The sequence below is a fragment of the Anaerobium acetethylicum genome (assembly GCF_900096945.1).
GTDB classification, from domain to species: Bacteria; Bacillota; Clostridia; order Lachnospirales; family Lachnospiraceae; genus Anaerobium; species Anaerobium acetethylicum.
In genome coordinates, this window is record NZ_FMKA01000004.1 from 115,343 (window position 1) to 173,013 (window position 57,671).

The following is a 57,671-nucleotide window of genomic DNA, read 5'->3' on the forward strand; positions in this document are numbered from 1 at the left end:
TCCCGAGCCCGCCTCCGCTCCTGAGCCTTCCGCTTCAGCCGCTTTTGCAACGGTGCCCAGTACCTTTTTATGTCCCGCCACGATATAATCCTCCCCATCCGGGAAAACGATTCTGATGTCCACGTAGTCATCCTTCTCAAGTCCCTCAGGCAGGCTTATATGGGTGAAATCCTGCAGCCTCAGATCCGGAAGGATCTCTTCTCCCTCATACAGGACTGCACTGCTTATGACCGCGCCCTTCTTCATGCTGAGGCTGCATCTTTTTCCGATTACCTGATCTTCCGAAAGCGCTTCATAGATGCTGCCTTCTTCTCCCACTATGGAGATACGCACAAGGTCTTCTTCCATAATGACATGGCTCTCCTGCAGATCGTGCTTCAGGATGTAGCCCTGTGCCCTTTCCGCCGTCTCGGCTTCCGCTTTCACCTGGGCCAGCTCGGTTCTGCAGCCGCCCAGGCTGACGCCCATGTAGGCGGCAGTTGCGGCCAGGGGGATGCCCGCTATGCAGGCTCCTGCAGCACAGGCAATGGCCGCGTTCTTTCTTCTTAATCTAATGAATGACATCCACACCTCCTACACCAGCTGACGGAAAAATCCGAAATTCTCGCTCCTGACCACAAAGGGATCAGGCTCAAACGGGATGCTGCGAAGGCGCACTCCGCTGGCTGATTTCATGTCCCGGATTTCACCGGGAAGAGCAGGCATCGAAAGATATTCCCATCTGTCTCCCTCTCCTTTATGCTCCTCAAAAAACCCGACATATCCGGCCTTTTTCCATTCACAAAGGCTTCCAACTATGATTTTTTTTGAACTCCTCAGGAATTCAGTTTCATTCTTTCTGTAATCGCATCCAAGGTCCAATATAATGCACTCGAACCCTTCGTTCAGGATCTCCGTCAGTTCCTGCGGCGAGCTGTCCCTGTAGTATACGGTATCCAGTATTCTGAACTTTCTGGCTTCTTCCTCCCGGCCTTCATAGGCCTTCTGGATTTCCCGGAAATGTCCGCTCTGGTTGAGCTCTACAAGCGCCACTTTTTTTCGGAGCTTGGCACCTTCATAACCGGCCAGCATGATCGAAAAATGGGTCACCCCGACGCCGTGGTCCACTCCCATCACGCCGATCGTAGCCGGGCTCTCCCGGCAGGCTGTTCTTCTTCTCATTATTTTCCGGTCCGCTCCCTTCTTTTCACTCCCCGGAACCTGCTCCTTCCTTCCGGTATCCACTCCAATTCTGCTGCCAGTCCCGTCAGCATCCGTTCGGCAACCCTGTCCTTCTGGAACGGATCCGGGTAAAACGGCATCCTGATGACCCGTCTGAGCCCCAGGCTTCCGGCAATATCCTTCACCGTCTCCCGGCTTCCAAAACTAAAGAAGAACCTGGTCTTTTCACCATCCAGTCCGGCTGCCATCCGCTCCGCATCTGCGAGTTCCCATTCTTTCGTCCCAAGCAGCGCCAGTATCACGTCTGACCTGTTTATTTCTTCCTCGCGGTCTTCGCTAAAAGCTCCGAAGTCCCTGACGATCATCCGGTATTCCCCGCTTCTGCACACGACAGCTTCCCCATACTCCGGAATGCCTGTAAAATCCGCCAGTTCGCAGACTCCTCCCCGCTCTTTTACGGAAGGATTCCTTTCGAGAAGCGCCCTGAGCATTCCAGAACTGTTCTGTTCCTCATATATGCACCTGTTCCCATTCCGGTTCAGGCACGACACAAGCGACACTGCCAGATGTGTGGTTCCTATCCGGGGCTGGCTCCCCGTGACAGCGATTATAAGAGATGAGTTTTGTTCCTCCAAATCCATTCCTGTTCTGACAGACGACAGGCTCTTTTTTAGCTCCGCCACACTGGAATAGCGGTTTTCCGGCTCTGTTTCCATTGCCTTCCTGATGATTTTCTTCAGCTGTACCGAAAAAGAGCCTGCTTTTCCCGTTGCAGAAGCCCTGTCATCCTGTTCCCCGCCGGCCTCTGCTCCTGCCATATGCATGAGCACAGCCCCGATTGCATAGATATCAGCTTTTTCGTTGACGCCATCGGCCTCATACTGTTCCGGAGCCGCGTATCCCGGGGTTCCCATTGAAAATTCCGCCTGCCCGCTCTCTTCGAGCGATATGGCTGTGCCGAAATCAATCAGTTTTACGGTATTCCCGCAGATCAACACATGCTGGGGTTTGAGGTCCAGGTAAAGGACAGGGTAGGGCCTTGTCGTATGCAGATATTCAATAATACTGCAGATTTGGATTCCATAATTGACTATTTTTCTTTTTGAAATGGTTTTTTGTCCAAGCAGAATTGCCTGTAAAGATTCACCCTCCACATACTCTTCAATGATATATAAGCTCTCTTCGTCTTCTTCCATATCATAAATAATTGGTATTCCGGGGTGTTTCAGATTTTTCAGAAGCTTTGCTTCCTTTAGAAACTGTTGATACATGATGTGTGTCTTGCTGATTTTCTTTATTGCCCTAAGCGAGTTTAATCGGATATGTTCTGCAAGATATACGGTTCCGCTGTAACCGGATCCGATGATCCCCTTCACTTCATATCTGCCAAAAAGCCGCCGGTCTTTTTCTTCTAAAAATACCTCCTCCTTTTTGTACGATATTGATTTGTCAGAACAATTGTCATCTCTTGGTTCTATATTATAAACAATTTCCTTTTACTTTTCAAGATATTTTTTATTATTTTTACAATTGTGTTTTTTTGTTCCATTTTGTTCCTTCCGTCCATTCCTGAAACCCATCCACAGAATGGACTTACCTCCTTTTCATGCACCCCACGGACTTTCAGGTCATGAAAATTTAATAAAAACTAAATACCCTGACTCTTGACTTCAATTAAGGAATTGTTTATACTTTCTATACTTATAGATAACTGTTACTGTTCACTCCGTGACCAGTAACACGCTTCGCGATGCACAGAAATGGTTGAAATGCACCATTTCGCGCTGCAATACCCGGGTTTTATGTGACTTTCGCTTCGCTACACTCACAAAAAACACCTTGCGCCAGATGAAGTGTGAACAGTAACAGATAACTACCGTTCACAGAGCGAACAGCTACGAACCGCTTTACTTATTTACCATTTTTGTTTATACTTAACTTATCAATAAACAAAACCAATTTTTACCCCTAGTTAGGATGTGATTTTATGAAAATCGAAAAAATTAATGAGAATCAGATACGCTGCACTTTAACCAAATCCGATCTGGCTGACCGCCAGATCAAGATCAGCGAGTTAGCCTATGGAACAGAAAAAGCAAAGTCTCTTTTCCGTGATATGATGCAGCAGGCAGCTTATGAATTTGGTTTTGAAGCTGAAGATATCCCATTGATGATAGAAGCAATTCCTCTATCAGCGGATTGCATCATTTTAGTCATTACGAAAGTAGTGGATCCAGAAGAGCTCGACACAAGATTTGCAAAATTCAGTCCGACACTTAACGAATCGGATGAGATTGACACAGACGGACCGGCTTCAAAACCGGAAGGTGCTGATGAAGTACTGGGGCTGTTCAAACGAATCTATGACGAGAAGCTGAAGGCTGAAGCGAAGAAGAAGGAACATCAGGAATCTGCAAAACAGAATGCAGAGGCTCCGGTCAAAAAAGGGGATCCGATTGCGGCACACGCTGCCGGCATGAACCTGACCAAGCTCTATACATTCCTGAATCTGGACTCCATCTCAAGAGTAGCCTCCGTTCTCGGAAGCTATTATACAGGTGAAAATTCCCTGTACAAGGATGCTTCCACAGGAAGATATGCGCTGATCATCAGCAAGACGGATCATACTCCTGAGGAATTCAACAAGATCTGCAACATTCTTTCCGAGTATGGCGTTAACCAGAAATATACCTCCGCAGCGGCAGCGTATTATGAAGAACATCAGGAATTGATAATCAGGTCCAAAGCCCTTCAGGTGCTTTCACAGATTTAATTGATTTTTGAACCGAAGACCGTGGAATGGCAACGTTCCACGGTCTTTTTTTCATAAGAAACTACTTTCAAAATTCAGTATTCTGTATACTGTATTCAAAAAAATACACTAAGCCACTTGACGTGTATACAGTATTTCTATTATAATCATGATATGAATTAAAGAAACTTATGTAAACGCAACCTTTACAAAAGTAAAGGCATGCACATTCATTTATACAGGAGGTATTTGTATATGAGATCAGAATGGAATGGCTTTGTAGGCGGACAATGGGAAAAAGAAGTAAACGTAAGGGACTTCATCCAGAAGAACTTTACTCCATATGAAGGAGATGACTCTTTCTTAGCAGGACCTACTCAGAATACAAACGATTTATGGGCACAGGTCATGGACCTTACAGCTAAAGAAAACGAAGCAGGCGGCGTACTTGATATGGACACGAAAGTCGTATCAACGATCACTTCTCACGCAGCAGGCTATCTTGATAAAGAAAAAGAAACAATCGTTGGTTTCCAGACTGACAAACCTTTCAAACGTTCCATGCAGCCTTACGGCGGAATCCGTATGGCGAAGAAAGCCTGTGCAGACAACGGATACACTCTTGATCCTGAAGTTGAAGCGTTCTTCACCGCACACAGAAAGACACATAATGCCGGCGTCTTCGATGCATACAATGAAGACATGAGAAGAGCTAGATCCTACCACATCATCACAGGTCTTCCTGATGCGTATGGACGTGGACGTATCATCGGCGATTACAGACGTGTTGCTCTGTACGGAATCGATTTCCTGATCGAAGACAAGAAGGTACAGAAGGATTCCACTCCTTACACCATGACGGCTGACGTGATCCGCGACCGCGAAGAATTATCAGAACAGATCCGTGCGTTAGGCGAGTTGAAGAAATTGGCTGCAATCTATGGCTGCGATATTTCAAAACCTGCAACGAACGTTCAGGAAGCGATTCAGGCCGTATACTTCGGATACCTGGCTTCCGTAAAAGACCAGAACGGTGCTGCGATGTCATTAGGACGTACTTCAACATTCCTTGATATCTACGCAGAAAAAGATCTGGCGGCAGGAACCTTTACAGAAGAACAGATTCAGGAATTCATCGATCATTTCATCATGAAATTAAGGCTTGTAAAATTCGCCCGTACGCCTGAATACAATCAGCTGTTCTCAGGCGATCCTACCTGGGTAACCGAATCAATCGGCGGTGTAGGCATCGACGGACGTCCATTGGTAACTAAGACTTCATTCAGATATCTGCATACCCTTGACAACTTAGGAACTGCTCCGGAACCAAACATGACAGTTCTCTGGTCAACAAAGCTTCCTCAGAACTTCAAAGCATACTGCGCTAAGATGTCAATCAAAACATCTTCCATCCAGTATGAAAACGATGACCTTATGAGAGTTTCCCACGGCGACGACTATGCAATCGCATGCTGCGTATCCTCAATGGTAGTCGGCAAAGAAATGCAGTTCTTCGGCGCACGTGCAAACCTTGCAAAATGCCTTTTATACGCAATCAACGGCGGTGTAGACGAAATCCAGAAAGTACAGGTCGGACCAAAATACCGTCCTATCACTTCTGAATACCTGGACTACGATGATGTAATGGAAAAATACAAAGACATGATGGAATGGTTGGCTGGATTATACGTGAACACGCTGAATGTAATCCACTATATGCATGACAAATACTCTTATGAAAAAATACAGATGGCTTTACACGACAAAGAAGTAAAACGCTACTTTGCAACAGGTATCGCAGGATTATCCGTAGTCGCAGATTCATTAAGCGCCATCAAATATGCAAAAGTAAAAACTGTCCGTGATGACAACGGCATCGTTACAGACTATATCGTTGAAGGCGACTTCCCGAAATACGGAAACGATGACGACCGCGTAGACTCAATTGCATCTGATCTTGTTACAACTTTCATGAACATGATCAGAAAGCACCACACATACAGAAACGGTGTGCCTACCATGTCAATCCTGACGATTACTTCAAATGTAGTTTACGGAAAGAATACAGGAGCTACTCCTGACGGAAGACCTGCCGGAATTCCACTCGCACCTGGCGCTAACCCGATGCACGGACGTGACTCCCACGGAGCTATTGCTTCCCTGTCTTCCGTATCAAAGCTTCCGTTCAGCGATGCGCAGGATGGTATCTCGAATACCTTCTCTATCATCCCTGGAGCCCTGGGCAAGGAAGATCAGGTATTCGTTGGTGATATAGAAGTAGATATCGATAATTTTTAAGATAAGGCAACTGTGCAGGGCTGCAGGAACGTGGTCCTGGAGAGTTCCAGATAAGGACTGATTATGATGGATAAAGATATGATGATCGATGACATCATTGCAATGCTCGACTCTTCTGTCAAACAAGGTGTCGGTCATATGAATGTAACAGTAAACGAAGAAGGCAGCATCAATATTGAGAAGACAGTAGAAAACATGACCAACGGGGACTGCGGAACAGGAAATGTGGCCTGCCGGATCCCGAACCTTATGGACGGCGTTGAAAAATAGATGACTCGGGTTTTATGCAAAACCAGCACTACCCCGGAACAACCATAACTGCGGCGGAACCTGGTTCCGCCCGCATTCACAGAAACAGGAGGAATCAATATGGCAAATGTAAGTCAATCACAGATAGATAACCTTGTAACAATGTTAGACGGATATGTTGAAAAAGGCGGACACCACCTTAACGTAAACGTATTCACAAGAGAAACCCTGCTGGATGCACAGGCACATCCTGAAAAATATCCTCAGCTGACAGTACGTATTTCCGGCTATGCCGTAAACTTCGTCAAGCTTACAAAAGAACAGCAGGATGAAGTCATCTCACGTACTTTCCACGACGCAATGTAAAAACACCTAATTCAATATAGATCATTTGCAGTCCTGAATAGTTGCGATGATTTTCATTTTTCTGCTATACAGATTGTATTTTTTAATATACAATCTGTATAGCAGATATATTTTACGGCAGAAATATGCCAATTTAACAGACAAAGGACGTGGAGCTTGTGAAAGGATACATTCATTCAATTGAGAGTTTTGGAACCGTAGACGGACCCGGAGTGCGTTATGTAGTGTTTACACAGGGATGCCCCATGCGCTGCCTGTACTGCCACAATCCGGACACCTGGGCAACGAACATCGGTAAACAGATGACTGTGGAAGAAATTCTGGACGGCTATCGCAAGAACAGGGAATTCTATTCAAAGACCGGCGGGATCACGGTTACAGGCGGCGAGCCCCTCATGCAGACAGACTTTCTGATCGAGCTTTTCGAAGCAGCAAAAAAAGAAGGAATCCATACCTGCATCGATACTTCCGGTATCACATATAACGAAAAAAATGCGGAATATATCAAAAAGCTGGACCGGCTCCTGGATTCCACCGATCTCATAATGCTCGACATCAAGCACATAGACAACGAAGAACATATGAAGCTTACTGGCCAGCCTAATGAACAGATCCTGGCTTTTGCAAAGTATCTGGAGGCGAAAAACAAGCCTGTCTGGATCAGACATGTTGTCGTCCCCACTCTTACCTACAACAGGAAGTATCTGAACGCCCTTGGCTATTTCATTGGCGGCCTCAAGAACATAAAAGCGCTTGATGTCCTCCCATACCATTCCATGGGCAAGGTCAAATATGAAGCCATGGGTATGGACTATCAGCTTAAAGACGTTCCGGATATGGATAAGAACGAGCTGCTTACGGCAAAGGCCATGATTCTTGCAGGAATCAGAAAGCGCAGGAAAGAAATGGCTGAGAATTTTGCTGATAGTGAAAAGAGCGAATAGACAGTCAGCAGCACCTGTTTTCCCCCTGACTTCCAGAGACACAGAAAAGTCCGATAAATAAAGGATTTCTCAGGATATTGCACTTCTTTTCGGACAAAGATAATGCTTGTATAATTCAATTGTTTGTATTAAAATGGTTTTATGACCGGACCTGATGGAATGGTTATCAACTTACTATTTTATATTTTAATAAGGAGGATGAATCCATGGCATATGTAATTTCTGACAGTTGTGTTAGTTGCGGAGCTTGTGAAGGTGAATGTCCAGTAAGCGCTATCAGCGCTGGCGATACTCAGTACGTAATCGATGCTGACGCTTGTATCGATTGTGGAGCTTGTGCAGCAGTTTGCCCAACAGACTCTATTTCAGCTGAATAATAGTTTTGTATAAAAAAAGCTTGCCGCGGCAAGCTTTTTTTAATGCTGTTATTTTTCCATATTTGCAAACTTCGTGTAGTTCGGAAGCCATACAAGGTTGACGGTTCCGATCGGGCCGTTTCTCTGCTTGGCTATAATAATCTCTGCGATGTTCTTATTTTCGGAATCCTTGTTGTAATAATCATCACGGTAGATGAACATAACAACATCGGCATCCTGCTCGATTGCACCGGATTCCCTCAAATCGGAAAGCATCGGCCTGTGATCCGGACGCTGCTCAACAGCACGGCTAAGCTGCGAAAGGGCGATGACAGGCACGCTCAGCTCCCTTGCAAGGCTTTTTAGGGATCTCGAAATATCCGAAATCTCCTGCTGCCTTGAATCAGAGGATTTACCCCTTCCTGACATCAGCTGCAGGTAGTCGATGATAATCATTCCAAGATTGTGTTCCAGTTTGTATTTACGGCACTTTGAACGCATTTCCGCTATGGAGATACCAGGCGTATCATCAATGATCAGGTTTGACCTTCCTATGATTCCCGCGCCCTCTATCAGCTTTTCCCAATCCGAATCAGCCAGATTTCCTGTCCTGATCGCCTGGGAATCCACTTTTGATTCAAGGGAGAACAGACGGTTTACCAGCTGTTCCTTTGACATTTCCAGACTGAATATGGCAGTTGTCGTATTTGCCCTGAAAGCCACGTGCTGGGCTATATTCAGGACGAATGCCGTCTTACCCATTGAAGGTCTGGCCGCGACCAGTACAAGGTCTGACGGCTGCATTCCGGAGGTCTTGTAATCAAGATCAGCAAATCCTGTCGGGATTCCGGTAACCGTCCCTTTTGTCTTGGACGCCTTCTCAATCTTCTCCAGGGCATTGATTACGACATCCTTGATCGGAACATAATCGCTTGAGCTTCGTTTCTGCACAAGATCGAATATCTTCTTTTCTGTATCTTCGAGTACGTCTTCCAGCTTGTCTTTTCCAAGATAGCAGGTATTTGCTATTTCTTCGCTTGCCTTGATCAGCCTGCGCAGCATAGCCTTTTCACTTACAATAGTGGCATAGTACTTCACATTTGCCGATGTGGGCACCGCAGTCAGGATATCCCTTACAAATTCCATGCTGCTGAGTTCCGGCGGAACATCCTTTTCCTTCAGACGGTTCTGAAGAGTGATCAGATCTACCGGCTTCTCTTCATTGTTTAGCTCTACCATGGATTCAAACAGTATCCCATACTGGTGCTGGTAAAAATCTTCTGCGGTGACTATTTCCGATGCCACTACAATCGCATCCCTGTCCATAATCATCGACCCGACAACGGACTGTTCAGCCTCTATGCTGTGGGGCAGTACCCGTTTTATGAGTGCCTCATCCATGATGGATTCCTCCTGTATTTTTCTTATTACATTTCATATTGTTTCCCATATTGCTTTCTATATTGCTTTCTGAGTTGCTTTCTATATTGCCTTTTATATTACCTTTTTATTGCTTTTCCTAATCAGAGTGTCAAAGCTCTCCTGTAACGTTCAGCTTCGTCAATTCGCCCATTCGCCAACTGCAGCATGTCCTCATCTCCAAGCGCCAGCCCGCACGTCCTCATCTCCAGGCGCCAGCCCGCACGCAGTGATGTAAAACATGTCTCAATGAGCAGCTTTATGAAGACGTCGGTACTTAGGACGCGTACTTTGCGTCCTTAGGTACCGCTACGTCTTCATCTACGCGAGAGCGCGCTGCGAATGAACATGTTTTGCATCACGTCCTGATCTCCAGGCGCCAGCCAACACGCAGTGATGCAAAACATGATTCAATGAGCAGCTTTATGAAGACGTCGGTACTTAGGACGCGTACTTTGCGGCCTTACGTACCGCTACGTCTTCATCTAAGCGAGAGCGCGCTGCGAATGAACATGTTTTGCATCGCGTCCTGATCTCCAGGCGCCAGCCAACACGCAGTGATGCAAAACATGATTCAATGAGCAGCTTTATGAAGACGTCGGTACTTAGGACGCGTACTTTGCGGCCTTACGTACCGCTACGTCTTCATCTAAGCGAGAGCGCACTGCGAATGAACATGTTTTGCATCGCGTCCTGATCTCCAGGCGCCAGCCAACACACAGTGATGCAAAACATGTCTCAATGAGCAGCTTTATGAAGACGTCGGTACTTAGGACGCATACTTTGCGGCCTTACGTACCGCTACGTCTTCATCTAAGCGAGAGCGCGCTGCGAATGAACATGTTTTGCATCACGTCCTGTTTCTCAAAAACCATGCAAATCGACGAATCCCGTCAGGACTAAGCTCCGGTAACTGTTACCGTTACCTTGAGCTTTGCAGTCACTTTCGGATGCACCTTAACCGGAATCTCAAATTCTCCCTGTGTCTTGATCGGATCTGGAAGAACCATCTTCTTCTTGTCTATTTCAATGCCTAGCTGGTCCGCCGCTGCTTTTGCGATTTCCTTTGTTGAGATTGAGCCGAATGCTTTTCCGCTCTCTCCTGCCTTGATCTGGAGCTTCACTTCTTTTGTTGCGAGGTCTGCTGCAAAAGCCCTTGCCTCATCAAGGATTTCCTGTGCGATCTTTTCTTCGTTTGCCTTCTGAAGCTTCAGGTCGTTGATGTTCTTATTGGTAGCCTCCATGCCTAATTTCTTAGGCAGAATGTAGTTCCTTGCATACCCGTCGTTTACATTTACGATCTGTCCCTTTTTTCCTAATGTTTTTACGTCTTCTAATAATATTACCTGCATTTATAAGTCTCCTTCTTCTATCATCTTATCTATCGTCACCTTGACTATCACTTTTGCTTCCTCAATCGTGCAGTTCTCAAGCTGGGCACCGGCAACGGTCATATGGCCGCCTCCCCCGATTCTTTCCATGATGAGCTGTACGTTGATTTCGTCAATCGAGCGTGCGCTGATATAAATTTTCTGGTTATAGGCTGTCAGTACGACTGATGCCTTGATTCCTATGATGTTCAGCAGCTCGTTGGCCGCCTGGGCGCCTACTACCGTAGGGCTTTCAATATCCCATGCCGGGCATACGGAGATTGCGAAATCGTTCCTGTATACTTCCGCCTGCCTTACCGCTTCGGCTCTCGCCTTATAGGATTCCATGTCGTTTCTGAACATCTTGCGGACCCTTGTAACGTCTGCACCGCACCGTCTCAGGTATGCTGCCGCCTCGAACGTCCTTACGCCTGTCTTGCTCATGAAGTTGTTCGTATCGATCATGATGCCGGCATAAATCCTGTCTGCCTCCATGCCCCTGATTTTCAGGCCGTCGTCGAAATACTGAAGTATCTCTGCAACCATTTCACAGGTGGAAGAGGCATAGGTCTCAATATATGACAATACTGCATTCTCTATGGTTTCTCCACTGTGCCTGTGGTGATCCAGCACGACGATGGTTTTTGTCATGTTTAAAAGATCCCTGCACTCCGTAAAGCTTGGCCTGTTTACATCCACAACGACAACCACGGTATTTGCATCCACAATCTCCTTGGCCTCGTCGCTGTTTATGAACATGTCAGACTCATATTCCTCTTTATTCTCAAATCCCTCCATCATGGAGCGTACCGATGAGGTAATATCGTTTATGACGATATATGCTCTCTTGTTGAGTGTCTTTGCAGCCCTGTAGATGCCGATGGACGCACCGAAAGAATCGACGTCGCCTATCTTGTGGCCCATGACGACGACCTTGTCCTTGCTTTCCATGAGCTCCCTCAGTGCATGGGCTTTTACCCTTGCCTTGACTCTTGTATTCTTTTCGACCTGCTTGCCTTTGCCGCCGTAATAGTATAATTTTTCGGCATCCTTAATGATGGCCTGATCGCCACCCCTTGCAAGTGCCAGGTCTATTGCAGTCCTTGCATAGTCATAATTCTGCCCATAGGTGGCACCGTTTGTTCCGAGTCCTATACTCAGGGTTATGGCCATTTCATTTCCAATGTTGACTGTCTTCACTTCATCAAGAATCGCAAACTTGCTGGTCTGGAGCTGGCTTAGATACTTCTGCTTCAGAATAATGAAATATTTGTCTTTTTCGATCTTTTTTACGATGCCTTCCATATTGGTGGTGAACTTATTGATTTTTCTGTCCACAAGCGCAATTAGAAGCGAGCGCCTTACTTCCTCGACGCTCTCCAAGGCTTCATCATAATTGTCTATGTAGAAGAGGCCTGCCATAAGCTTCTCTTCCCTGTTTTCCCGGATATACCTGTTGATTTCCGTATTGTCGAACAGATAGATTGCAACCAGATAGTTTTCCTCTTCGGCAATATCGATTATGGAGTTTGCTCCTGTCATGTTTTCCATGGGGATCTTCTTAAGATCAGCTCTGTAATCCCTTGCATTGTACTGTATCAGGACACTGCACTCGTCCTTGTCGGCCGGAATGCTGCTTTTTGTAATTTCTGGAAAGATGGCCGTTATCGTCTTGTTGCAGTTCTTTTCCTTGTTCACGACCGCACAGAACTCTTTGTTCATCCAGATCAGTTTTCCTGTCTGATCCATTAGGGCATACGGAATCGCCAGCTCATTCAGAAGCTTTTTCTGCACCTGCCCATACTGGGTCGCAAATGAAATCAGTTCAGTCAGCAGGAGGGGCCTGTCATAGATATAAAGCATGAGCGCAATCAGCGCATAGATAATCGTGAATACCGACATGATCATGCCCGCCTTCACATCAGCGATGTAAATCCCTGCGTTCATTATCACAAGCAGTCCCGTTAACATGATCGGCCACTGCATGTATGTTTTTAACTGGCCCTTTAGCTTAATATTCCTGTTCATGGCTTAACTCCTATCGGATATCTCAATTTTTAAGTTTGTTGCCTGGAAGCCTTTTGTCCACTTTGATATTTACGCAAAATAACGCTTCTGGACTACGTCCTTCCTGGTTATAGATGATGCACACAAATTGCAAAATATCAGTCTATATTATAGCATTTATGCAAACTATAGTCAAAGCAGATGTACGCTCGACATAATGCAGTCTCCCATGACCTGAAAAACGTGCCCCACGATAGCCGTAAAGGCTATTATGTGACACGTCCGTATAGTCTTCCGGCCGTTCGCGGCAAATTTCCGTTCGACTAGAAAAGTCCGAGTATGCTGGTTACATTGAGGACTACGATAAGGCCGAGGAGCCATAATGCTATCCTGATCATGGTCTTTATCGATTTGATTCCTTTTTCCTGTATGGTATTCTGCTCGTCTATCATCTGTTCGATATTGTTGTAGGATTTCATGAATTCTTTATGGATATTATCGGATAATACGCTCTTCAGCTCTTCCACTTTGTTGACGAACATTGTGGTTTCGCCTCCCTGGTCTTCCAGTTTTTCCATAAGCTGATCGAATCTTGCAAGAATACGTTCGTTATCCCCGGAGTTCTGTTCGATTTTCGCAAGGAGTTCATCAAATCTTGCAAGGAAAAGGGCACTGTCTCCACCGCGCTCTTCAAGGTTTGAAAGGATCGTATCCAGTTTTGCCAGAAATGCTGCGCTGTCTCCACCTTTTTCATCCACCTTGGAAAGGACATCTTCGAGTTTTGCAAGGAAAACTGAATGGTCTCCACCGCGCTCTTCGACACGCGAGATAATCTCTTCCAGTTTGGCAAGGGAAAGGGCATTATCTCCCGCATTGTCTCCCATTTTCATAAGAATTTCTTCAAGCTTCGCAAGGGAAAGGGCATTGTCTCCCGCATTTTCGTCCATTTTCGAAAGAAGCTCTTCGATTTTTCCGCTTTCTTCTGCGGCTGTTTCTTCTGTTTCTTCCGCTTCTCCAGCTACTTCTGTTTCTTCTTCTGCTTCTTCTGCTTCCTGGATTCCCATGGCAGGAGAAACCGAAGCTTCCCTGATTTCCTCGATTTTAGCAAGGATGGCTTCCAGTTTTGCCGAGAACAGGTCGTTGTCCATTCCCCTGTCTTCGACCTTTGCAAGGATCTCTTCTAATTTTGCAGAAAACAGGTCATTGTCCATTCCTTTGTCATCAAGCTTTGCAAGAATATCTTCCAGTTTTGCTGAAAAAAAGACGGCATCGCTGTCCTTGTCTTCCATCCTTCTTAAGATTTCTTCAAGCCTTGCTGAAAAAAGATCCGTATCCGTACTTTTATCTTCCAGTTTTCCAACAATGTCTTCAAGGCGTATAATAAACTGGCTGGTGTCTTCTCCCTTTTCTTCCAGCTTTGCATAGATTTCTTCGAGCCTTGTTTTAATAAAATCGGAGTCTGGATTCTTCTCTTCAATCCTGCTGATCAGTTCTTCATATTTTTCATCATTCATTCCTGTTATTCCGCCTTCCTGTCCTATTCCAGCATACACTGCCCTTTCAATATTTGCCGATTCCCTCTTTATATAATCATATAGCACACTTTTAAGCTCTTCTATTTCCTTCATGAATTTTGAATTTTCTTCATCCTGCTCTTCGAGCCTGGAAAAAAGTTCTTTTGTACTGTCTTCTTTTTCTCTTTGTGTATAATCGACAAGCATATTCTTCAGTTCATCTATTTCTTTTTTTAGATCGCTGATATCATCCTGCTGATTCTGATATTTGGCATTGTAGGTCCTGCTTTCAAGAGACCTTTTTGTCTCCGCCGTTCTGATAATCCCCATCATCAGATCCAGTTTTGTTTCCAGATCCTTTGTCTGCTTTTTCAATTCCACCAGATATCTGTAATCCGGATGGCTGGCATTATGCTTTCTGATTTCACGTGAACACTGGTTGATCGCTTCAACAAGGTTTCGTTTTGAAATGCCGTTATTTCTCGGCACTCCGCCATCGGCATTATCCGTCATCTGTCTTATTTTTTCGACAAAATTTGCCAAAACAAACTCCTCCTTCCTATATTTTCGAGGCCCTTCTCTCCAGATCTGATATCAATGGCCTTAATTTCCGCAATATGTCTTTTTATATTACCATTTTTAAAGTGTTTTTACAATGCTTTCGGAAACAATGGCTCCGAATCATTTTCCTCTTCCAAAAGGGCCCCGGCAAATACTTTTGCCGAGGCCCGATTCATTTCCTGTTTTCTTATTTATTTCGGGATCTTATTCAAATCCCATATAGCTTTCTACATCTTCCCTGCATCCATCCGCAGGCTCTTCATAAGTATCTCCCGCCGCTTTATAGCTGTTTACAGCCGCGGCGCTCTTCTGCTCAAATCCGTTCTCTGCACCGTCCACCGGAAGCTTTTTGATGGCTTCGTTCAGGGAAAGCATCTTGGCATCAAGCATGGAAACGATTTTCGAGCATTCTTTCAGATCCGTCCTGATATACTCAGGGGCTTTTCCCTCAAACTTATAGTAGATCTTATGTTCAAGGCTTGCCCAGAAATCCATGGCTATTGTCCTGATCTGAATCTCAACCTTGGTATCTACCATGCTGTCAGAAAGAAAAATCGGAATCGATACGAGCATATGAAAGCTCCTGTATCCGTTTCCTTTCGGATTCTGGATATAGTCTTTCACGGACAATACCTTTATGTCGTTCTGTTTTCCTATCATGTCGGCAATCGTATATATGTCGGAAACAAACGAACATATTACCCTTATTCCTGCTATGTCGTTTACATGGGTGACCATATTCTCTATGGATATTTCATATCCGCTTTTCCTTAATTTCTTCACTATGCTTTCAGGCGTCTTGAGCCTGGACTTTATATGCTCGATCGGATTGTACTGATGCACATGCTGGAACTCGTCATTCAGTATTTCGAGCTTCGTATTCACTTCCTTTAAAGCGGAAGAATACAAAAAATTCACTGTTTTCCAGCTGTCTACGTCTTCATATAATTTCACTGGTAATTTCATTTCTTTCCCCGTCTTTCTTAACCCTTAAATATTCCCCTTAAGAACAAAATAAATTCGCTGCTTCAACTCCCATAAGGAGCAGTTTTATCTCGTTGGACGAATTTCCTTTGAGATAAAAATGCGGTTCCCACTAACCGCAACAACGGTATTATAACATATTTGTATACTTATGTCTTAAAGTTAAGACTTTTTTTATAAACTTTTCACATAAGTTTTCACATGAGCTGCTGTTCACTCTGTGACCAGTAACACGCTGCACGTTTGATATGGACAATTTTTTTTCGGACTGCTATAATCATTAACGTAAATCTTAATTGTTCAGGACTGTGCACTTCATTGCCTGATCAGTTTCCATCAGTCAAACCTTTCATGTACACTTTTCAGACAGGAGTTTTTCATGTTCAGATTATGGGGAAAAATAATAAAAGACAACAGGCTTATAAAAGATATGGTTGTATGCAATAAAGAAGATGCTTCCAGGACCAGCAAGGTATTCCATGCGCTTGATGAGATCTGCTATACTTTCGACCTGAGCAAGCCGATCTGGCTTGACTCGACAGTTGCAGATTTCAAAAGACATGACAAGACGCGGTTCACGAAGGACAGCTTCATCGACTCGATTGATTTCGACTATCTTGAGATTCATGTAATTGAAGAAGACTAAAAAAAGGCAGCGCACCGTGAGTTTCATTCACAGTGTGCTGCCTTTTTGACCCAGGTATCATACCTTATAGTCTTTTGAGGAGTTCTTCTCTTTCTGCTTCGAATCCAGGTTTTCCAAGAAGGGCAAACATGTTCTTCTTGTAGCTTTCAACGCCTGGCTGATCGAATGGGTTTACGCCCAGAACGTATCCGCTTACGCCGCATGCGAATTCGAAGAAGTAGAACAGCTGTCCTAAATAGAATTCGTTCTGTTCAGGGATATTGACAATCAGGTTCGGTACATTGCCATCCGTATGAGCGAGGATTGTTCCGTTCATTGCGCTCTTATTGATGAAATCAACGCTTTTTCCTGCAAGATAGTTGAGGCCGTCAAGATCGACTGCTTCTTCCTCGATGATGATTTCGCATCTGGAAGCCTCTACGTTAAGTACAGTTTCGAAAAGGTTTCTTGAACCATCCTGGATAAACTGTCCCATTGAGTGCAGGTCAGTTGTAAGGTCTACAGCTGCCGGGAAGATGCCTCTCTGGTCTTTTCCTTCGCTTTCGCCGAAAAGCTGTTTCCACCATTCTGATACAAAGTGGAGGCTTGGTTCATAGTTTGCAACGATTTCGATTCCTTTTCCTTTTCTTAAAAGGATATTTCTTGCTGCCGCATATTTAAGGGCATCATTTGATTCGAATTCATTTTCAAGGGCAGCTTTTCGTCCTGCTGCTGCACCTTCCATAAGCTTGTCGATGTCTGCACCGCTTACAGCAATTGGAAGAAGACCTACTGCTGTGAGCACGGAGAAACGTCCGCCTACATCATCAGGTACTACGAAGCTTTCGTATCCCTCTTCTGTTGCAAGGTTCTTAAGGGCTCCCCTTGCTTTATCAGTTGTTGCATAAATCCTCTTTGCAGCTTCTTCTTTTCCGTATTTTTCTTCAAGCATCTTCTTGAATACGCGGAATGCGATAGCCGGTTCAGTAGTTGTTCCTGATTTGGAAATCATATTGATCGAGAAATCTTTTCCCTCTAAAACATCAATCAGGTGCTTGATGTAAGTGCTGCTTATGCTGTTTCCAACATAATAGATTTCTGGTGTTTTTCTGGTTTCTTTTGATACGTTGTTGTAGAAGCTGTGTCCTAAAAATTCATTTGCAGCTCTTGCTCCGAGATAGGATCCGCCGATACCGATAACCAGAAGCACGTCTGAATCTGCTTTGATCTTTTCTGCTGCAGCTTTGATCCTGCCGAATTCTTCTTTATCGTAATCTACAGGAAGATCGATCCATCCAAGAAAATCATTTCCTGCTCCCGTCTTAGCCAGAAGTTCCTTCTTTGCATTTTCAACTATTTTACCCATTTCCTTCACTTCGTTCTCATTGATGAAAACTGAAGCTTTTGAATAATCAAATGTCACCTTATTTCCCATTCTTATACACTCCTTTTTCATAATTGCAACAGTCCGGCAAAACATCCGGACAGTTATCAAGATATTCTGTAACCATTACGACATTTTGATTGTAGCAAATGACGGAATTTTAATCAAGCTCAACTATTTCTGATCAGAGCCTGGAAACCAGATTCTCAACAAGCCTTACAGAATGGATGATTGCCTGCTTTTCAAAAGCCGGATAATCCATTGTGGCGCTGTCGTCGGCTTTGTCGGATATTGCCCTTATGATTACGAAAGGCACGTTGTTCAGATATGCGGCCTGTGCAATTGCAGCGCCTTCCATTTCCGTGCAGTATCCCTGGAAATTCTCCACAAGCTTTTCCTTCACTGCCTTATCCGAGACGAACTGGTCTCCGCTCACGATCCTTCCCACGAAGGTGCTGATGTCCGGATTCGCCTCTTCACAGGCTGCTTTTGCCGCCTCGACCAGGACAGGATCAGCCTTGAAATCCAGGGTTTCCATCCTTGGGATTTCACCCAGGGGATAACCAAATCCCGTTGCATCCACGTCGTGCTGAAGCGCATCGCTTGATATAACGATATCCCCGATGTTGATCCTGTTCTGGAGAGAGCCTGCAATTCCTGTATTGATGACTGCGTCAACGTCAAACAGATCAACCAGGATCTGGGTACATACCGCAGCATTTACCTTGCCGATTCCGCTCCTTACAACAACAGCCTCCCTGCCTTTCAGGGTTCCTCTGTAGAATTCCATAGAGGCCTTTTTTACGACTTCTTTCACGTCCATCAGTTCCTTGAGTTTTTCCACTTCTTCTTCCATCGCTCCGATGATTCCCAGTCTGTTCATGCTTTTTCTCCTTTTTATACCTGAATCGTTTTCTGTTATTTTGTATTTTCAACCCGTCCATAAGCTGGATTTTTAGTGATTTCCGCTTCGCGATGCGCAGAAATGGTTAAAACACACCATTTCGCCCTACAAGCCCCGGGTTTTTCGTGATTTCCGCTTCGCTGCACTCACGAAAAACACCTTGCGCAAACAACGTGTGAACAGTAACTTAACGGGTTCCATTATACCAAATATTTTTCATTTAACCTAGTATGTCATGTTTTTTTTTGCTATAATCTATTTGCCTGTGGCAAACACAGGCACCAATTTTATCGTGGAGGCAGGAAAATGAAATACAGGACAAAAGGAGTCTGCGCCCAGAGCATCGACTTTGAGGTTGAAGACCATATCATAAAATCAGTTGACTTTGAGGGGGGCTGCAGCGGCAACACCCAGGGCGTTTCCCGCCTTGTGGAAGGCATGACCGTTGAGGAGGCAGTTTCAAGGCTTGCAGGCATAAGATGCGGATTCCGCAGCACGTCCTGCCCTGACCAGCTTGCACAGGCACTGAAATCCATGGTTATGGATGCCGAAGCGGCAAATCTTTAATCGTATGAAAAAATTCAAACGGATTTACGTCGAAATAACCAACATATGCAACCTGGCCTGTACCTTCTGCCCCCGGACAAAAAGAAAGCCGCGCACCATGTCTGCGGCTGAATTCCTGCATGTCCTCGAAGAGACAGGCCCTTATACGGATTATATCTATCTGCATATAAAGGGCGAACCGCTTCTGCACCCTGAGCTTGAAGAAATCTTAAAGCTCTGCGGAGAAAAAGGCGTCTCAGCCAATATAACCACAAACGGAACGCTGATTCCGCAGGCATTCGATGCCCTGAAAAATGCGAAAAGCCTGCGTCAGATCAACATTTCCCTTCACAGCTTCGATGCCAATACCGGCATTGATTTTGAGGGCTATCTGAAAAGTGTTACGGATGCCGCAAAATACTTCAGTGCAAATACTAAGACCATAACCGCCCTGAGGCTCTGGAACCTGGACAGGGACAATACGACTCTTGAAAACCGCGCACGCAACCTGCATATCCTGGAATATCTGGAGCATTCCTTCGGGCTTGACAGTCCCATCGTGGCTGCGGATATCAAAGACAAGGGCGTTAAGCTGGCCGAGCGCGTTTACCTAAACAGCGATTATGAATTTGAATGGCCCTCACTCGAAAACAGCCACTACAGCACTGAGGGATTCTGCTATGGAATGAAGACCCAGATTGGCATTCTTGCCGACGGAACCGTTGTTCCCTGCTGCCTTGACGGCGAGGGCGTCATAAACCTTGGAAACATATTCACGGAAAGCTTTTCTGATATCCTGCGCTCTGAGCGTGCAGCCGCCATTGCCGAGGGATTCAGGAACCGCACTGCTGCCGAGGAGCTCTGCAGGCACTGCAGCTTCAAAGACAGGTTTTGATTGGAGGAATAGAAATGAAGAACATAATTCTTACCGGCGGCGGAACCGCCGGACATGTAACACCGAACATCGCTCTGCTTCCGGGCCTGAAAGAACGTGACTACGAGGTCAGCTATATAGGCTCCTATGACGGGATCGAGAAAAAGCTGATTGAAGAGTTCGGCATCCCTTATTACGGCATCTCTTCCGGAAAATTAAGGCGTTATTTTGATCTCAAGAATTTCACGGATCCCCTTAAGGTCATCAAAGGCTACAGTGAAGCTGTGAAACTCATGAAGCAGCTCAAGCCAGATGTATTATTTTCTAAAGGCGGATTCGTAACAGTACCGGTAGTCCTTGCTGCGAAAAAGTGCAAGGTTCCCATAATCATACATGAATCAGACATGACGCCCGGCCTCGCAAACAGGATCTGCACCCCGGCAGCCACAAAGGTATGCTGCAACTTCCCAGAAACCCTCGGCCATCTGCCTCATGGAAAAGCCGTGCTTACAGGCTCTCCCATCAGAAAAGAGCTCCTTCAGGGAAACAGGCAGGATGCCATTGATTTCTGCGAATTCCCGGAAGACCGGCAGACTATTATGATCATCGGCGGCAGCATGGGTGCCGCGGCAATCAACAAGGCTGTCAGGGATATCCTTCCCGAACTTTTAAAGGACTTTAATGTCGTACATATCTGCGGAAAAGGCAAGACTGAACCTGATCTTAACGGGCTGCCCGGTTATGCACAGTTCGAGTATATCAAAAAAGAGCTCAGCGATATTTTCGCACTCTCGGATCTTGTGATATCAAGAGCCGGAGCCAACTCCATATGCGAGCTCCTTTCATTGAAAAAGCCAAATATCCTGATTCCGCTTTCCAGAGCAGCCAGCAGGGGCGATCAGATATTAAATGCCCATTCCTTTGAAAGGCAGGGCTTCAGCGCTGTGCTTGAAGAGGAGTCCCTTACTTCTGAAACTCTGCTTTCCAAAATACAGGAAGTCTATGCTTCCCGTGATTCCTATATCGCGAAAATGAGCACTGGAAGCCAGGCAGATCCGATACATAAAATCCTCGATCTTATTGAGGAATGTGCAGGCAAATAGGAGACGGGCTGCCCCGGCAGCCTTTCATACCTATACGATTATAAAGAAACAGGAAAGGAGCGCATTTGTTGGCGTTCCTTTCCTGTTTCTTTTCTACTGTTATAATTTCCCATATTCCTCGCCATATCTGATCCGTAGCCAGTTCCTTGCCCGGTTCAACTTTGACCGAAGGGCATTCCTGCTGATTCCCATGAATTCGGCAACTTCCTCCTGGCTTCGTTCACAGCATCCCGTCAACGTGATCAGATCATACCAGTTGCGGTTTGCCTCCTGAACCTCCTCCATTATCCGTTGTATAAATTCCCTCTGGTGAAGCTCTTCGGTGAAATCCCCATTCTTCTGGGAATCCCCAAAGAAACTATTTGAATCAGTATTCCGATCCAAACGTTCCATCTCCCGCGGCGACAACATGATTTCTCTTTTTCTCTTTCTCTCGTAATCCTTTGTCGCATTGCATGCGGTGACGATCAGCCACCCTCTGATTACTTCTGTACAAAGCTCATCCATATTCATATATAGCTTGAAAAAAGTATCCTGGCTTATATCCTGCGCAATATGGTGGTCTCTTACCCTCTTCACGATCAGCGCATAAATAAGTACATTATACTCCGCATAAACACCCCGAAATTCTGCTTCCTTCTCCCTTTCCATAACTCCCCCGAAATTTACCCTCTTCTTTGATTTTTCTGCCTGCTATTTCCAGCTTTTTAAATTACACCCTTTGGTTAATGCTTCTTCATCTGTTCTCTTCAATTTATTCAGAAAACTGCTCCAGGCATTTCTTAAGGTCCTCATCACTGATTTCATTCGGCTTCCAGCCTATCTTTGCACCATCATCCGTATACCTTGGAAGCAGGTGTATATGGAAATGAAACACGGTCTGCCCTGCCGGGCTTCCATTATTCTGAATGATATTAAATCCGTCGCACTTAAGGACCTCAGTCATTCTCTCGGCCATTTTCTTTGCCAGCACAAATGCCTTTGTCAGGACCTCATCCTCGATTTCATAGATGTCCGAAAAATGCTCTTTCGGCAGTATCAGTGCATGCCCCCATGTTGCAGGTCCCCTGTCCAGAATCACTCTGAATTCCCCATCCTCATAAATTGTTGCGGATGGTATTTCCCCATTTGCAATCTTGCAGAAAATGCAGTTGCTGTCCTTCATAATTGACTCTCCTCCTAATGTTCTATATATACTAAAAAGGTGAACTATGTGCTCCCGAACTATTCAGTACGTGGTTTCACACATGGCTGCTTTTTCCTTTTCCTGCTGTCAGTAATTATCGGAAAACACAAAAATCTGATCAAGCATTCTGAGATCTTTAAAATTTCCTTTTGCAGTCAACTCCCCTGCCATAAAAGCTCTCTGGAAAGTCATCCTCCCCGCCACGATATTGTCCATGGCTTCCGAATTCAGTTTCACTTCCACGTCCGCCCCTTCGCGCGTTCCATAGCTGCACTTCAGTTCTTTTCCATCTATTTCAACGATAAGGTTCTTTTTCTTATTATTCAGTACAAATACATAGGAAGCCCTGAAATCCTCCGACGGAACAAAATGATTTTCAAAATCCCTTATATATTCCGCCTCAGAATCAAGATCTTTTTTGCCGAGCATTCCTTTAAACATCATTTCCAGTTCTTCAATATCTTCCTTCTGCCTTTTCACATACCGGTCATCCGAAACATATTTTGAAAGCTGTTCACTCTCCTGAGGCGTCAGATTGATACCCTTCGTCCTATGGATATTCTGCTTCACTGCGAGATTGCTTGTAGGAAGATTTCTATTTTTCTGTGAAATGTCCCTGTAGAACATCTCGGCCTTTTTCTCTATGATCTGTCCATAATCCTTGTTCATTTCGAATTCCAGCAGGTTTTCCACATATCCGCACAATCCGCTGGCTGGAAGTCCTCCGAGGATTTCCCATGCGTTGGTCAGTGTCAGACTGGCTTCCCTTTCTCCATAGGTGGTCGCCATGACCACCGGCTGCATATAGATTCTGCTTATCTCTTCCTTGTCGCCGTACAGCCAGCATGCGTCCAGGAACTGCTGCATATATCCGCCTATTCCCATCCACTCTACCGTTGCGGCAAGTATAATTCCGTCTGCACCCTTTAACGTCTGTGGAAGTGTTGCTATCACATTTTTCTGCTCCTGCAGATTAAAGCGCTCTACGCTTACATGCAGCTCTTCAAATACCTGCTGCATCTTTCCTATGACATAAAGCGAAGGGTCGTCCATCAGCCCCCGTCCCCCATAATAAATATTAATCTTCATAACAAATTCCTCTCTGTCTTCTAGTCTTTATTTTCCGTATCCCTGGCTTCCGCTTTGGGTCCCTTATAGAGGATAAATGCGACTGCTCCGCCTGCGATAAGACCTCCGATATGGGCCCAGTTGTCTATTACCGAACTGGATAAGCCGTAGTAAAGGCTGAAGAAAATCAGAAGACCAACCCTTCTTGCTGTCAGATCTTCGAGTCTTCCCTTGTTTACAATAAGCACATAAAGCATCGCACCAATGATGCCAAAAATGGCGCCTGATGCCCCTGCCGATACCACCAGCTCGTCTCTTCCGCTGTTGAACAGGAAGGACAGAACCCCCCCGCCAATCCCGCTGATGAAATATACCGCCATGTATCTGAGTTTTCCGACTGCCCTTTCAAGGTTATCCCCTACAAAGAACAGTATGAGCATATTATTTGTCAGATGCCCTATTCCGAAATGCATGAACATGGAGGTAATGAACCTGTAGTATTCATGCTTGTCAAGGACGTAGGGCGCAAACATGGCGCCTTTTTCCACCATATATGCCGCGTCCGTTGTGGAGCCGCCTATTTCCAGGACCATAAATGCAATGATGTTGATCAGTACGATCAGTGTGTTGATGACTGCCTTCTTATGGAAAAGGGTTGCAATCGCAGCCTTTGTCTTTGCTTTATCAACTGCAGCAGGCTCCGTCAGGACATTCTTAACAGCTTCCTTCACGGCCTCTTTCGCTGCTTCTGTTCCATCCTTATTTTCAGCCATGTTCCTGGCTTTCAGGGCTGCTCTTTGCACCGCTTCCTCGATATCCTTCTTCTCTGTCTCATCAGCCGCTTTTTTACGAGCCGCCTGCGTTTCTTCCTCGATGACATCGTTCACCAGTCCGCTCAAGCCATGGAAATCAATGGGCTGGTCTTCATAGATCAGCAGCTGCACTGCATTTACATCGATAATCCAGCGCGGACATCCATACTGGCTCATCATGCCGGCATCATGCACGTCCCATGCAAGAATCAGACTCAGCATTTCTATCTGTTCATACCCTTTCTTCACAAACAGATTGCGGATCTGGTTGATCAGGTTCTGGTACTGGTTTCCGCTGAAGTGAAATCCGAAATGATAATCTACCACCGGAATTATCCTTACACCGCCATCACTGGATTTGTAATAAATTCCGATCTCGGGAATATTTGATGTGATTCGGTTGTAACCTTCTGCTCTAAGCTTCGCGTCTAGTTTTTTCAGCATTCCTTCTTTTTCTCCTCTTCACGCTGCTGTATAAGCATAAGCGTCTTCAAGCTTTTTGATATAAAAACCTTATCACTTCAAGCATGCTATGTCAACCTGTGAAAAGCTATTTGAATGCTGTGAAAACAGAATTTACCGACTGGTTTTCTTATCTGAAACAAAAAGGAATACGCCCTATGCATACCTCATCACCAATATTCAGTTCCCTGGTCTCATTTGCCTCCAGCCTTGTGCCATTGAGAAAAGTTCCATTGGTAGAATTTAGGTCTTTTACATAATATTGGTTTCCGTCCCGTGAAAATTCAGCATGCATTCTGCTGACACCTTCGCCTCTGATGACCCAGTCCGATGCATCCGGCATTTTTCCCAGTATAAACGGGAACTTCTGGACGGGTACTTCTACGCCAAATTCCTTATCCAGCCCAACCAGCTTCCTCTGCTGCATATTCGGCCTGTATGCAAGCAGCATGGTGTCTCCATATCTTTCGGATACGTCGCTGAAGCCCGAATCGGCAAGTTTTTTTTCATCTTCTGTGTGCTGATATTTTACGGTGTTCTGACAGTTTCCTGCATCCTGATACTTTCCTGGGTCCGGATGCTTTCCTGGGTCCGGATGCTTTCCTGGGTCCGGATGCTTTCCTGGGTCCGCCTGTTTTCCCGTATCCGGTCTGCATTGGGGTTCCAGGCTGTTGCTGATCAGCATCCCATCCCGTCTTTCGCCCCTTTTCTCTTCCCCAAGATCTATCACCAGATCCTCATATTCCTTTTCCGCTTTCTTCAGCTCTCTTCCCCTGCAGGCGGCAAACACGGCGACGGCGCCGACTACGAGCAGTGCCGCTCCGGCTTTGACCGGACTGATTTCCACAAAAAAATCCGTTCTGAACATGGCCACATAGCCAGCCGCCGCAATTGCAGCAGCGCCTGCTGCAATCTTCACCGGTCTCCAAACAGATTTCTGCGGCGGCCTTTCTCCAGCTACCGGCAGCGTTTTCCTCAGACCGTAATCCTCCTCCCCTGCCGTATCCGTCATATCCTCCGGTTCGGGCCGGTCAGCTTCCTCCCGAACTGCTTCCTGATCTTTTCCCATTTTTGTAATTATTTCTCCCATTATGGCGTCCAGGCTGTAGTTCTCTCCCTTTGTCTTCATATAAAGCTCATAACCAATCATTACCCCGTCCCTGTCGCCGTGGTCAAGCCTTTCAAGAATATATTCCGTCAGCTTATGGAAAGAGGCTGAGACTTCATTTCCCGAATAGGGGAGATAACAGAAATACAGCTCTCCCGTCCCTATGTTCATATAAATATATTCAGGATCAAGAATCAGGCTGTTGGCATCGAGCAGATACTCGCTGGCGCTTTCCAGGCCTTTTTTGATGCCCATTATCAGCTTGCCGATGTCCTCAAGGCCAATCATCCTTTTCTCATAAATCCTGGCTATCGGCTGCTTTGAAGTAATCTCAAAATACAGCTTTATCTTCCCGTCGAGAATTCTGGTGTTGCATTTTAACAGTCCCCCTATTGCATTTACGGTTATCATCCTGATCTGATAATCGCTCGCGGATATTTCACCATCTATTTCCATGATCAGGTAATTGTTATTCAAGTCCCTCTTAAATTCGATTTCCGGCATATGTTCTCCCCTGCCTTCCCATAATTTATTCATCAGCCAATTTCATTATTTTCCTGCAATCTCTTATAAATGCTGTCGGCTCCCTGATTTCAACCCTTTTTTCAGCCCTGATACGGGGCATCTCCTTCTCACTCAGAATACCTGTTATCATGCCTGTCGGAATATGGAATTCGCCGTCACAGACCACCTTTACGGCGCCTTCTTCCACTCGGGCCGTCACCTTAACGTTTCTTGCAGCCAGAAGCCTGTGCTCCATAAATTCCACCGCCATATTCCTGGCTCCGGCAGCCATAAGGTCTTTATCGCCCTCACCCGCCTGGCTCCCCCGCAGGGCTGCCTTATATGCAATTCCGTTCAGCACGGTCCTGTCATGCAGATAGAAAGCAGAATAGATCACGATTGCAACGGCCGCAATGACAACCGGCATGATCATGGCCGCTTCTACGGTACAGCTTCCTTTCATACCTGCGGTTCCTGTCTTCATATCAATCACCTCCCCTGGAAAAACATGGTTCCCAAAAACGCCAGGAACAGGAACGGGATGAAGGGCACTTCCTTTTTCCGCCCTGCCCGTCTGACAGCCAGAAGAAAAATCGAATAAGCTGCCGCCAGAAACAGCCCTCCTGCAAGAAGTTCGACGTTCCGGGCAAACCCCAGATACAGGCCTGCTACGGCAAGCACAAGCCCATCACCCAGTCCTACCGCTCCTCCGGTTGCCAGGCTTATTCCGATCATGACTGCTCCGATTCCTATTCCACCCAGAATTCCGGGAAGGCTGCTTCCGCCATACAGGACAAGACCTGCGATGCCTGTAATTCCAAATACAGCCAGTACCGCCAGAAACACCCTCCTGGTTTTGATGTCTGTTGCCGTGCAGATTGCAAGGAAGCTTCCCACACATATATGGTTGAAAAGCGTTTTATCCATTCCTTTACCTCCTTTTCCCCTCTATCCTCCACATCTCGAACATGGTCTCCTGCCGCCCACCTCTGAAATCGGAATGGCGATTATCCCCCTTTTCAGCCCGCTACAATCAAGCGAAAGGTGGTAACAGTCCCCCTGATCCGTAATGTATACCATCCCGGGGATGCGGACTTTCTTTTTGCAGATTTCGCAGCTCAGGTACCTGCTTCCGTCGGCATTTCTCATATCTGCGATTCCGGACTCAGGGACCTGCCTTATGGAAAGCTTCAGATGGGTGCAGGCGGGATTCCGATGATATACGGTTCCCGTCCTTGTTATATAAACGATTTCTTCCCTGCTTCCGGCATTTCCTGATCCGCCTTCGTATCCAGTCCATGCCCTTACCCTTGCCCGCTGTACAACAGGAATTCCGGGAACCCCGAAGGAAAAGAAAGGCAGCCTGATCTCATACTCTGCGATCAGGTCTATCTCGTCGCTTTCCCCCATAAACACAGAGCGTGCCAGACTGATTCCGCTGCTTCCTCCCACTATACAGGAACTGTTCAGATAATCCTTTCCCAGCTCCGATACGATCCTGTTTTTCACATAGATGTCTCCCATGACCGATGCGGCAATTCCTCCTGCCTTCCCCTGTTCAGTTCCAAGTCCTGCCGCATGTTCTACCGCATATCCGTACTCCGCCATTTCCCGCCCTGTCTGACAGAGCACCGAACCGATGTCTGTCTGGAGCCTCATGATTTCCATGAAGTACATGATTGTGAACATGGCAAACAGGAAGAGAGGAAGGGCGCAGGCAGCCTCGACAGTCAGGCTTCCCCTGCAGCTCTGTTTTGCCTCTCCTCCGCCCGTGAACGGGGTGAATAGCGATGTCCTTACTTTCTTGTTCCCGATATATCCATTCATTGGGGTAAATGGGATAAGATGTGTCCGGAGAGAGTCCTGCATATTCTTTTTGTATGGTTGATAGTTTCTATTCCTTAATACTTTTTTTGCTATTTTTTCCTTTACGGGTCCTTTATGTAAGGACATCGCTACTCACCCCCTCGCCTCTGATTTCCTCAATAAGAATAGCTTTTTTCAATGCTGAAATAATATCCGTCTTCAAGATACTGCTGGCTTTTCATGAACGGAAAGGAAAAAAACAGGCTTTCCGCCTTCCAAGTCATGGATACGGCTGCTCCGGCAATGCAGTTCTCCATCCGCAGCCCCTCCGCTCCTTCTTCCATCTGGAGTTCCTTTTCTATAATATCCAGGCATCTCATGGGCTTTTCGTCTCCCGATCCGGCATAGAGCAGCACCCTGAGATAATCCTCATAGCCAGGTGCGGAACTGTCTCCGTTTCCCTGCCTGTCGAGATGCTTCTGAAGCTGCGGAAGATTTTCCAGGCTGAGCTGCCAGTCCTTTGCAGTCTTAATGAACGGAAGTCGTCCGCCTGACAGCAGATACCTGACATCGATTATGCTCTCCCCATATGCCCATGCCAGCAGGATCGACATCTGTACCGCCTTGATGAGAGGAGGCATACCGGTATATCCTGCAAGGGCAGCCGCCATTGCATATGCCTCGCTGCATTTCGCGCTGTCACCCATCAGATAAAGGAAGTTTGCCCCTTCCCTCATCAGAAGGAGCCTCTGGGTAGTTCCCTCCAGGTTCCTGATGTCGCTGTCCTTTCCCATCAGTACATATTCAGCCTCATAATCCAGCACACCCCCCGCGGGTGTATCCAGGGCTGATGGAAATTTTTCCAGAATATATTCATCGAACAGGAGCTCTGTTATTTTCTGGCTGGTTTCATTGTCTTCTTCAAGGGGGATTTCCTCTTTCTGGAACTTCCTCCTGGAAGGTGCATCTGTAAGGGTTATTTTTTTGTTCGATACCTGTTCCGGATGTTTCAGCACCAGGTTGAGGATGCTCGTTTTCTTCAGCTCTTCGATTGCAGCCGAAGGGTCTTCTGTCTCCCCGGCGCTTTTGTCAGGCAGGCTTTCGGCTTCTTTCTCAAGGGTTTTCCTGTCCTGCCTGTTCTCCCTGCTTTTTTCCGTGAATGTCTGTCCTCCGCTGTCGGTGCCGCCGGTGATCCGAAGCATGTCAAAAAGCCATGTCAGCTTATCTATTCCGGTCCTGTCCTTCATATATGCGACTGCCTGCTCCCTGAAAACCGCTCCCCCGTAATCGGTAGCCCGCATAATTCCGGAAACAGCCACCTTTTCAGGCCGCGCCCTCCACAAATCGGCATTCTCCTGATGAATCTCTCCTTTTTCCGGCATATAGTTATATTCCATATAGCTTCTTAAACGCGTCCCCATATTCTCCCGGACAAGAGCACTCCCCCCGCAGGCACCATCCACAAAGAAAAGATCATATTTTTCAAGCAGCCCTCTGTCGTATTCTGCAAAGATCGAATCCAGCCCCATGTCTGTTATGTTCTCTATCTGGATTTTGACCGCCTGTATTCTTGCCGCTTCAGCCGCAGTCAGTATCAGCGACAGAACCAGAACCATGATCAGGGATAAAAAAATCGTTATCTGCCCGCAGAATCCGGCCTTTTCTGAATTTCCCCTTACAGTATGCATGTTTCCACCCCTTCTAGATGCTGTTGCTCTGGCTGATGATCTTGCTGAAAAGACTGTTTACAAGCGTTGTCAGCTGTTTTTTGAAAATAACAACCAGGCCGATCAGCACCACCAGGATCAGAATTACCTCTACCACTCCTATTGCGTCCTCTTCTTTTAAAAATGCCTTTATCTGGTTCATGTTTTCCACCTCCTTTCCCTATATGCTGAATGACATCAGGGAGGGAAAGACCACTATGATGAGTACGATGACCAGCATCAGGAACATCGGAATAAGCAGTTTGGTTCCCGCCTCTTCCCCGATCCGCTTTGCCTGGTTTTTCCTCTCATCAAAAGCATCGTCTGCCTCTGCACCCAGCATCTCTGCCAGTCCCCTCGATCCCTTTTTCATATTCTGTATGAGAAGGGTGCTTAGCTTCAGATACCTGTGGATTTTACACCTTTTCCCGAAATTGTCATATGCCCTGCTCTCCGGGATTCCTCCCTGGATTTCATAATAGGTCACGAGCATCTCCTCGTATGCATAGCGGAAGGCCACTGGGTCGTTCACTGCTTTCTCCCGGTAGTCCGTTGCAACTTTCTGCCATGCCGCCTTGATCGTCATTCCCGCCCCCAGAAGAAGGGTCAGTTTGCTGACAATATCCGGGTAGTCTATCATCATCTGCCTCTTCCGTTTTTCCGTCCTGCCGTGCAGTTCCCTGTCCCTTGCTGCAAATATGGCGGCTCCCGCAAGTACTCCCGCAAACATGATAAATGGACTGTGGTTCTCCACTTTTTCCTTCCAGGTTATCTTCCTGCTGTCAATCTCCTCCGGAAGCTTCAACGTCGTTTCCGTGCTGCTGTTTTCCTTCTCCACCCTCAGTTCCCTGTTTATCTTCCACAGCAGTTCTTCTGTTTCGCTTTTGAATCCCGGAAATATCTTCACATATGTCGAATATTCTCTTTCCTGGTCTTCGCATTTCAGCAGGGCAGTAAGCTTCACCAGGGTCCCCTCTTCTTCTGCTTTCTCTTCCACGATATGGCCATCGGCAGCTACCAGGCTGCAGTTGTCCGTTTCCCAGGATATGGTGACGGGCCTTCCGGGAATTGCGGATATAAAATTCAGACTATTCCTTACCTCCTCCTTCGACGAGTTTTCTCCAAGCACGAGCTCATCCACTTCCCCCTCTGCATGCTCCAGTTCCTGCTCCGCTTCCTCTTTTGTATACCGCCTCTCATCCAGCGCAATGCTCAAAGGCGCTTCCGCCATTTTCCCCTCTACGCTCACGTAATAATCCTTTTCCACGGTTCCCCCGCCATACTCATTCCTTTCCATGATGCCTTCCATGCCAGGATATGCCAGGCATGCTGCTCCTGCCAGGAGTGCAAGCAGATTGCTGGCAAACAGGACGGTCAGAACGATGGCTGCTTTCGATCTGTAGTAGCCTTCCAGCCGGGCATTTCCTCTTCCGGCAGGATCCAGCAGCCTGAGGTCTTCTGCCACCTGTTCATTGAAAATCACCTCCTTCAGTTTCCTGGATGCCCGGCTCCGTTCCATGGCCGCCGGCATTCTGTCCATCATCCATGCCGCCAGCCTGTCGAAGGCTGCCGATACCCCTTTCTGATCAGTGCTGTATTTCCGGACTCCGGTTCCTGTGTAGACGAATCCGGCAGTGAACAGAAACAGGATTACAAGATTTATGAACAATGGCCTCCCCCTTTCTCTCTAAACTTCGATTCCCGTTATTTTACCCGCTATGAAAACAGAGCATATGTAGATGACGAGGCATATGGTCATGACGACAGCCCCCGTAACGTTTCCATAGAGAATTTCCATGAACTCCGGATTGCTCATCTTCATATAGAAAATTATGAAAAACGGGATATAGCTCATAATCTTCTGTTCGAACTGCTTTTCCATCATCGTCGTCACTATTTCCCTCTGTACCTCTGCCTTCTGGCTGATTCTGGAAGCGGTTGACCTGATGATCATGATCAGATCGCCTCCGCTGCGCTTTGCAGTGGCAAATACCTCCGCAAAGCTTTTTATGTCTTCCAGCCCGCTCCGCTCTGCAAGATCCAGCAGCAGCTTTTCCACAGTCACATTCATTTCAATCTGGCCTGCCATATACCTGAATTCCCTGGTGATTGTCCGGTCGTCTCCGTATATGAGCCTCAGGTCCGCCAGCGCCTCACGGAATGCGTTCTCGACGGAATATCCGGCCCCGAGGGCTGCCGAAAGCGCCATAATCCCCTCCCTGAATTCATAGTTGAGCTCCCTGAGCCTGACGTCCCTGAGTTCCGCCTTCTTTCTCTTCAGGAAGAACGGAACGTATGGCAGAAGAAACACCATCGCAATCAAAGAATGGTAAAATATATATCCCACAAAGGCCGCTGTTCCGATGCCCTGGATGGTGTAAACCATCAGTTCCCTTTCTGTAAGCCTGTAGTTCCTGTAGTCCACGGCTCTGCCTCCTGCCTGCTTGTCCGGTGCCGCCCTTTTACAGGGTACAAATCCCCTGATTTTTTCCTGTATTTTCTTCATTTCAATCCTCCCGGTTCTTGTCTGGCCTTTCCTGCTTACTCTGCAAAGAAAGTGCTGTTCTCTCCTGGCTCCTCCTGCTCCATGCCGGCCATTCTCAGCTTATGCCTGTGATAAAGGCTGTTCCTTTTCTCCAGAATTCCGGATATCCTTCCATCTTCGTCCTCCCCTTCCTCCCGAAAGCTGTACAGCGGCTTCGTGATGATCTCCCCATCCTCATAGCCGATGATTTCCGTGATTTCAAGGACTCTACGGCTTCTGTCCCTGAGCCTTCCCAGATGCACGATTATGTCAATTCCTGAGGCGATCTGCCTCCGGATGGCCGTCACAGGAAGTTCCATCCCCATGAGCACCATGGTCTCAAGCCGGCTCAGCATATCTCCCGGGCTGTTTGCGTGTCCCGTACTAAGTGACCCGTCATGCCCGGTGTTCAGCGACTGCAGCATATCCAGCGCCTCCCCGCCCCTGACCTCCCCAACGATAATGCGGTCCGGCCTCATACGAAGGGAAGATTTTATAAGATCCCTTATGCTTATCTCGTTTCTTCCCTCGACGTTTGCGTTCCTCACCTCCAGCCTGACCAGGTTCGCAACTCCTTTGATCTGCAGCTCGCAGGAATCTTCAATTGTTATGACGCGGCTGTCCTTTGGTATGTAATCGGAAAGGGCATTGAGGAAGGTCGTCTTGCCCGATCCTGTTCCCCCGCTTATGAATATGTTATACCCCGCCTCCACCAGCTTTCCCAGAAACGCAGCCGCTTCTTCCGAAACTGCTCCCCATCCGATGAGGTCGGCCATCTGCACCGGCCTCTCCGGAAATCTTCGGATCGTGACAATAGGTCCGTTCAGCGCTACCGGGTAAAGGACTATATTTACCCTGGAGCCGTTCTCGAGCCTTGCGTCTACTATGGGCGAGGATTCGTTTACCATCCTGTTGGATTTTGATACGATCTGCTGAATCACATCCTCGAGTTTCTGCCTTGATGAGAACCTTTTTCCCCACATGCTTATTTTTCCCTGTCTCTCAAGAAAAATGCTTTCGGTCCCGTTGACCATGATTTCCGTCACAGAAGGATCATCGACCAGCTCCTGGAGCATGTCCAGCTTCCTCAGAGAGTTGAAAAGCTCCGTCCTCAGCTCACTTTTCACTCCTAAGCTGATGCGGCTCTCCCTGCTTCGTTCCACGATAAGGGTATCTATTATCTCCAGAATCTCTGCGTCTGGTATTTCCCTCGTGAGGTCTATTCTCTCGTGTACCCGCTGCTGCAGGCTCAGGAGAATTTTCTGCCTGTCTTCTTCCATTTCTGCACCTTCCCTGTCACTGCAGTCCGTCATTCCGGACGAGCTCTCTTACATAATCGCCCAGCTCTCCCCAGGCGAGCTGCTCCAGATAGTATTCTTTCAGCCCGAAGCTGTTGTGGTAGGGAAGCTTGATCTTTTTCGTGCGGTCCAGGATTTCCCCATATCCGGACTGCCTTACGAGCTCCTCATACTGCTGCAGTTTTGCCAGGGACACCGCATCCTCCCTCACGGGCATATAGATCTGCTGACAGCCTGACAGCAGCTCAAACAGTCCCTCGGCCGTATCTCCAAAATCCACAACCACCCTTTCATAGGCACTCTTCATGCCGATCTCTTTAAACAGGACTCCCCACTCTTCCCTGGTGACGCCCCTCAGGTCTTCCGGCGAAAGTGCCGGTGGCAGGTAATCCAGATTGTTCAGCGTCTGCACCATCTCATTTACCTTCTGGACTATATTTTTATTCCCCTGCTTTACAAAATACATAAGATCAGAAAGATCATTCCGAAACTCTTTCCCAAGCAGCGCCGAAAGTCCTGAGTACTCCTCAAGGTTTACATACAACGTGGCTCTGTCCTTTGCCAGGATCTGTCCCAGGGTTATGGCGAAAGAGGTCTTCAGCGTCCTCCGGATGGGCGAATAGATTCCGACAGTCAGCGCCCTGTTTTCAGGGCTGTCAGCTTCCCTCTTCGGACCGGCGGATTCTGCATAATATCCCATGACCTCCCTGATTATATGTTCAGAAGACTGGTATTTGTAAACCGAAGGATAATCCAGAAATTCCGGCATCCCTTCTCCCTCTGACAGAATATAGGTGTTTTGTATACCCAGATTCCTGACCTCATCATTGATCGCCTGCCCGGAAATAAGCAGGACTTCGATCAGGTTCCTGTCCCTGTATGCGCACAGGCTTTCCGCACTGCTGAAGGCCTGTATCTGGAACGGAATCCGGTTGTTCGCATTCAGATATTCCATAAGGCTGAAGGCGTAGTGAGCCTCCAGGTCGCAGACTGCAAATATTCTCTTTTTCAAAAAAATCCCCCCATATAGATTAGATATCCCCCGAATATCGCCAGGGAAAAATGGATGATATTACCGGTTCCTTCCGAAGCCTGGTAATAAGGCTCAATTTCCTTTGTGCTGATGGTTTTTGTGATATATGCCGCAAGATACTGAAGGCGGCTCATGATGTTTCTATTCCTGATGATTTTTACGGCGGCCAGAACGGCCCCCAGAATAAAAGCGGCTGCTATGCAGCCAGGCATGGATTCCACCCCCGCGAATCCGCCGATTACCGAAAAAAGCTTGATATCGCCGGCTCCCAGGACCCTGAACAGAAACAGGATCCAGAGGCAGATGGCAGGAAACAAAATACCCATAACAGACTCCTCCAGCCCCTGCATACCGCCGCTGTAAAATCGCAGTCCGGCTCCCAGAATCAGCCCGGCTCCTATCAGCCAGTTCCTGATCTTCTGCCATGCAAAATCCATTATGACTGCTGCCAAAAGAATTGCCAAAAGAATACTATGTTGGAGACAATCCAAAAAAACCCTCCTTTTTTTGATTTTCTGTAGTTTCGCTATCTGACTTCACATTACTGCATACATTTCTTGATATATAGGAAATTCCGCCTGAAACGGCGATTTGAAACCTGGCGCCCCGGGAAGGGACACTGACTATATTTATATTCGCAGCCGGCTGAGCAGCTACTGTTTTCAAATTATAACGCAGGCATTTCAAGTTGTCTATAGTAGTGGATAATTTTCTGTAATTTTGTGTAATATACACAATTTATCTGCCAATACATCAAGTGCTGCAGGGCTAAAGCAACAATAAAAGGTACCAGGTACTGTTAACAAATTGTTAACAGTACCTGGTACCACTATACTGACAGGTCTCGTTCAGGCTTTGCCTTCCGTATGTCAGGCCTGCATAGACCTGCTGGGTGTTCTTCATTACGGGGGCTGAAGAATCCTGGGCGGTGATGCCCTGGAAGCCTGTCTTCAGCTTTTCCAGGACTATGAACGCACCCTTCAGCTCCTCTGGATCCTTTTTCGTCACCGCCCTGATGAGGGTACGGTTCATGTAGAGGTACAGCCTCATCAGCTCGACAGAAATCGGATATTTAAAGTCCAGGGCTTCCATAAGCTCGTTGATGAATGACTGGGCTTTGCGGACGGACTCCCTGAATCCGTTCCAGTCTCCGTTTCCATTGCATTCGACCGCTTCATCCATATATGCGTGGATGATTTCATATATGATGACGACCAGCTGGCTGCGGTTGGCCTGGCTGATGCGCAGCGTAAATTCCTGCTTTTTTTCTTTTGTCATAAAAACTGCCTTTCTTTACCCGGATAGTCACACCTAAAGAATGCCTTTCTCTAAATATTCAGAACCCGATTTCTTACTGCAACAGCTGAAGGACTGTCTGGGGCCTGTCATTGGCCTGTGCCAGCATCGAGGTGCCCGCCTGGGACAGTATGTTGAGCTGGGTATAGGTGGCCATTTCTTCCGCCATGTCGACATCTTCAATTCTTGAGAGTGCTTCCGTCATATTCTGTTCGGAAACCTCCAGGCTTGCAGAAGCATGCTCAAGACGGTTCTGGTATGCGCCAAGCTTTGCCCGCACCGCGGATACCTTCTGGATTGCTCCATCCAGGGACGTTATGGCATTTTCTGCGCCCTCTGTGCTGATATAGTTCAGTCTGCCGACCCCCAGTGTCTCCGCAGAAATTTCAGGAATTTTAATTTCCATTGTCTGCTTTTCATTGGCCCCGATCTGCAGCGTCAGGGTTCCTACGTCCATCACGTCTATGACTGCCGCTTCTCCGTTTCCGGTTTCTGCCGCGAGTCTGATTTCCATGGAAAAGCCATTCCTGTCGGTTACGGTAACTTCATTCCCCTTTGCCGATGCCGTAGCGGAACTTCCAAATCCGTCTCCAAGAGACACTTCTGCATCTTTTCCATAGTCCGTCTTATTATTCAGGGAACTGATTCCAAGGAGCCCTGAAAGTGCCGTATTTCCGCATGCGATTCCGACCCTTTTGGAAGAACCAAAGTCTTCTGAAACAAATACAAGCTTCAGGTCCGGGCTGAACGCAAATGCTGCTTCCGCTTCTGCGTATCCTCCATTGTCCTCATCTCCGGCAGCCGCAGGAACGGAAGCCGCATCTACAGAAAGCAGTTTCACTCCGGCAATCTCGCAGCCATCCCTCAGCTTTTCCCTGACACGCTCTGCGCTGTCGCCTTCTGCAATTTCAATGCTGATTCCGTTTACCGTAACCGTTCCCGCTGCCTCCGCCGAAATCAGACCCTCTCCGTCAAGGGCTCCCGCTGCTGCCGGATCCATCCCCTCCCCTGCAAGCACAGCCTTTTCAGCTTTTGCATCAACCAGAATCCCATACTTCCCAACAGCCACCTCATCTGAAAAAGTAGATACTTTGATCAGGTTGTTGTCGGTATATGCTTTCTGGTCAAGGCTTCCGTCAAGAAGGGCCGCCTTGTTGAATTCCGTATCTTTTGAAATTCTGTTGATTTCCGTTGCCAGGGCATCCGTTTCCGCCTGGATCGCCTCCCTGTCCTCTTCGCTGTTTGTTTCATTTGCAGCCTGGACCGCCAGCTCCCTCATCCTCTGCAGCATCTCTCCCACTTCCGAAAGAGCGCCTTCTGCAGTCTCCACTACGGATATGCCATCCAATGCGTTCTGGGAGGCTCTGCTGAGGCCTCTGATCTGCGTGTCCATTTTCTGGGAAATCGCCATTCCCGCTGCATCATCTGCGGCTCTGTTTATCTTCAGCCCGGAAGTCAGGCGCTCAAGCGACTTAGAAAGCCTGTTTTCTGTGACCGAGAGGCTGTTTGCGGCTATTGCCGCTGAAATGTTATGATTGATTTTCATGATTGTTCATCTGCCCTTTCGCTGTTTTTTGCGCTGCTGTTCAGTCATGCCGACCAAAACCTGCGCTATATCTGTGATGCTTCCGCCTCCATGGTGCGTACCATGGATACGAAGGTTTTTGCCACTTCATAAAGTCTTTCAGTAGAAATCCCTGTTTCCTTCTGTTCTGAGGCAGCTTCCTTCTTCATGGTTTTCCCTGTCATCAGATCAAACCTTGTGACATCCAGGTTCTTTACCTGTACATATTCGATATGCACGCTTCCTCTTCCGTCTGGCATCTGTTTCTCCAGTTCAGCCTGCATATTTTTTAATGCTGCAAGGCTTTCCTCCTGTTCCGCTGCTATATAGCCTGTTATTCCGTCTTTCCCGACGAAAAATTCTGCCGCTGTCCTGCCTGCGCTTCCTCCGTCAGTCACAGCCTTGATGCTTCCTGCTGCTTCTCCGCCTCGAATGACAGTCAGCCTCATGGCCGAAATGCTGTCGCCGTTTATGATCGGGATTTCGTATTTCTCTCTCCGCCCGAGGTTCCGGGCAAGCGCTACTTCATGATGCAGTGCCTGCAGTTCCCGCAGATTGACGGAGGTCATAGCTTCCTCATCAGCCGCTGCTCCCAGTATTTTTTCCGCATACTCACTCAGGTTCTCATAAGCCTTTTCCGCCATCTCCGGCGAGCCAAGGGATTCCCCTATGCCGGCCAGTGCTTCTTTCAGGCCTTTGTCTAAAAATCCTTTGTTTCCACCGCCGTCTGCTTCTCCATATTCCTTTGCGGCCTTCAGCAGCTTCCTGAATGTGCTGCCGGGAGCCGCCGTCATGTTTCCTGCTGCAATCAGGCTGCCTGCCGTAACAGGCTGCCCGAAGTCTGTCAGAAGCCTCACTGCTGCGGTCTCTGCATGTTTCAGATCTCTCAGCTGTTCAAGACGGCTGCTGTAATAGCCGCTGCCCTCCGCCTCTTCTTTTCCAATCGCCTGCTCCGATATCCTCCAGGCAGCTTCCTCAAAGGGGATATTCAAAAAGTCGCCCTCTTTCATCAGCTCTTTTAGTCCTGAAGGAGTGATTTCACCAAGCATCTGCTCTGCCAGACCTGCATAGTAAGAGTTCCCGGGAGATTTTGAAAAACCTTCGTTGATCTGATCGGAAATGGAGATTCCTTTCCGTACCGTGCCTTCAAGAGCACCGAATCCGCCATCAACGGAAGCATCGATTCCTTTGCTCCCTGCCTGCCGCACTCCCTTTAACAGATTCTTCAGGCTCATGCCGACTCCCTGATCCAGGACAGAGCCGATTGCCCTTCCTCCTGTTTTTTCAATCTGGCTGATCAGCCTGTATATTCCGATAAATGAGCTTCTTTCCGCTTCGGTTATGCTTTCATTCTGCTCAAGCTTCCAGAGAAATTCACTGTATTTCTGGTTTTCCAAACCGGGCTTTTCCCCATTGATTTTTTCAATTTCCCCGTTCAGTTCATCTATCTTCATCTCAAGAGGATTGATATCTTTTCTGATAAGCTCCAATGCAGCTGCAGGCGTCAGATTCCTGATGAGCCTGTTCACGCAGGCATCTGCCTCCCTGACCGATGCTATGGAATCTTTCGTCAGCTCCATGCTGTTGTACCCCAGAATCCTTGCGGCCCTGCGGTTGGATTCCGTGGTTTCGAGGCCCATTCCCTCAAGAAGGCTGTCAATGTTCCCGAATGCCTTGCTGATCGAATCTCCCATGTCGCTGCGTGGCCTTGTCATCAGCGTTTCGTAGGAAGCATTTGCCTTCTCATAATCGGCCTGCAGGGCTTTCCCCTCTGCATAAAGCGCCTTCACCCCAGGCAAGGAAGCCCTTGCTGAAATGCTCCCCAGGATGCCGCAAGGAAGGTTCTTCAATCCTTCTGCCGTCGCACAGGTCTCTTTGAAAAGACTGATGCTTTCCTGTGAAATTTCTTTCTGCGGACCTGAAAGCAGTTTCTTGTAATACTCCTCTTCCATGACTTTCAGCTCATCCACCAGTTTTTCCAAGGGTTCCGTCTCTATTATGATTCCCCTCTTCAGGAGTCCGATACTCGATTGAAGGGTCATCTGCAGCCTCAGCTCTTCAAGCCTCCGTTTTGCCGTCAGAAACTGCATACCGCCTTCGTCCTGGACTGTCTGGCTGTCAGAAAGGGCATCTCCCTGTGCTGTCCCAAGGTTATCAGGCCCCCTGCTGTCCTCAGATCCTGCCTTGGAAAGGTTTCTGATATTGATTTCATTCCCGCTATTTATCAAAATCCTGATGCTTTGATCATCTGCATTCTTCAGGATTTCGACAGCAGCCTCCGCTCTTCTGAAAAGGTCCTGTTCCCCGGTGAGCAGTGTCTGCACCGCCTTTTTTCCTCCCGCAATGGCGTTTGCAATATTTTCAGCCAGCTCCTCCGGCTCCCGTGGTATGACGATCGCCTTGTATTCCTCCATGGTGCGGAAGGATTCGGCAGTCAGTTCCAGGCCATTCTCCAGCATCCATCCTGCATCCGACATAGCAGCCCTGTCTGCCTGATATCCTGCACTTTCAATCACTTTTTTCACCTGGGTTTCCATCTGGCCTCCTGCCATCATGGATATCGCTTTCCCTGACTGTCTTTTTCCGGATGCACCGCTGTGCTCTGCCTTATACAGATTTTCAATTGTCGGCTCCAATCCATTACTGAGCAGATATCCGGCTGTTTCTTCTTTTACAGTTGTCAGGCTCTCTGCCATTTCTGCTGCCGTCAGCGCTTCTCTGACAGCATCCTCTGTCACCGGAAGATTCTTTTCCTTCATTTTCTTCGCAATGCTCTGGGCCATCTGGGCATTTCCCATGAACTTTCGGATCTGCTCCATATCCACATCCGTAAGCCCTCCAGGCAATACTTCTCCCCCTGCTGCCAGTGAAATCCTGATTTTATCCACAACTGTAACAATGGTATCCACTTCTGTATTCCCAGGATCAAACCCTTCTCTGCTGAGAATCCGGCAATCCTTCTCCGTCATGGTATCTGCGAGCAATGCTATCTGTTCCCTGACTTTTTCCACATCCTGATTGGCGGCGGCTTCATCTATATTGGTTTTTCTATTTTCCAGCATCCCTGACAGGCATTTTTCAATCTGAACCCAGCTTAACCCCGACGGGCTCTTATCAGCTCCGCAGGTGCTCAGGATTTCCGATGCTGAAAGTGCTGTTTCCTGCATTCCCTTCGCTTCCGCCATCTGTCCTGCCTTTATTATTTCACCTAAATTTCCCGTCTCAACTCTCATCTTCGTCCGCTCCGTGCCCTGCAGTATCTCATGCAGTATAATGATGTTTTTGGCTAACTATCCATAACCCCTGTCCCGCTGTCTCAGTCTTACCGCCGGAATCCGCTTTTCTTACTAGTATTTCGACATAGAACCCAGATTCCTTAATCCCCCGGATGGAAAATGAACTGCAACAGATCAAAGAGTCTCACTTGTCAGACTCTCGCACCGACACGCAGCCGATTCTGCGACATATTCTTCCAGCGTGTCAAAAGCCCTCTTCTAACGTTCGCTTCGTCAATTTGCACATTCGCCAGCCAATACACAGTAATGCAAAACATGAATTGATGAGCAGCTTTATGAAGACGTTGGTATTTAGGCCGCGTACTTTGAGGCCTTACGTACCACTACGTCTTCATCTAAGCGAGAGCGCGCTGCGAATCAACATGTTTTGCATCACGTCCTGTTTCTCGAAACCTGTGCAAATTGACGAATACCTTTGTGTATATGGGCTTTTGACACTCCATTCCTTTAAATAAAAAAACAGACTGCTGAAAACCAGCTAGTCTGTTCTTTATTATTTCTATTCTTCCGCTATCCTTGCTGCAAATTCCCTGGCTTCACTTAACCGCTCATGAAACTGCATATAGAAATCTTTTTCTGGATCGTATGGTTTTCTATAAAAATGATTCAGCACATACATGTTAATCTCTTTGATCACATTACCATCCCGGGTACTTCTGACAATATTCTGCAGATCCTCCAGCAGATAATGCCAGTCTTTTACAAACTGCTCATTATTCTTTAAATCTGGCGTGTCAATCCACTTCCGCACCTTCACTTTCGTTTTGTTCTCTTTTTTACATTCATGAACCTGCAGAAAATATTTGAATTCACGATTCTCATAGTACCTTCCAAGGGGAAACAGCCTGCAGATTCCCGGTCTGAATGCGTGGATGCTGCATCTCCCTTCACTGTTAAGAAACACACATCTTTCTGATGCACCTGACATCTTAAGATTTGGCATAATAATTCCATCCACCATATTCAGTTCAATTCTATCAGCTAATAATTCTTCAAATGTATTGTTGAAATTCTTTACGAACCGGAAAATATCAAGAGGGTCTAAAACAATCGAATTCCCCATGCCCTGACAGCAGGCAGAACATCCCTTACAGTCGTTGCAGTCCGCTTTTACCAGATCATTTGATTCATACAGTTTTCCGTCAGATATTTCCTCAAGACTCACATTCCTTTTCATTTTGCTTCCTTTCTGTTTCGATATTGCTTTTCAAAAATTATCTTCATAACAATTTAAATATCATTCCTGATGATGCCTCTAATTCAACCTCCAGGAATCCACTTTCCGGTTTCACTGTTTTCCCGGAAAGCAGCTCTGCCGCCTCAGTACATGCCACCGGAACCGGTATCCTCATATGGCTTCGATTCGTGTCATTGTTCACGGCTACCACTGCCGCTGCATCTGCTGAAATCCTGGCAAATGCATACTGCCTGTTTGTCAGGCACAGCTCTTTATAGTTTCCTTCAGCGAAAACAGGGTTCTCCTTTCGGATTTTTCCCAGTCTCTTTATCGTTTCCAGAAAATCGTCTCGCCCAAATGCAATCGTCATTTCCTCCAGATCAAGGGCCGGCCTTAGTCCGTCATCAGATCCGTTTATCTTCCTTCCCTCGATTCTCCACTCCCCGCCATAATAGATTGAAGGCACACCCGGCAGCATGTACAGCAGTATGTATACCGGCAGTATATGCCTCTTCTCATTAAGAATGCTCGCGATCCTGTCCACATCATGGTTATCGACGAAATTATACAGGCTGATATTCCTGTAGATTCCACCGTTTTCATCCGACTGCCTTTTCACCGTATGCGCAATCTCAAAATAGTTGAAGTCGTTATGTCCCGAATAGAGGCCTTTATAGAGCTCATAGTTTGTCACTGAATGCATCATTTCGCCATTGGCCCACCGGCTATAGTCTCCATGAATCACTTCGCCCATAAGCCAGAAATCCTGCTTCTCCTGGGACGTGATTCTCCTGGTTTCTTTTATGAACTCGAAATCCAGACAGTCCGCACAGTCAAAACGGATTCCATCAATATTGAAGTTCCTGATCCAGCCCCTGATTATATCATATAAATATTCCCTTACTTCCTGATTTCTCAGATTTAGTGCAGGGAGTTCATAATAGTTCCTCCAGGCTCCATAACTGAACCCGTCGTTAAAATGGGTATTGCCGTAAAAATCCACGTTCTGGTACCAATCCCTGTACCTTGAGTTTTCACGGTTTTTCCTGATATCCTGAAATGCCGGAAACTCCCTGCCTGTATGATTGAATACGCCGTCAACGACGACTTTGATTCCCGATTTATGGCATTCTTCAATAAAGCTCTTAAATCCTTCATCCGACCCCAGCCTGTAATCCACGTGGCTGTAATCCTTTGTATCATAGCCGTGGCTCATCGACTGAAAAAGCGGACCTATATATACTGCACCGCACCCGAGCTCCTTTATATGCGGTATCCATCGTTCCAGGCCGCTGAATCCATGTGATTCCACCGACGCACTGTTGATTTTTTCTGCTCCCACCATTCCCAGCGGATACATGTGGTAAAATACTGTATTTTCATACCATCTGCTCATTATTTCCTCTCGCCTCCATTCTCCGTATGTCAGCCTCTAATCATCCTATTGTAACAATCCAGGACTACCGAACAGTTACATCTGCTTGCCGCTATCGCATAATTTGAATGTTCTTATGAGATAACAACAGTCGGCCTACAACTGTAGGCCGACCTGATAAAAACACTTCCTGTTTTTCCTTTTGTGCTTCCCGCTTTTCTGCAAAAACAGTACGCTTTTATACCTCAAAATCTTTTTCTTCCAATATCATCATATTGGATTTATTGCGTTTTCTTCCGGAAATCCTGCCCACAATCTTCTGTAATCCTTTTTTTCTAGGTCCCACGATTGCTTTGTCAATAATTTCCTTTACCTCTTCTAAACTTGTCGATACATCGTCTTTCTGCAGGTTTCCGATTTTTCTATAGAAAGCAAGCACTCCGATATCATCGATGCAGTAATTCAATTTTCCGGCATAATACTTTCCGAATTCGACCAGCTCGTCATTGGTATATCTCGGTATTTTTATCTTTTTCGTGAATCTCTCAGCAAACTCAGGATTTTCAATGAATAAGGTTCCGATTGCTCTGCTATTGTCTTCGAGAACAATCATCACATCAGAATGAGGCTTGTTCATAAAATACAGCAGATTTTCAATCGAATTCTCTGACAGACCTCCTGCATCTTCTATCAGAAGGACTCCCCCTAACAGTTTATCAATGATCGTCTTGATATCCTTTTCATTCAGAGATTCTGCCGTAATTCTTGCGACCCTTCCGGCTCTTCTGTCCTTCTCTTTCTCAAAGAATTTGATAATGCTCATCGCAAGGGTTGTTCTTCCCGTACCTGCATCTCCCATAATGACGAAATTTCCACGACCCGGCTGATTGATCCTGGTCTCAAAATCTATTCCGGTATCGAAAATATTATCCAGCTGCCTATCCAGACCTTTCATAAATTTGAAATCAGCAAATTCTTTTTCCCTGAATCTTTCGAGAGCCTCTTCCTTTATTTCAATCAGAGGATTCTTTTTAGCCTCAGTCCTGTCCGGAACAGTATCTACAGAAATTTGAATTTCTTCAGCTGGGGTTTCCAGAACAAGAGTCTCCACAGATTCCTGCCTCTCTTCCAACACATCCTCAAACTGTATTTCAGTTATTGGTTCCGGAGCATCCGGTAATTCCTTTTCTGGTATTTCCTTTTCTGAGAAAGTAAATACTTCTTCCATTATGGATGGTTCTTGAGATACTTCTTCCGGCACTTCTTCAAGCTTTTCTTCAGGTGCTTCTTCAGGTGCTTCTCCTGGTGTTTCTTCAGGTTTTTCCACTGCTTCTATTTCTGGGCTCATTTCCGTTTCTGGCAATTCTTCAGCATCGGATGCTGCTGGTTTATTTTCCTGCTCCGTAATGTACGCCAATCCTTTTAAGAATTCTGCGACCTCAGATTTTTCCTGAATTCTGACATCCTGATTATTTTCATATGAGTCTGCATATCCGTCATCATCCGGATATCCAATTTCTCGCGGATAATCTTCTTCTTTATATTCTTCTTCTTTTGTGTCTTCAATTGCTTTAGCATCCTCGACCTGATTGGCTTCTTCTACTGCTTCCGCTTCTTCTACTGCTTCCGCTTCTTCTACTGCTTCCGCTTCTTCTACTGCTTCCGCTTCTTCAGCTTCTTCCGCTTCTTCAGCTTCTTCCACTACTTCAGCTTCTTCCACTACTTCAGCTTCTTCCACTACTTCAGCTTCTTCCACTACTTCAGCTTCTTCCACTTCTTCAGCTTTCTCTGCTTGTTCTACTGCTTCGGCTTCTACTGCTTCCGCTTCTTCAAATGCCTCTGCTTTTTCCACTGCTTCCGCTTCTTCCGCTTCTTCCGCTGCTTCCGCTGCCTCTGCTTTTTCCGCTGCCTCTGCTTCTTCTACTTCTTCCGTTTCTTCAACTTCTTCAGCTTCTTCAACTACCTCTGCTTCTTCAACTACCTCTGCTTCTTCTACTTCTACTTCTTCCGTTTCTTCAACTTCATCAGCTTCTCCAACTGCCTCTGCTTCTTCAGCTTCTTCCACTTCTTCAGATTCTTCTGCCTCTGCATAATCTGGCTCGATCGTGTATACCATTTCTAAAACCTGATCAATGTCTTCACGCTCTTCCGGAATATCACTGGATTCCATAATATTTTCGAAATTCTCATATTCCATTTCGTCCGGATATTCAATTTCATCATCTTCTTCCATTTTTGGCAGAATATCTGCAAGGCGCTCCATGATATCCTTTGTTTCCTGTAGTGCTTTTGTTTTTGCTTCGCTCAATTCCTTGTGTTTTATGACTGACTGCGCTTCAATATTTGCCTTCTTTTTATTATCCCATTCAGCAAGTATTTCATCTATTCGCATCTGACCGGTAATCTGCTTCTCTACCTGGTTATCATTATCATCTTCAGCCTGTCCTGGGATGAACTCTTCCGGGCTTTTGCTGCCGATTCCTATTTTCTCTTCTTCAGCATCCTTTTCTTCCCTGAGCTCCTTGATCTGGCTATCTTCTACAAGTTTTCTGATGTTATGGATTGTACCTTCTACAAATTCCTTTGCATTTGCATTAATAATCTGCTGCATGCTTTTCGCAAGTTCCGCCTGAAGGTTTCTTGTATCGAATTTGCCTATCGACAACGGCTCTATATGAACTACAGGTATTTCAAAATCATCCTTTTTTTCTTCAGGAACAACTGGATTCACTTTCGATTTTCTTTCACTTCCGAAAATCATATCTATCTCCGATTGCTGATCTTCCTCTGTTTCCTGCTCGGCTTCCTTCAGTTCAGCCTCTTCCTTTTGTCTGGAATTATACTCATATCGTTCCTGCTGGTTTTCTGTCAGGGGCTGATGAAGCATCTTCAGCTCCATCGCCTTTTCAACATATTGACCTTCGCTGAACCACAGAATCAATTCGTCACATTCTTCTATACACTTATTTTCCATCCCCTCCTGATGATAAAGAAAAGCAAGTTCATACGCCCATTCCTCGTAATACTCCTTTTTCTTTAAGATTTCCAGGATTGAAATAAGTTCTTTTGCATCTGCGCCCTTTGCCTTACAGATTTTATATTTCAAAATGTAACGGCTGGTATCGTGCGGTGCAATTCGGGTGAACTCCTTATAAAACTCGATTGCGTCGTTGTAGTTCTTTAATAAAAGGGATATTTCGACCAGTTTATATATTATCACTCGTCCTATTGGAGAGCGTTCATATGCAATAAGTAGTATCTCATAACTATCTTCATATTTTTCATTTTTTTCGTAAATATCGCTGACCATACATAACATAGAAACATTTCTAACTCTTCGCCAATTGATAGAGTCGGCTATTTTCATGGCTGCTATATAGTCTTTCTTCTCAACCAGCTTCTTTATCTGGTCTGCTTTTACCCGGTATTCGTATTTGTCCAATAGCATCACCCCTAAATAGTTTCATAGTTTTAAGTGTATCACAGCGCAAAATGCTTGTCAAAGTATTAGCAGAATATTATCACTCTTCCCTGTTATTGCCAGTTAGTTCCTTCAGACGCAAGAATAGCCGCTACAACCTGATTGTCATAACGGCTATTCTCTATTCAGTTTTATTTTCATTTTTTTCCTTTTTGTATTTGATTCGGAGAATTTGGTTTGTGATACTTTCCCGCTTCACAGTTTTTATTGAATGCGTTTTACGGCATCAATAGCAATATCCTTTCTTTTAGTGAATCCAGAGCTTCTAATAATGCATCTTACATGATGCTTATTTTCAATGATATGATCACAGATCCAATCTAAATATAGTATTATGTCTGTAGACTAATTTATATATATTCAAATGTATAAATTAAAACTTTATAATATATGTTTGACCGATATATGATTTTATCACTTTTAAAAAGTGTTTCTTCACACAGCTTTTTAAAATCTCCGAACTTTTTTTGTGGCATTCCTTCAATATGATGACAAGCCTCACATTTATTTTTTAATCCGACGTTTGTACTCCGAAACATTTGTTTTTATTGTTTTTTTTATCGCGGATTATTTGATTTTCTCAAATTTACTATAAATATTATCTCTTGCAGGAATTGCTCCTTGTCATACCACTCATATTGAACTACTATCACTGTCTATTTCAATGGTACACCTCCTCATCCTGTCCCTTTCACTCATGTCCTTTGGAGACATTGGTTTAAGGTGAAGTTTTCACTTAATCATGACACCTGTTTTTGTGGTTCTCAGTCTTTACAATGTTGCTCATTAGACTGCTCGTTTAGATTTTAATCTCTTAAATATCTAATTCCTTGAACCTGATCTGCTGACCATGCATTTTTTCCTCCCGCTTATTCAGCTGCTTCAGTCATCTTATTTGTCAGTTCTTTAATTTCTTAAAGTTCCGGCTTTTCAGATTTCTTACTGCTTAGGCTTTTAAATCCATTTATTTCCAATTTTTCGAGCTTTTCGTCATTCTGAATATCTAATCACTTAAATACCCGGCCTGAGTAATTTTGCCCTGTCTACTGGATTTTCATTTCATTAAGTTCCTAAACCATCGGAGTTATACGTCAGCGATTATAAATTCTTAAATTTAATTGATTCCAGAGCTTTTGATTTTTTGACTTATTGATTCTTGATCTTTCAAATCCTTGAATCACCTTGTTCTTAAATCTTCTGCTTTAAAATCTTTTAATCTTTGAATTTATTGATTCTTGAATTATAGGATTCCTAACTTTATTCATCTTGTTTTTTTGATTCATGAATCATTGACTTTTTGTTTTTCCAATTCTTGATCTTTTGAATTCTTGATCTTTTAAATCCTTGAATTCTTTCTTCTTGAATTTTCCAAACAATACATTTCTAATTCCTGAACTTCTAATTACTTGATTTCAAAATTCCTGAACCTTTTATTTCTTGAATCTATTTTTAAGGTGTTTCTGATTAAGTAGTTGTTATTAGGTTAATATTATAATAGCATGGCCTTTGCTTATTGTCAACACTATTTCATGTTTTTATTTATATTTTTATTTAATTCATCTTCCATATATTGTATAACAGATAATTGTCTTAATTGTCGCGTATTTTGGATTAATATTTTTATCCATCTCAACTTTATGTGAATTCATATTTTTCACAGAAGCCATATTATGTTAACTGACTTTATCTTGCACTTTCATGTAAAACGGAACAAAGCCGACTTATTTTCCCTCCGGTATAAAAGAACGCCCCCGCTTCCACCTTACATAAAGGCAGAAACGAGGGCATTGATTATTAGAATAGTTACCTGGAATCTTCTATTGTTCTCTGTAGTAGTTGATGAGACAGCCTTTCAGGATAATATCCCTTTCGTCATCTGTCAGCTCTCCTAATTTCAATTCGAATTCTTTCAGTTCATCCCCAACAACATATGCTTTGATTATAGCAGATTTTTCCCTGATTGCTGCTGCAATTCCAGGAACGAAGATGTAATCTCCATTTTCAAACGGAAGTTCTTCCACATCTGTTAAGAATGGAAGCATGCCCCAGTTGATCAGGTTTGAACGGTAACGCTTTGTAGCATATTCCCTTGCAATATTAGCCATTCCGCCTAATACTTTCTGGCATGAGGCTGCCTGTTCACGGGCTGAACCGTCGCCAGGTTTTACAGCAAAAATAGCGCTTCCTACTGCTGTTTTATTTTCATCAAGATCTTTGAAGACCTCTTTTACTTTTGCGAATGCCTTTGCAGCTTCTTCGTCTTTCGATGCTGGATTTTCTCCTGCCTGACGCGCTTCTTCAATAGCCCTTACTTCTTTTGCGCGTCCCACATAAGCAGGATCCTTACGTGAAAGGGTGTATTCAGCAAGTCCAAGCGGATTCGAACGGAAGGATGAAGTTTCTCCTGAAGGGATCAGCTCATCTGTGGTAGTTACAGGGTCGTGGATTACAGAAACAACCTTTAACATCACGTCTTCTGTAAGAGCTCCCATTGCCGGCCAGTCAACGATTCCAGGTCCGAATTTGATCTCTGCTGATGTGTCTGCTTTTCCAACACCGTTGTAAACGCGGTTTTCATAAATATTCTTATCAAAGAAATATTTCGGTTTCGTGTATTCAACATCAATATCCATAGCTGATGTCAGGTAGCCTTTATTTGCTGCAGTAGCTGCGATTGAACGGGCATCCATAAGGGCAACAGAAGCAATCTGGCCGTTGTTCAGCTTAGAGCCTTCACGGTTAGGGAAATTCCTTGTAGTATGTCTGATGCTGAGGCCGTTGTTTGCCGGAACATCTCCTGCACCGAAGCATGGTCCGCAGAATGCAGTCCTGATTGTCGCGCCTGTTTCCATTAATTTTGCGATACTTCCGTTTTTCACAAGTTCCATAAAGATCGGCTGGCTTGCTGGATATACGCTGAGCGAGAACTCATCAGCTCCTATGAATTTGCCGTTCAGGATATCTGTAGCATCGCAGATGTTTTCGAATCCGCCACCTGCACAGCCTGCAATAACACCCTGTTCAACATACAATTTTCCGTTTCTGACCTTGTCCTTCAGGGAGTATTTCACTGATCCACCAAGGCTTACAAGAGCCTTTTTCTCAACTTCATCTAAAATGTCATAGAGGTTGGCGTTTAATTCATCAATCGTGTAGGTATTGCTTGGGTGGAATGGCATAGCGATCATCGGTCTGATTTCGCTTAAGTCCACATAAATCATTCCGTCATAGTATGCAACCGGTGCCGGAGCAAGTTCCTTGTATTCTTCTACTCTTCCGTGGATATCATAGAATTCCTTTACTTTCTCATCTGTTACCCAGATCGAGGAAAGACAGGTGGTTTCAGTTGTCATAACGTCAATGCCGATACGGTAGTCAACGCTTAAGTTTGCTACGCCTTCTCCGACAAATTCCATTACCTTGTTGTTTACATATCCGTTAGCAAATACTTTCCCAATGATTGCAAGCGCGATATCCTGAGGGCCTACACCTTTGGCCGGAGTGCCTGTCAGATATACGCCTACTACGCCTGGCATGTTGATATCGTAGGTTTTTGACAAGAGCTGTTTTACGATTTCAGGACCGCCTTCGCCCATTGCCATTGTTCCAAGAGCACCATAACGCGTGTGGCTGTCAGAACCTAAAAGCATCTTTCCGCCGCCTGCAAGCATTTCCCTTGCAAACTGGTGGATTACTGCCTGATGAGGTGGAACATAGATTCCGCCGTATTTTTTAGCACATGAAAGTCCGAACATGTGATCATCTTCATTGATTGTTCCGCCTACTGCGCAAAGGCTGTTATGGCAGTTGGTGAGCACGTAAGGAACAGGAAATTTTTCAAGTCCGCTGGCCCTTGCCGTCTGGATGATGCCTACGAACGTGATATCATGTGATGTAAGCCTGTCAAATTTGATTTTCAGCTTCTGCATGCTTCCTGATGTATTGTGGCTCTCTAATATGCCATATGCGATTGTATTTTTAGCCGCTTCTTCTTTGGAAGGAATGCTGTCGCCTAATTTGCTTTTCAGGACCGCTGCTGCTTCCGGGCCGTCTTCTATAATTTCCCGGCCATTTAATAAATATGCACCGCTATTGTATAATTTTATCATAATCAGATGCTCCTTTACTTTGCTTATTTTGGTTTCTCACACTATTATAGAGTGACACCCTGGTTTTTGCAAGGTTTTCCATGCGCTTGTCCGCATAAAACTAACATTTTAAGTTACTGGTCACAGAGCGGACAGCAACACATTTAAAATTCCCTGTTCTCTACGTATTTCATGTAATTCGATACCATCAGCGCAATCTTGAACGTCAGTGCATCATCAAAGATCCTTATATCCAGCCCCGTCGCTTTCTGAAGTTTCTCAATGCGGTAGACCAGGGTATTCCTGTGTATAAAAAGCTGCCTTGATGTCTCGGACACGTTCAGATTGTTTTCAAAGAATTTGTTGATCGTGGAAAGCGTTTCCTCGTCAAACTGTTCAATCACGTTTTCCTGAAACAGCTCCTTCATGAACATTTCGCAGAGCGGGATCGGAAGCTGATAGATAAGTCTTCCTATTCCAAGGGTGTTATATGCGATTATCGTCCTGTCACTATAGAATATCTTTCCAACGTCAAGAGCCATTTTTGCCTCTTTGTAGGACTTGGAGACATCCTTGATTTCTTTCACTATGGTTCCATAAGCAACCCTGACCTGCATCATCGCCTCTGCATTGATCATATCCACAAGGGTTTCTGCCGTCCCTGCTATATCTTCATAGCTTTCCTGCTGCTTCAGTTCTTTTACAAGGATGATATTCTTCTCATCCACTGCTGTGATGAAATCCCTGGAATTTCCGGCATAAAGGCTCTTCACGGTTTCCATTGCCGCAATATCCTTTTCAGCTTTTGTTTCGATCAGGAATACCACACGCCTTGCCTCTGCATCGATATGCAGGCGTTTCGCCCTGTTGTAGATATCGATAAGCAGAAGATTGTCCAGAATAAGATTCTGCATAAAGTTATTCTTGTCGAATTTCTCCTTATAGGCAGTGATCAGGTTCTGAATCTGGCTCACCGCAACCTTCCCTATCATATAGGCGTCTTCGCTGTCCCCTTTTGAAAGGAGGACATATTCAAGTTCTGTATCATCGTAGACTTTAAAGAAATGATACCCCTGAATCACCTGGCTTTCCGCCTGGGATTCGATGAATTTCTGAACCTGTTCCTTTTTGTCCGTTTCCCCAGCCGATGTTGATGCCTGTTCGATTCCTTCTAAATCCATGATGCTGAGTTCAATTCTCGTAATCGCTCTCAGTTCTTCAATACTCTTCTGTAATATCTGGTTTGATATCATCTTTTTCACCTCAATCGATTTTGTCTTACCTGCTCCCTTTCGGCAGCCCGGATTTCCATAATAGTATCATTTTTATCCTATTATCCATGTGTTAATACTAAATTATTTTTCTGCAAAAGGCAACGATTAAAAAAAGGGAATGCACACTATATGCATTCCCCTTCAAAGTGCTCTCTGCCTCAGGCATCACTAACTTCGGATACCTCAGAGCCTTTGCACTATTTAGTTTGAAATTGTTAATCCTGTTTCTTTGTCGAATACATGAATCTTTTCAGGGTTAAGAGCAAGTTTGATTCTATCTCCGTTCCTTGCAGTTGTACGAGGATCTACTTTTGCTGTCATGTTGAAGCCTTCAACTTCGAAATGTAATAATACTTCCGCACCTAACATTTCATATACATTTACAGTAGCCTGGATTACAGTGTTAGGGTTTGAAGAGATTACCATTTCTGAATCGCTTAAATCTTCAGGACGGATACCGAGAACAACTGTCTTGCCTGCATAGCCGCCAGCAATTACTTTTTTCGCTTTTGCAGGTGGAAGAAGAAGTGAGTAAGGTCCAACTTTAAGTGTTACGTTTTCTCCTGATACTTCGCATTTTGCATCTAACATGTTCATCTGTGGTGATCCGATGAATCCTGCAACGAAAAGGTTGTTTGGTCTGTCATATAAGTTCTGTGGAGTGTCGATCTGCTGCGCAACACCGTCTTTCATAACAACGATTCTTGTTCCGAGTGTCATAGCTTCTGTCTGATCATGTGTTACATAGATGATTGTAGTGCCTAATCTCTGATGTAATTTAGAGATTTCGATACGCATCTGTCCTCTTAATTTTGCATCTAAGTTTGATAAAGGTTCATCCATAAGGAATACTTTAGGATCACGAACGATAGCACGTCCCATAGCAACACGCTGTCTCTGTCCACCGGATAAAGCCTTTGGTTTACGGTCTAATAATGATGTAAGGTCAAGAATTTCTGCTGCGTCCCTAACCATTTTATCGATCTGGTCTTTTGGCATTTTTCTAAGTTTAAGGCCGAATGCCATATTGTCATATACTGTCATATGAGGATATAACGCATAGTTCTGGAATACCATGGCGATATCTCTGTCTTTTGGTTCTACGTCGTTTACTACTCTGTCTCCGATTTTTAATTCGCCTGAAGTGATTTCTTCAAGACCAGCGATCATACGAAGTGTAGTTGATTTACCACATCCTGATGGTCCAACGAAGATGATGAATTCTTTGTCTGCGATTTCTAAGCTAAAATCCTTTACTGCCTGGAATCCATTAGGATAACTTTTGTTAATGTTAGTTAATGATAAACTTGCCATTTTTTACTTCCTCCTGATAAATGATTATTATATTATCTGCAGCCCGACTGCTTTTCTGTTCTGTTATCACTATACATTAATTTAAGGATTCCCGCCATATTCCAGTTGCCCAAACTTTTTTTGAAACCCTTGTAAAATCTGCTTACACAAGATCTTCCGGTCTTCTTTTTATGGCAACCTGCCGAACCCTGCGAAAATTCCTATACAAGTTGTCCAAAACATCCTCCGATGAGCTCTCCTTCCTAACAGGACGTGATACAAAACATGTTCATTCGCAGCGCGCTCTCGCTTAGATGAAGACGTAGTGGTACGTAAGGCCGCAAAGTACGCGGCCTAAGTACCAACGTCTTCATAAAGCTGCTCATTGAATCATGTTTTGCATCACTGCGTGTTGGATGGCGAATGTGCTGATTGATGAAGCGGAATGTGGCACATAGGACCGCAAAATACGCGGCCTAAGTGCCAACGTCTTCATATCATAGGAAAGTTCGCCCTATGATATGAAAACCCTCCGGGGAATGTGCAGTCGGGCTTCTGGTATTTGATTGACTATCGTCAATCAGCCCTCCGCACTGCAAAGTGTTTTCGCCTTCAAGTTTTAAGTTAGTGGAGCTGATGCGGCGAAATCACTTTGTTCTAAAGTTGCTCATCAATTCATGTTTTGTATCACTGCGTGCTAGCTGGCGAAAGTGCAACTTAACGAAGCGAAACTTTGTAAGAGGGGATTTGACACGCTCCTATGAGATAAAAAAACCGGCCCCCCCGCTCCGACAAAATGAATTGTTCGAACGGGGGCTCCGGTTTTTATTGATTTGCATCAGCTCAATTGTGCAGGACTCTGTCCAGCACAATTGAAGCTTCTCCTGCTTATACTTCGAAAATAAGATCTCCATATGAAGGGAATGGCCAGAATGCTTTGTCTACAAGCATTTCAAGCTGATCGGCAGGATTTCTTAATTCTGCCATTGCTTTTGTAACTTCATCCCTGTAATAAGTTGCCTGTTTCTGGGAATCTCCTTCCATTTCTGCAGCGATTGCTGTAACATCCTGCAATTTTGAAAGAGCTACCTTCATGTCTGAAAGCAGGGCTGACACTTCAGTCAGGAGTTCGACCTGCACGCTGATATCTGCTGCATCGCATGCTGTCCTGATTGAATTGATTGAATTTGCAAGTTCTGTAGAGAACCTGATAACAGCAGGGATGATCTGTTTTGCTGCAATGTCGATCATTGCTCTTGCTTCTATATTGATTGCTTTTACATAAGCTTCATACTGGATTTCCACGCGTGATTCCAGTTCTGCTTTTGTAAATACTTTGTGCTTTTCAAATAAAGCTACTGCCTTTTCTGTCTTGAGGGCAGGAATCGCATCTACCATGCTTCTGAGGTTTGGAAGTCCTCTTCTTTCAGCTTCAGCTTCCCATTCTTTTGAATAGCCGTTTCCGCTGAATACAATTCTCTGATGTTCTGAAGCGTATTTCTTGATGAGGTCATGTACTGCTTCTTCAAAGTCCGTTGCTTTTTCAAGAATGTCTGCTGCTTCCTTGAATACGTCTGCAACGATTGTGTTGAGTACGATGTTAGGGGATGCAACTGAATCTGAGGAACCGACCATACGGAATTCGAATTTATTTCCAGTAAAGGCAAATGGTGAAGTACGGTTTCTGTCTGTAGCATCTTTCGCAAGATCCGGAAGGCTCCTTACGCCTGTATCAAGCTTGCCTTTCTGGATGCTGCTTGTTGCTTCGCCTGTGCTGATCAGCTGTGAAAGTACATCTTCAAGCTGCTCTCCAAGGAAGATTGAAATGATTGCAGGAGGCGCTTCATCGGCTCCGAGCCTGAGGTCATTTCCTACGCATGCTGCTGATTCACGAAGAAGGTCTGCATGCAAATCTACCGCTTTCATGATTGCTGTCAGAACGAAAAGGAACTGGATGTTTTCATGAGGAGTCTTTCCAGGTTCCAGTAAGTTGATTCCGTCATCAGTAGTGATTGACCAGTTGTTGTGCTTTCCTGATCCGTTAACGCCTGCAAACGGTTTTTCATGAAGAATACATTTAAGGCCATGGCGGCTTGCCACTTTCTTCATTGTTTCCATTGTAAGCTGATTGTGATCAACTGCAAGATTTGCCTGGCCATAGATTGGCGCAAGCTCATGCTGTGCAGGTGCTACTTCATTATGCTGTGTCTTTGCAGTCACGCCGAGCTTCCATAATTCCTTATCAAGGTCTTTCATGTAGGCACCGACACGTTCTCTGATGATGCCAAAGTAATGTGTCTCAAGTTCCTGTCCTTTTGGAGGCATTGCTCCGAACAAAGTACGACCTGTAAAAATAAGATCTTTTCTCTTTAAGAATTTTTCCTTATCTACAAGGAAGTATTCCTGTTCCGGTCCTACTGAAGGAGTTACGCGTTTTGAAGTCGTGTTTCCAAACAGTCTGAGGATACGGAGTGCCTGCTTGTCGATTGCCTGCATGGATCTCAGAAGAGGAGTCTTCTTATCTAATGCTTCGCCTGTATAGGAGCAGAATGCTGTAGGGATGCAAAGGGTCTTTCCGATTGCTCCTTCTCTGATAAATGCAGGTGAAGTGCAGTCCCATGCTGTATATCCGCGGGCTTCGAATGTTGCCCTTAATCCGCCTGAAGGGAAAGAAGAAGCATCCGGTTCGCCTTTGATCAATTCTTTTCCAGAAAATTCCATCATTACTTTTCCGTTTGCTTTCGGAGCTGAAATGAATGCATCCTGCTTTTCAGCAGTGATATTAGTCAGCGGCTGGAACCAGTGGCTATAATGTGTAGCTCCTTTTTCAATTGCCCAGTCCATCATGGCATTTGCCACAACGTCTGCTGTCATAGGATCAAGTTCCTCGCCAGTCTCAATTGTCTTCCTAAGCTGCTGATACACTTTTTTAGGTAAGTGTTCCGCCATTACTGCATCATTAAATACATTCTGTCCAAAGACCTCTGTTACATTAAATGTTTCGCTCATATCTTCCCATTCCTTTCAATACTGATTCATCTGGCTAGTTCCAACCGTACTGATTTCACAGACCACATAACCATAGTATACACCATAAACAACAAGAAATCATAAATAAATGTGCATAAAAAAGGGCAGTCCTCTCGATTGGAACGCCCTTGTTCTTCTTAGTTTTACTTTATAAGTCGGGAACCTTAATTCCACTCTTCCTATAAGATACATTAATATTTTCTAAAATGCAAGAAAAAAATTTCACTTAAAAATCTTTATGCAACTTATATACTTTTCAAGAAATCGGCGAGCTGCTTTTGAACATAAAAACGTAACTGTTCACCTACTTGTTAACACCATGTGTTTTTATGTGTACCGGGAAGCAAAAGTCAAAGGAAATCCGCCGTTCATCCACTTCATACTTTTTTCATTTGATTTTGACAGGCAAACCCTATATAATTAAATACCAGATAGGTTGCAGACTTTCAGAACTGCCTTCCCCTGTCCGGTGGGCAAGATACCTTTTGACCCCAACATCATACTATATATAATGAAAGAGGTTAGATATGAACAATTTATTCAGCATGGATAACAAATTTTTCACTTTCATGAATAAGGTTGCCGATTTGATAATCCTGAATATTTTATGGCTTATTTGCTGCATCCCGATTGTGACTGCCGGCGCATCCACAACAGCGCTCTTTTACTCGACAATCAAGCTGGTCAGAGGCGAGGAATCCTATGTGTCAAAGGATTTTTTCAAATCCTTCAGAGAAAACCTCAAACAGGGCATCCTGATCTGGCTGATTATGCTGCTTGCGGGACTGATCATCGGAGCTGATTTTTATATACTGTATGTCTCTGACATCTCTTATAAAATTTATATCCTTCCCGTATTCCTATTCATTGCCC

Annotated in this window: 46 protein-coding genes (2 of these 46 running past the window's edge); 11 read left to right on the forward strand and 35 right to left on the reverse strand. The window is 45.4% G+C overall.

Annotated elements, in window-relative coordinates; genetic code table 11:
• The 3 genes in view from BJR36_RS05800 to BJR36_RS05810 are tightly spaced (at most 9 nt apart) and all read right to left on the reverse strand, a layout consistent with a single transcriptional unit that may run on beyond the window.
• Positions 1-564 carry the 5' portion of a hypothetical protein gene (locus tag BJR36_RS05800; protein WP_091231441.1) on the reverse strand. 405 nt of this gene lie to the left of the window's left edge, so only the first 564 of its 969 coding nucleotides appear in the window; its start codon is at positions 562-564; the stop codon falls past the left edge of the window.
• Between the two features lie 9 nt (positions 565-573).
• A complete protein-coding gene (locus BJR36_RS05805) occupies positions 574-1,224 on the reverse strand; it encodes a hypothetical protein (protein ID WP_139133516.1) in 651 nt (216 codons plus the stop codon).
• The gene (locus BJR36_RS05810; RefSeq protein ID WP_169823603.1) at positions 1,161-2,537 is read right to left on the reverse strand and encodes a serine/threonine protein kinase; all 1,377 of its coding nucleotides are present in this window, start codon (positions 2,535-2,537) and stop codon (positions 1,161-1,163) included. The genes BJR36_RS05805 and BJR36_RS05810 overlap by 64 nt, the downstream gene beginning before the upstream one ends.
• A gap of 611 nt (positions 2,538-3,148) precedes the next feature.
• Here BJR36_RS05810 and BJR36_RS05815 point away from each other — a divergent pair.
• The 6 genes from BJR36_RS05815 (at position 3,149) to BJR36_RS05840 (ending at position 8,147) form a co-directional block, all read left to right on the forward strand.
• Entirely contained in the window at positions 3,149-3,934 is a 786-nt protein-coding gene (locus BJR36_RS05815; RefSeq protein ID WP_091231450.1) for an adaptor protein MecA, read from the forward strand.
• A 234-nt stretch (positions 3,935-4,168) separates the two neighbouring features.
• On the forward strand, positions 4,169-6,211 hold the full coding sequence (gene pflB, locus BJR36_RS05820; RefSeq protein WP_091231453.1) for a formate C-acetyltransferase: 2,043 nt from the start codon (positions 4,169-4,171) through the stop codon (positions 6,209-6,211).
• 66 nt (positions 6,212-6,277) lie between these two features.
• Positions 6,278-6,481 (forward strand): hypothetical protein, encoded by a 204-nt coding sequence (locus BJR36_RS05825; protein WP_207648824.1) that lies wholly within the window; start codon positions 6,278-6,280, stop codon positions 6,479-6,481.
• 99 nt (positions 6,482-6,580) lie between these two features.
• A complete protein-coding gene (gene grcA3, locus BJR36_RS05830; protein ID WP_091231459.1) occupies positions 6,581-6,826 on the forward strand; it encodes an autonomous glycyl radical cofactor GrcA3 in 246 nt (81 codons plus the stop codon).
• Positions 6,827-6,984: 158 nt separating this feature from the next.
• Positions 6,985-7,770: a pyruvate formate-lyase-activating protein gene (gene pflA, locus BJR36_RS05835; RefSeq protein WP_091231717.1), complete on the forward strand. Its 786-nt coding sequence runs from the start codon at positions 6,985-6,987 to the stop codon at positions 7,768-7,770.
• 206 nt (positions 7,771-7,976) lie between these two features.
• Positions 7,977-8,147, forward strand: a complete 171-nt coding sequence (locus BJR36_RS05840) for a DUF362 domain-containing protein (protein WP_091231461.1) — start codon at positions 7,977-7,979, stop codon at positions 8,145-8,147.
• A 48-nt stretch (positions 8,148-8,195) separates the two neighbouring features.
• On the opposite strand, the gene dnaB is transcribed toward BJR36_RS05840, so the two are convergent.
• The 5 genes from dnaB to BJR36_RS05865 form a co-directional block, all read right to left on the reverse strand.
• Positions 8,196-9,527 (reverse strand): replicative DNA helicase, encoded by a 1,332-nt coding sequence (gene dnaB, locus BJR36_RS05845; protein ID WP_091231463.1) that lies wholly within the window; start codon positions 9,525-9,527, stop codon positions 8,196-8,198.
• 917 nt (positions 9,528-10,444) lie between these two features.
• Positions 10,445-10,897, reverse strand: a complete 453-nt coding sequence (rplI, locus tag BJR36_RS05850) for a 50S ribosomal protein L9 (protein WP_091231465.1) — start codon at positions 10,895-10,897, stop codon at positions 10,445-10,447.
• Positions 10,898-12,943: a DHH family phosphoesterase gene (locus BJR36_RS05855; protein WP_091231468.1), complete on the reverse strand. Its 2,046-nt coding sequence runs from the start codon at positions 12,941-12,943 to the stop codon at positions 10,898-10,900.
• A gap of 302 nt (positions 12,944-13,245) precedes the next feature.
• Positions 13,246-14,979, reverse strand: coding sequence for a hypothetical protein (locus BJR36_RS05860; RefSeq protein ID WP_091231470.1), 1,734 nt, complete (start codon positions 14,977-14,979; stop codon positions 13,246-13,248).
• 222 nt (positions 14,980-15,201) lie between these two features.
• A complete protein-coding gene (locus tag BJR36_RS05865) occupies positions 15,202-15,963 on the reverse strand; it encodes a GTP pyrophosphokinase (protein ID WP_091231472.1) in 762 nt (253 codons plus the stop codon).
• Between the two features lie 397 nt (positions 15,964-16,360).
• Between BJR36_RS05865 and BJR36_RS05870 the strand changes: the two genes are divergently transcribed.
• Positions 16,361-16,627: a hypothetical protein gene (locus BJR36_RS05870; RefSeq protein ID WP_091231475.1), complete on the forward strand. Its 267-nt coding sequence runs from the start codon at positions 16,361-16,363 to the stop codon at positions 16,625-16,627.
• Between the two features lie 64 nt (positions 16,628-16,691).
• Here the strand turns inward: BJR36_RS05870 and BJR36_RS05875 are convergent, their stop codons facing one another.
• Positions 16,692-18,041, reverse strand: coding sequence for a glucose-6-phosphate isomerase (locus tag BJR36_RS05875; RefSeq protein ID WP_091231479.1), 1,350 nt, complete (start codon positions 18,039-18,041; stop codon positions 16,692-16,694).
• Between the two features lie 133 nt (positions 18,042-18,174).
• A complete protein-coding gene (locus BJR36_RS05880; protein ID WP_091231481.1) occupies positions 18,175-18,873 on the reverse strand; it encodes a 5'-methylthioadenosine/adenosylhomocysteine nucleosidase in 699 nt (232 codons plus the stop codon).
• Positions 18,874-19,200: 327 nt separating this feature from the next.
• On the opposite strand from BJR36_RS05880, the gene BJR36_RS05885 reads away from it, so the two are divergent.
• The 3 genes from BJR36_RS05885 to BJR36_RS05895 are packed head-to-tail and all read left to right on the forward strand — an operon-like array spanning position 19,201 to position 21,417.
• Positions 19,201-19,461 (forward strand): TIGR03905 family TSCPD domain-containing protein, encoded by a 261-nt coding sequence (locus tag BJR36_RS05885; protein WP_091231484.1) that lies wholly within the window; start codon positions 19,201-19,203, stop codon positions 19,459-19,461.
• Positions 19,462-19,465: 4 nt separating this feature from the next.
• Positions 19,466-20,335: a radical SAM/SPASM domain-containing protein gene (locus tag BJR36_RS05890; RefSeq protein WP_091231487.1), complete on the forward strand. Its 870-nt coding sequence runs from the start codon at positions 19,466-19,468 to the stop codon at positions 20,333-20,335.
• A 14-nt stretch (positions 20,336-20,349) separates the two neighbouring features.
• Positions 20,350-21,417, forward strand: a complete 1,068-nt coding sequence (locus BJR36_RS05895) for an undecaprenyldiphospho-muramoylpentapeptide beta-N-acetylglucosaminyltransferase (protein ID WP_091231491.1) — start codon at positions 20,350-20,352, stop codon at positions 21,415-21,417.
• Between the two features lie 99 nt (positions 21,418-21,516).
• On the opposite strand, the gene BJR36_RS05900 is transcribed toward BJR36_RS05895, so the two are convergent.
• The 25 genes from BJR36_RS05900 to BJR36_RS06020 all read right to left on the reverse strand — a co-directional run bounded on the left by BJR36_RS05900 (position 21,517) and on the right by BJR36_RS06020 (position 56,777).
• Positions 21,517-22,068, reverse strand: coding sequence for an RNA polymerase sigma factor (locus tag BJR36_RS05900; RefSeq protein ID WP_091231493.1), 552 nt, complete (start codon positions 22,066-22,068; stop codon positions 21,517-21,519).
• Positions 22,069-22,171: 103 nt separating this feature from the next.
• On the reverse strand, positions 22,172-22,582 hold the full coding sequence (locus tag BJR36_RS05905; RefSeq protein WP_091231496.1) for an HIT family protein: 411 nt from the start codon (positions 22,580-22,582) through the stop codon (positions 22,172-22,174).
• 108 nt (positions 22,583-22,690) lie between these two features.
• The gene (locus BJR36_RS05910; RefSeq protein ID WP_091231498.1) at positions 22,691-23,692 is read right to left on the reverse strand and encodes an SCP2 sterol-binding domain-containing protein; all 1,002 of its coding nucleotides are present in this window, start codon (positions 23,690-23,692) and stop codon (positions 22,691-22,693) included.
• Positions 23,693-23,712: 20 nt separating this feature from the next.
• Positions 23,713-24,927, reverse strand: coding sequence for a rhomboid family intramembrane serine protease (locus BJR36_RS20675; protein WP_242875474.1), 1,215 nt, complete (start codon positions 24,925-24,927; stop codon positions 23,713-23,715).
• A gap of 148 nt (positions 24,928-25,075) precedes the next feature.
• Positions 25,076-26,590: a DUF6382 domain-containing protein gene (locus BJR36_RS05920; RefSeq protein WP_091231501.1), complete on the reverse strand. Its 1,515-nt coding sequence runs from the start codon at positions 26,588-26,590 to the stop codon at positions 25,076-25,078.
• Positions 26,583-27,041 carry a TadE/TadG family type IV pilus assembly protein gene (locus tag BJR36_RS05925; protein WP_091231503.1) on the reverse strand — a complete coding sequence of 153 codons (459 nt, stop codon included), beginning with the start codon at positions 27,039-27,041 and terminating at the stop codon, positions 26,583-26,585. Before BJR36_RS05925 ends, BJR36_RS05920 begins: the two co-directional genes overlap by 8 nt.
• A 5-nt stretch (positions 27,042-27,046) precedes the next feature.
• Positions 27,047-27,484, reverse strand: coding sequence for an A24 family peptidase (locus tag BJR36_RS05930; RefSeq protein ID WP_091231507.1), 438 nt, complete (start codon positions 27,482-27,484; stop codon positions 27,047-27,049).
• A 21-nt stretch (positions 27,485-27,505) separates the two neighbouring features.
• Entirely contained in the window at positions 27,506-28,510 is a 1,005-nt protein-coding gene (locus tag BJR36_RS05935; RefSeq protein WP_091231509.1) for a TadE/TadG family type IV pilus assembly protein, read from the reverse strand.
• 29 nt (positions 28,511-28,539) lie between these two features.
• Positions 28,540-30,051, reverse strand: a complete 1,512-nt coding sequence (locus tag BJR36_RS05940) for a DUF5702 domain-containing protein (protein ID WP_091231512.1) — start codon at positions 30,049-30,051, stop codon at positions 28,540-28,542.
• A 13-nt stretch (positions 30,052-30,064) separates the two neighbouring features.
• Positions 30,065-30,232, reverse strand: a complete 168-nt coding sequence (locus BJR36_RS05945; protein ID WP_091231514.1) for a Flp1 family type IVb pilin — start codon at positions 30,230-30,232, stop codon at positions 30,065-30,067.
• Between the two features lie 18 nt (positions 30,233-30,250).
• Positions 30,251-31,738 carry a type II secretion system F family protein gene (locus BJR36_RS05950; RefSeq protein WP_091231517.1) on the reverse strand — a complete coding sequence of 496 codons (1,488 nt, stop codon included), beginning with the start codon at positions 31,736-31,738 and terminating at the stop codon, positions 30,251-30,253.
• 18 nt (positions 31,739-31,756) lie between these two features.
• On the reverse strand, positions 31,757-32,575 hold the full coding sequence (locus BJR36_RS05955; RefSeq protein WP_091231519.1) for a type II secretion system F family protein: 819 nt from the start codon (positions 32,573-32,575) through the stop codon (positions 31,757-31,759).
• A gap of 35 nt (positions 32,576-32,610) precedes the next feature.
• Positions 32,611-33,873 carry a TadA family conjugal transfer-associated ATPase gene (locus BJR36_RS05960; protein ID WP_091231722.1) on the reverse strand — a complete coding sequence of 421 codons (1,263 nt, stop codon included), beginning with the start codon at positions 33,871-33,873 and terminating at the stop codon, positions 32,611-32,613.
• Between the two features lie 16 nt (positions 33,874-33,889).
• Positions 33,890-34,903 (reverse strand): P-loop NTPase family protein, encoded by a 1,014-nt coding sequence (locus tag BJR36_RS05965; RefSeq protein ID WP_091231522.1) that lies wholly within the window; start codon positions 34,901-34,903, stop codon positions 33,890-33,892.
• Positions 34,900-35,415 carry an A24 family peptidase gene (locus BJR36_RS05970; protein ID WP_139133517.1) on the reverse strand — a complete coding sequence of 172 codons (516 nt, stop codon included), beginning with the start codon at positions 35,413-35,415 and terminating at the stop codon, positions 34,900-34,902. The genes BJR36_RS05965 and BJR36_RS05970 overlap by 4 nt, the downstream gene beginning before the upstream one ends.
• 319 nt (positions 35,416-35,734) lie before the next feature.
• Positions 35,735-36,202, reverse strand: a complete 468-nt coding sequence (locus BJR36_RS05975; protein WP_091231529.1) for a flagellar export chaperone FliS — start codon at positions 36,200-36,202, stop codon at positions 35,735-35,737.
• A 73-nt stretch (positions 36,203-36,275) separates the two neighbouring features.
• Positions 36,276-37,766: a flagellin N-terminal helical domain-containing protein gene (locus BJR36_RS05980; protein WP_091231532.1), complete on the reverse strand. Its 1,491-nt coding sequence runs from the start codon at positions 37,764-37,766 to the stop codon at positions 36,276-36,278.
• Between the two features lie 65 nt (positions 37,767-37,831).
• On the reverse strand, positions 37,832-41,017 hold the full coding sequence (locus tag BJR36_RS05985; protein ID WP_091231534.1) for a DUF6240 domain-containing protein: 3,186 nt from the start codon (positions 41,015-41,017) through the stop codon (positions 37,832-37,834).
• 562 nt (positions 41,018-41,579) lie between these two features.
• Complete coding sequence (locus BJR36_RS05990; RefSeq protein WP_091231537.1) at positions 41,580-42,257, reverse strand: YkgJ family cysteine cluster protein; 678 nt, start codon at positions 42,255-42,257, stop codon at positions 41,580-41,582.
• A gap of 43 nt (positions 42,258-42,300) precedes the next feature.
• A complete protein-coding gene (locus tag BJR36_RS05995; RefSeq protein WP_091231540.1) occupies positions 42,301-43,653 on the reverse strand; it encodes an alpha-amylase family glycosyl hydrolase in 1,353 nt (450 codons plus the stop codon).
• Between the two features lie 217 nt (positions 43,654-43,870).
• The gene (locus tag BJR36_RS20220) at positions 43,871-47,074 is read right to left on the reverse strand and encodes a P-loop NTPase family protein (RefSeq protein WP_169823605.1); all 3,204 of its coding nucleotides are present in this window, start codon (positions 47,072-47,074) and stop codon (positions 43,871-43,873) included.
• A gap of 1,856 nt (positions 47,075-48,930) precedes the next feature.
• Positions 48,931-51,222, reverse strand: a complete 2,292-nt coding sequence (locus BJR36_RS06005) for a hydratase (RefSeq protein ID WP_091231543.1) — start codon at positions 51,220-51,222, stop codon at positions 48,931-48,933.
• Between the two features lie 143 nt (positions 51,223-51,365).
• Positions 51,366-52,454: a PucR family transcriptional regulator gene (locus BJR36_RS06010; protein WP_091231546.1), complete on the reverse strand. Its 1,089-nt coding sequence runs from the start codon at positions 52,452-52,454 to the stop codon at positions 51,366-51,368.
• A 222-nt stretch (positions 52,455-52,676) separates the two neighbouring features.
• Positions 52,677-53,789, reverse strand: coding sequence for an ABC transporter ATP-binding protein (locus tag BJR36_RS06015; protein ID WP_091231548.1), 1,113 nt, complete (start codon positions 53,787-53,789; stop codon positions 52,677-52,679).
• Between the two features lie 867 nt (positions 53,790-54,656).
• Positions 54,657-56,777 (reverse strand): glutamine synthetase III family protein, encoded by a 2,121-nt coding sequence (locus BJR36_RS06020; RefSeq protein ID WP_091231551.1) that lies wholly within the window; start codon positions 56,775-56,777, stop codon positions 54,657-54,659.
• Positions 56,778-57,325: 548 nt separating this feature from the next.
• Between BJR36_RS06020 and BJR36_RS06025 the strand changes: the two genes are divergently transcribed.
• A protein-coding gene (locus tag BJR36_RS06025; protein WP_091231554.1) for a YesL family protein crosses the window boundary here: on the forward strand, positions 57,326-57,671 show its 5' portion. It continues 320 nt past the right edge of the window; 346 of the gene's 666 nt are visible here — the first part of the coding sequence; it begins with the start codon at positions 57,326-57,328; its stop codon lies off the right edge, out of view.

Bases quoted from the DNA above. Each gene is read 5' to 3' on its own strand.
- BJR36_RS05815 (WP_091231450.1), top strand. From the start codon at position 3,149: ATGAAAATCGAAAAAATTAATGAGAATCAGATACGCTGCACTTTAACC.
- pflB (WP_091231453.1), top strand. From the start codon at position 4,169: ATGAGATCAGAATGGAATGGCTTTGTAGGCGGACAATGGGAAAAAGAA.
- BJR36_RS05825 (WP_207648824.1), top strand. From the start codon at position 6,278: ATGGATAAAGATATGATGATCGATGACATCATTGCAATGCTCGACTCT.
- grcA3 (WP_091231459.1), top strand. From the start codon at position 6,581: ATGGCAAATGTAAGTCAATCACAGATAGATAACCTTGTAACAATGTTA.
- BJR36_RS05840 (WP_091231461.1), top strand. From the start codon at position 7,977: ATGGCATATGTAATTTCTGACAGTTGTGTTAGTTGCGGAGCTTGTGAA.
- dnaB (WP_091231463.1), bottom strand. From the start codon at position 9,527: ATGGATGAGGCACTCATAAAACGGGTACTGCCCCACAGCATAGAGGCT.
- rplI (WP_091231465.1), bottom strand. From the start codon at position 10,897: ATGCAGGTAATATTATTAGAAGACGTAAAAACATTAGGAAAAAAGGGA.
- BJR36_RS05855 (WP_091231468.1), bottom strand. From the start codon at position 12,943: ATGAACAGGAATATTAAGCTAAAGGGCCAGTTAAAAACATACATGCAG.
- BJR36_RS05865 (WP_091231472.1), bottom strand. From the start codon at position 15,963: ATGAAATTACCAGTGAAATTATATGAAGACGTAGACAGCTGGAAAACA.
- BJR36_RS05870 (WP_091231475.1), top strand. From the start codon at position 16,361: ATGTTCAGATTATGGGGAAAAATAATAAAAGACAACAGGCTTATAAAA.
- BJR36_RS05875 (WP_091231479.1), bottom strand. From the start codon at position 18,041: ATGGGAAATAAGGTGACATTTGATTATTCAAAAGCTTCAGTTTTCATC.
- BJR36_RS05880 (WP_091231481.1), bottom strand. From the start codon at position 18,873: ATGAACAGACTGGGAATCATCGGAGCGATGGAAGAAGAAGTGGAAAAA.
- BJR36_RS05885 (WP_091231484.1), top strand. From the start codon at position 19,201: ATGAAATACAGGACAAAAGGAGTCTGCGCCCAGAGCATCGACTTTGAG.
- BJR36_RS05890 (WP_091231487.1), top strand. From the start codon at position 19,466: ATGAAAAAATTCAAACGGATTTACGTCGAAATAACCAACATATGCAAC.
- BJR36_RS05895 (WP_091231491.1), top strand. From the start codon at position 20,350: ATGAAGAACATAATTCTTACCGGCGGCGGAACCGCCGGACATGTAACA.
- BJR36_RS05900 (WP_091231493.1), bottom strand. From the start codon at position 22,068: ATGGAAAGGGAGAAGGAAGCAGAATTTCGGGGTGTTTATGCGGAGTAT.
- BJR36_RS05905 (WP_091231496.1), bottom strand. From the start codon at position 22,582: ATGAAGGACAGCAACTGCATTTTCTGCAAGATTGCAAATGGGGAAATA.
- BJR36_RS05910 (WP_091231498.1), bottom strand. From the start codon at position 23,692: ATGAAGATTAATATTTATTATGGGGGACGGGGGCTGATGGACGACCCT.
- BJR36_RS20675 (WP_242875474.1), bottom strand. From the start codon at position 24,927: ATGCTGAAAAAACTAGACGCGAAGCTTAGAGCAGAAGGTTACAACCGA.
- BJR36_RS05920 (WP_091231501.1), bottom strand. From the start codon at position 26,590: ATGAATAAATTATGGGAAGGCAGGGGAGAACATATGCCGGAAATCGAA.
- BJR36_RS05925 (WP_091231503.1), bottom strand. From the start codon at position 27,041: ATGAAGACAGGAACCGCAGGTATGAAAGGAAGCTGTACCGTAGAAGCG.
- BJR36_RS05930 (WP_091231507.1), bottom strand. From the start codon at position 27,484: ATGGATAAAACGCTTTTCAACCATATATGTGTGGGAAGCTTCCTTGCA.
- BJR36_RS05935 (WP_091231509.1), bottom strand. From the start codon at position 28,510: ATGTCCTTACATAAAGGACCCGTAAAGGAAAAAATAGCAAAAAAAGTA.
- BJR36_RS05940 (WP_091231512.1), bottom strand. From the start codon at position 30,051: ATGCATACTGTAAGGGGAAATTCAGAAAAGGCCGGATTCTGCGGGCAG.
- BJR36_RS05945 (WP_091231514.1), bottom strand. From the start codon at position 30,232: ATGAACCAGATAAAGGCATTTTTAAAAGAAGAGGACGCAATAGGAGTG.
- BJR36_RS05955 (WP_091231519.1), bottom strand. From the start codon at position 32,575: ATGAAGAAAATACAGGAAAAAATCAGGGGATTTGTACCCTGTAAAAGG.
- BJR36_RS05960 (WP_091231722.1), bottom strand. From the start codon at position 33,873: ATGGAAGAAGACAGGCAGAAAATTCTCCTGAGCCTGCAGCAGCGGGTA.
- BJR36_RS05975 (WP_091231529.1), bottom strand. From the start codon at position 36,202: ATGACAAAAGAAAAAAAGCAGGAATTTACGCTGCGCATCAGCCAGGCC.
- BJR36_RS05980 (WP_091231532.1), bottom strand. From the start codon at position 37,766: ATGAAAATCAATCATAACATTTCAGCGGCAATAGCCGCAAACAGCCTC.
- BJR36_RS05985 (WP_091231534.1), bottom strand. From the start codon at position 41,017: ATGAGAGTTGAGACGGGAAATTTAGGTGAAATAATAAAGGCAGGACAG.
- BJR36_RS05990 (WP_091231537.1), bottom strand. From the start codon at position 42,257: ATGAAAAGGAATGTGAGTCTTGAGGAAATATCTGACGGAAAACTGTAT.
- BJR36_RS05995 (WP_091231540.1), bottom strand. From the start codon at position 43,653: ATGAGCAGATGGTATGAAAATACAGTATTTTACCACATGTATCCGCTG.
- BJR36_RS06005 (WP_091231543.1), bottom strand. From the start codon at position 51,222: ATGATAAAATTATACAATAGCGGTGCATATTTATTAAATGGCCGGGAA.
- BJR36_RS06010 (WP_091231546.1), bottom strand. From the start codon at position 52,454: ATGATATCAAACCAGATATTACAGAAGAGTATTGAAGAACTGAGAGCG.
- BJR36_RS06015 (WP_091231548.1), bottom strand. From the start codon at position 53,789: ATGGCAAGTTTATCATTAACTAACATTAACAAAAGTTATCCTAATGGA.
- BJR36_RS06020 (WP_091231551.1), bottom strand. From the start codon at position 56,777: ATGAGCGAAACATTTAATGTAACAGAGGTCTTTGGACAGAATGTATTT.